The sequence below is a fragment of the Salinicola acroporae genome (assembly GCF_003206615.1).
Taxonomy (GTDB): Bacteria; Pseudomonadota; Gammaproteobacteria; order Pseudomonadales; family Halomonadaceae; genus Salinicola; species Salinicola acroporae.
Genome location: NZ_PZJW01000008.1, coordinates 1 through 57,671, shown reverse-complemented (window position 1 = coordinate 57,671; position 57,671 = coordinate 1). Strand labels below are relative to the sequence as shown.

Below are 57,671 nucleotides of genomic sequence, written 5' to 3'. Positions count from 1 at the left end.
AGAGCGAAGAGTTGAACGCCCGTCGCGACGAGTGTCGCGAGCAGCTGCGTCAGCTTTTCGCGGATGGGGAGCGTGAACGTCTGCGCCGCCTGGCGGCATTCGTCGCCGAGGAGGGGCCGGGCTTCATGCGCGATGCCGAGGCGCGGGAAACGGCGCTGGCGGCCGCCCTGGCCCAGGCCAGTCGACGAGCCGACTTCGATTTCGCGCGGATCCGGGCATTTCTGGAAGTCCGCGACGATCAGGGGGGGAATCGCACCCTGGAACGCGACATCGGCCGCCTCAAGCAGTCGCTCAAGGAGGCGCGGGAGCGACGCAAGGCCAATGGCCGCGAGCAGGGCGTGGTGGAAACCCGCGTGGCCCGTCACCAGCAGGCGCTGATGGTGGTGGATCAGCTGGCGGTGGCGTGGCTGGAGGTATTGCGTCAACTGCCCGAGGGCTGGCTGGAACGTGCCGCCGCGGATGCCACGGCCCGCTGGCCGGCGGTGGGTATCGACGCGCCACGGCTCGACGCGGCCATGGACGAGTGGTGCCAGTGGCTGGCGTCGGCACTGGATGATCCCGGCGAAGAGACGGATGCCGCCGCGCTCGACCTCGAGGCCCTGGAGACCTGTCAGCAGACTCTGCTGGAAGGGTTGGGCGGGCTCAACCTCGGCGAGCGTGCCCGCAATCGGGAGCGTCAGGCCCGGGATGTGACGGCCCGGGAGAAGGCGCTGGCCTTGTCGCTGGAGTCGGCCAGTGCCAGCCGATTGTTCAACGAAACCGAACGCGCGCGGCTGGATACGCTGGAGGGCGTCAGCCACGCGGCGCTGGAGTCGCTGCGCGGCCTGCACCGCCAGCTGGGAGGGCAACTGGACGAACATCGCCAGCGCGTGGCCCGATTGCACGCGTCTCGCGAGCAGATCGAGGACACCCTGGTCGAGCGCCTGAGTTCGATCATCATCGACGCGGCCGGCAATCTGGAGATTCTCAAGCGTGTCGCGAAACGCTCCAGCGGGGGCGGCGCCTACTTTGAGGTCAAGGCCGACCTGATCGCCGACGAGTCGGTGCGGGAGCTGATCCAGCAGTTGCTGGCGGACATCGACGCCCATCTCGCGGTCCAGCGGCGGCGCCTCGAGCAGGCCAGCGACGGTGCGCAGGCCAAGGGCGGCCGCGACGACGAACTGACTCGCCAGATTCGCCGACGCATCTACCGCGGGCTGTTCTGCGACGTCACCATCCGCCTGAAGCACGATGCTATCCGTCCCCACGGCCGGCTGTTCTCGCTCAACGAGGATATGTCGGAAGGCCAGCGCGAAGCGGTCTCGCTGATGTGGCTGGTGAAGCTTTCCGAATTCGCCATCGAGCGCGAGCTGCGCGAACTACCCGGCAGTCACAAGCGTCGGGCCCGTGCCAGCCGCGAGAGTGTCATCCTGCTCGATGGCCTGTTCTCCAAGCTCTCCCACCGCCGCCTGATCCAGGATTCGCTGGAGTCGTTGCGCAACACCCGCGGGCGTTTCCAGATGATCGGCCTGATCCACAACCCCAACTACGAGAACGACCCGAGCATCTTTCCCACCTACCTGGTCGGCAGCGTGATCGGCGGCCAGCAGGGGCAGGGCGGTCACGTCATCGTGCGTGAGGGGCAGGCAGTGGCTCCCGAGGAGACCGGTCGGGGCAGCGGCGAAGCCAGCCTGTTCGGGATTCATGTGACCCCGGCTCCGGTGGAGTGATCGGCCAGGCTCGCTTTGGCGGGCCTGGAGATAACGGGCTCAGGGTTGGATTCGCCAGGATCGGCATACTGCTGGCCGAGCCTTGATGACCCTTCCGCTCATGATGGCGAGGGGCAAGCCCCTTGGGAGACTCGCGGCGATGAAGTGGGGCAAAGAAAAAGGGCCTGCTGCTATGGCAGGCCCTTTTTTCTCACGTGGGTCGCGCCCTTCGATAATCTTCGTCGCTCGTCGCTCGTCGCTCGTCGCTCGTCGCTCGTATCAGCGCGGCGAGTCGTAACGACCCCCGCGACCGTTGGAGTAGACCACCTGCCATAGCTGAAGATCCCGCGCCCGGAAGGCGCCGGCGCAGGAGCCGAGATAGTAGAGGAACATCCGCTTGACCCGCTCCCCGTAGTTGTCGGCGATCTCGTGCCAGTGGGCGAGCAGGTTCTCCTGCCATGCCATCAGCGTGGTGTCGTAGTCGGCACCGAAGTTCTGCCAGTCCTCCATCACCAGCTTGCCTTCGCTGGCATCGGCGACCTGTTGGATCGAGGGCAGGATGCCGTTGGGGAAGATGTACTTGTTGATCCAGGGGTCGACGCTGACATCGTTGGTGTTGGAGCCGATCGTATGCAGCACGAACAGGCCACCGGGCTTCAACAGCCGTTTGACGGTATCGAAGTAGGTGGCGTAGTTGCGCTGACCGACGTGTTCGAACATGCCGATCGACACGATACGGTCGAATTCGCCGCTGAGCTCGCGATAATCCTCAAGCAATATCTCCACCGGCAGCCCGGCGCAGCGTTCACGGCCCAGCTTTGCCTGCTCCTCGGAGATGGTGATGCCGGTGACTTCGACGCCGTACTGGCGGGCGGCGTGCTCGGCGAAGCTGGCCCAGCCGCAGCCGATGTCGAGCACTCGCATGCCGGGCTCGAGATCGAGCTTGCGGCAAGCGAGATCGAGCTTGGCGACTTGGGCCTCGTGCAACGTGCGGGCTTCCTTCCAGTAGCCGCAGGAGTAGCAGAGCGTCTCGTCCAGCATGCGGGTGAAGAGATCGTTGCCGAAGTCGTAGTGCTCCTTGCCGACGATATAGGCCCTTGCCTTGCTCTGCAGGTTCATCAGGCTCGACTGCAGTTTGTAGACGACGCGCTCGGCCGTGGTATGCGCGATGCTGCCGAGCCCGTGGCGCAGTAGGCGGTGAATCATCTCGTCGATACGATCGCACTCCCACCAGCCATCCATGTAGGCTTCGCCGAAGCCGATGGAACCTTGGCGGATGACTCTCGAGAAAAGATCGGGGTGGTGGACGCGGATGTCCCAGGGCTGATTGCCATTGAGGGTGACGCCGGAGCCCTCGAGCATTCTCTCGAGGGTCTGGCGGGCGCGGGTATCGGGCAACGCGACGGGGGCGATAGGCGTATTACTGGTCATGTTGTTTCCTAGCAAGGGGCGCAATGCGTCCCCCGGCCGCCTGAAAACATCGTTTCGTTCGAACGACGAAAAATAACCATCTGACTTGCGGATTCGACCGCGCTGACGCGTTTTTTCGGTCATTTTCCACTCGCTTGAAACGGCCCGAAGGATCAAGCTATGGCGGCGGGGGCGTGGTGCGCCACGGTCCCTGTTCCCTACTGGCCATGCGATATCCGAAGCAGTCGTGTTTGCCGACGGTCAGACATGGCCCGGCCATGATGGTATTAGCCATATTTACATTGCGTGCTAACATCTTTGCCGTCAATAAGCCTAGCGCTATTGTCACGATAGTCCAGACCGGATTGCGCTTTTTACAGAGGATCCGTGGCATCGATACACTGGATCGGCCCGTTCGAATCCACTGTTCGGCGGGGCCCGGATACAAACGGCACAGCACCGCGCAACGAAAAAACCGATCAGAGGAGCGAAATCATGCACGTCATCGTCGATCTATGCGTCGTGCCGCTGGGGGTCGGGGTCTCGGTGTCGACCCACGTGGCTGAATGCCAGCGAATCATCGAGGCGTCCGGTCTCCATCACCGAATGCATGCCTATGGCACCAACATCGAGGGGCCGTGGGATGAGGTGATGGCCGTGGTCAAGGCATGCCACGAAGGGGTTCATGCGATGGGAGCGCCGCGTATCACCACGACGCTGAAGATGGGAACGCGGACGGACCGAGAGCAACGCATGGACGACAAGGTCGAGAGCGTCGAGGCGCTGCGCCGCTAACGCTGTCTGACACCAATGCCGCCTGAAGAGCGCCGACACTCACCCATATCGGATCAAACACCGGCTCACTGAACGATACCCTGGACGTTCCAAGGGGCGAGCGAGGCGTGTCATGGCCCCATTGATACCGCGTGGCCGGTTCGCCAGCCGGTCCGTTTTCGCCGCTTTCTGGCTTGGCCACGCGGCCCGGTCTTCCCTCCGCGGGTCCGTTGTCCGGATGGAGCCGGAGCCGCGTCGACCGGTAATCAAGGCTTGGGAGGTAGCCGCCGGCCTCGACGGCCGGCGAGAGGGGATCAGCCGCAGCGGATGGTCCAGGTCACCTTGTAGCCATCGCCTTCCTGGGTGGCGGCCTGGAGTTCGGTATCCTCGTCTACCGTTGCACCCTCGAGTTGCTCATTGGTGCTGGCGGCCTTGCTCGAGTCCTCGCCGGGTCCCATCGTCTGCTGTTTCACGATCACGAACTTGTCGTAGTCCTGCGCCTCGCACTGTTCCAGGGCGCGCTCCTTGGCGTTGCTCATCGCCTCGTCCTGGTCGTCGCCCAGTCCGGTCACGACATAGCGAGTCGCCTCCTTCTCGACCGAGCTGCTGTCGCTGGCGCAACCCGCGAGAGTGCCCAGCGTCAGGAGGCCGGCCAATGCCATCCAGATCGGTGTCGTTGCCATCGTCTTGCTCATGTCACTGCTCCTTGTGTCACGGTGTTCCATCGACCCGCCCCGATGTTCGGCGGTGCCCGATGATCGCTTCAGTTTAGGATCTGGGCTGCCATTCGCAAGTCCGTGAATGACGTAAGTCTTTCTACCACAGGGAAAATGTCGCCTTTGTGCGACGTGCTGCCGATCAGGCTGGGGCGGTCGTCGTCGCTTCCGGCGCTCTCAGCCACGTGTCGCCGGCAGACAACAGGTGCGCGGTCAGGGCATCGAGCAGCTCGCCGCCGTGACGCCAGAAATGCCAGTAGAGCGGTACATCCAACGGGCGCTGCGGGTCGAGATCGACCAGGTCGCCGCTCGACAGCCCGTCACTACCCTGGCACTCGGGGATCATGGCATAGCCGATACCGGCGAGCGTCATGTGCAGCACGCCTTCCGATGACGGGCAGAGGTGGTGCGGAAACGGATCCTTGAAACCGTGCAGATCGAGATAGCGCTGATGCAGACGATCCTCCGGTCCGTAGAGAATCGCCGGGGCCCGCTCCAGCGCCTGCTGGGAGACACCCTCCGCGAAATGACGCTCGGAGAATCCGGGGCTGGCCATGACGCGGTAGCGCATGGCACCGAGGGCGCGCGACCGTGCCCCCTGGACCGGTCGCGCGGTGGCGCAGATGCAGCCGGCCACCTCGCCATCGCGCATGCGGCGCAGTGCCACCTCCTGATCGTCCACCACCAGGTCCAGCAGCACCCCGCGACGGTGGCAGAAGTCGCCAAGGGTTGGCGCCCACCAGGTTGCGAGACTGTCGGCGTTGATCGCCAACCTGAGCCGTTGCGTTCCCTCGCCCAGCGCCGGGATCCGGTCGAGCAGGTCGTGCTCCAGCAGCCGTACCTGCTGGGCGTGATTGAGAAGTCGTTGGCCTAGCGGGGTCGGCAGCAAGCGCGGCGTGCGGACGACCACCGGCTGGCCCAGACGCGCTTCAAGCAGCTTGATGCGTTGGGAGACTGCTGATTGGGTCAGGTTGAGCTGTTGGGCGCCACGTTCGAAGCCGCCTTGATCGACGATGGCGGAGAGCGCTTCGAGTAGTTTGTAGTCCAGCATCAAGTTTTCTAATACCTCATTAGCTGATTCATTTTTATTAATAGTCGATGTCGCCGCATGATGCGAATCCGCGCATCCACGCCGTCATACGAGACACCGTCATGATCACGTCCGTTATTCAGGGTTTGCTGGTCGGCTTCACGCTGATCGTGGCCATCGGGGCGCAGAACGCGTTCGTCCTGAGGCAGGGTTTGCGCCGCGAACACGGCTGGTTGGTGGCCGGGATCTGCGCCGGTTGCGACCTGGCGCTGGTAGCCGTCGGCGTGGCGGGCCTCGCCCCGCTGATCACTTCGAGCGCTACCGCGCTGCAACTGGCGCGGTGGGGTGGCGTCGGCTGGCTCGTGTGGCAGGCGGCGATAGCGTTCCGGCGTGCAAGGCGCCCTCGGCGCCTGGAGATGGCAACGACCGCGAACGACCTCTCCGCGGCGGCGGCTAGGCCGGTGATCCTGGCCACCCTGGCGGTCACGCTGCTCAATCCCCATGTCTACCTGGACACGGTGGTGATGCTGGGCATCATCGGTGGCCAGCAGCCGAGTCCGGCCGGGTTCGTGGCCGGGGCCTCGCTGGCGTCGCTGGTCTGGTTCTTCGGCCTGGTCGGAATGGCTCACTGGCTGTCGCCAAAACTTCAGGACCCGCGATGGTGGCAGGGCATCGATATCGCCGTCGGCGCGATCATGCTGCTAGTCGCCTGGCAGCTCGCGACTCGCACGCTGTGAACAGGGGCTAGCCAATCTGAATTTCGCCCCTGGCATAGCGCACGCCTCTTGCCTGCCGTGTTGCCAGGAAATAGCCGACGGAGAGCGGGCCCACTCGGCCCAGCAGCATGGTCAGCCCCAACAGGAATTGTCCCGGCAGCGAGAGATCGCTGGTGATGCCCCGGGAGAGTCCCACGGTGCCGAAGGCAGATACGGTCTCGAACGCCAGATCGAGAAACGACTGGTCGCCATCGGTGATGGTGAGCCCGAACAGCGTCAGCACTACCAGCAGCACCCCGGCCAGCGCCACCGTGATCGCCTTGATCACCGTCTCCTGGGGGATCGAACGACCGAAGGCCGTCGGGTGCTCGGTATTGCGGTAGAACGCGCGGGCCGTCAGCAGCAGCACCACGAAGGTGGTGATCTTGATGCCGCTGGCGGTGGAACTGGAGCCGGCGCCGATGAACATCAGCACCATCACCAGCAGTGTCGAGGCGTCGGTCAACGCACCGGTCTCCAAGGTGTTGAAGCCGGCCGTACGCGGGGTGACGGCCTGGAACCAGGCTGCCTGCAGCTTGGCGAAGCCATCTTCCAGACCGCCCAGGGTGCCCGGGTTGGACCACTCCAGGCCGAGCAGGATCGCGGTGGCGATCACGTTGAGCCAGAACGTGGCCAGCAGCACGACCTTGGTCTGCATCGCCAGGCGCGACCAGCGACGATGACGATAGAGATCGCTGACGACCACGAACCCCAAGCCGCCGACGATGAACATCAACGTCACCGTGGCATTGACGAGCGGGTTGCCGACCTCCTGGATCAGGCTGTCGGAAAAGGTCGAGAAGCCGGCGTTGTTGAACGCCGAGACGGCGTGGAAGAGGCTGTGCCACAGGCCCATCGCCAGCCCCTGTTCCGGCACCCAGTGGCAGGCCAGCAGCAGCGTGCCGATGGTCTCGGTGATGAAGGCGAAGGCGATCACCAGCTTGACCAGGTCGCGGATGTCGCTGAAGGCGATCTCTCCCAGCGCTTCGCGGACCAGGTTCTGCTGGCTCAGCGGCAGTCGCGTACCCAGCAGCAGCACCGTCAGTGCGGCAAAGGTCATGAAACCCAGGCCGCCGACCTGGATCAGGACCAGGACCACCAGTTGGCCGATGAATGTCAGGTCCTTGCCCACGTCGATCACGCTGAGACCGGTGACGGTGACCGCGGAAGTCGCCGTGAACAGGGCCTCGTGCCAGGCCAGGGGGCGCGTCGCACTGCCCGGGAGCCACAGCAGCAAGGCGCCGGCGGCGCAGAGCAGGGCGAAGCCGAGCAGCAGTATTTCCGGCGGCGAGAGCCTGATCACACCGCCGTGCGGGGCGCGGCGAAAGGGCTGCTTGAGTCGTTGCCACCGTCTCACGTGCGCGCTCCTGCGTCCCCATCGGGACGGCCTGCGAGCACCTCGAGACCGTCGCGGTCAGCAGATGAAGACAACCAGCTCATATCTGTTTGCCAATTTCGCGCAGCGCCTGCAGGTCGCCCATCAGGATCAGGCTGTCGCCGGAGCGTAGTGGCGTGTCGTCATCCGGATTGCGAATCACCTCTTCACCCCGCTTGATGGCGACCAGGAACAGTGCCTCGGGGTCGATCGACAGGTTGGCGACGCTGGCGCAGTTCTCCACCAGACGGTCGGTGGTCTCGATCTCGACGATGAACTGGCGCTCGCCCAGCCGAATGAAATCGACCATGGCATGATAGTTGAGGCTCTCCGCGACCCGCACGCCGACGTCGTATTCCGGGTAGACGACCCGATCGGCGCCCAGCCGCTTGAGCAACTTGTAGTGGGCATCGGAGTGCGCCTTGGCCCAGATCTCCTTGGCGCCCAGCTCCTTGACGTGGAGCGTGCAGGTGACGCTGGCCTCGACATTGTCGTCGACATCGATCACCACGACGTCGTAGGCGTCCAGCGAGAGTTCGCCGAGCGCTTTCTCGTCGGTGAGGTCGGCGATCACCGCATGGTCGAGCGTGTCCGACAGCGCGTCGACCCGCGTCTCGTCGGCGTCGACGCCGAGCACCTGGTTCTGATGACGTTTCAGTTCGCGTGCAACGGTGCTGCCGAAGTAGCCCAACCCCAGAATGGCGAAGTGCCGGGACATCGGAATCTCCTTGTCGATCGATGCCGGTAATGCCGACCGGCGAGTGGGCGGGATCATCGCTGTGGGCCAAGCTTTGCACAAGCCCCGGCATCCTAACAATCACGACCCGGTCGCGCATGTCCTGCGCCGACGCTACAATCCTCCGCCGCATCGTCCGCCATCGGGCGACTCCTTGCGCCGCACCCGGCTTCGATACGGGCTGGCACATTCAGGCCGTCCACTGGAACGAAAGAGGAAGCATGACCGCAATCGCACGACCCAAGAACCTGTGGTTGGGACGCTGGGGCTTCGTCCTGGCGGCGACTGGCTCGTCCGTGGGCCTGGGCAATATCTGGAAATTCCCGTACATGACCGGCGAATACGGTGGCGGCGCCTTCGTCATGGTTTACCTGGTCTGCATCGCGGCCATCGGCGTGCCGGTGATGATGACCGAGATCGCATTGGGGCGGAGAGGCCGAGGCAGCCCGGTGGATGCAATCCGGCGGGTGGTGCGGGAGTCCGGGCGCAGCGGGCTGTGGTCGGGCCTTGGCTGGATGGCGATGCTGTGCGGTTTCATGATCCTGTCGTTCTACGTCGTGGTTGCCGGCTGGGCCGTCTCCTACCTGTGGAAGTCGCTCAGTGGCGGACTGGCAGCCGACAGCGTCGAGGGCATGGCGGCCATCTTCGGTGCCAACAACGCCAACCCGTGGAATCTCGGCTTCTGGAGCACGCTCGTTACCGTGGCGACGATGGCGATCGTCGGGCTGGGTGTCCAGGCGGGCATCGAGCGCAGCGTGCGCTGGATGATGCCGGGCCTGGTGGTCATGCTGGTGGTGATGATCGTGTACGCGGTGTTCTCCGGCAGCTTCGGTGCCGGCGTGCAGTTCCTGTTCGCCTTCGACCCCGGCAAGCTCACCGGGCAGGCCATTCTGGCGGCGATGGGGCACGCCTTCTTCACCTTGTCGCTGGCCTCCGGCGCGATTCTCACCTACGGCGCCTATCTGCCGGCGGATCGATCCATCGGCCGCACCACGCTGGTGGTCGCCCTCTGCGACACGCTGGTGGCGCTGATGGCAGGGCTGGCTATCTTCCCGGTGATCTTCGCCAACGGCATGGACCCGGCTTCCGGCCCCGGCCTCATCTTCATGAGCCTGCCGCTGGCATTCCAACAGATGCCGCTGGGCGGGGTGATCGAGACGATCTTCTTCTTGATGCTGACCGTGGCCGCGCTGACCTCCGCCATCTCGATGATCGAAGCCACGGTCGCGTGGCTGAACGAAAGTCATGGCCTGTCGCGGGCCAGGGCGGCCTGGGGCGTCGGCGTCCTGCTGTGGATCGTGAGCACGCTGGCGATGCTGTCGTTCAATGTCGGAGCGGACTGGAAGCTGGCGGGACGTCACTTCTTCGACTGGCTGGATTTCCTGACCTCGCGCTTTTTGATGCCGCTGGGCGGCCTGGGAACGGCGCTGCTGGCCGGCTTCGTGCTACGCCGAGAGAGCCTCGAGGAGGAGTTGGGGCTGCCATCGGCCCTCTACGCCCTATGGCGGTTCACCGTCCGCTACGTCTGTCCGGTGGCGATCGTGATGGTGTTCCTGGATGCCCTGGGGGTGCTGAACGCGGGATTCGACTGGCGTTGGCTGGCACTGGTGCTGGTGCTTGCAGTGTCGGTGGAGGCGCTCCTCGCCCGACTGGCACGTCGGGCGTGAGCCTGGTGTGACGCCATGGGCGGGCCGCGCGGCCCGCCCGGCATCGTCAGTCGTCGATTTCCCAGGTCACGCTGACACCGGCGTCGATACTGATCTCGCCGCTGCGATATTCGGCCGAGCTGGCGCTGTCGGCCTCGGCGGCGCGCATCATCATCTGCGGTTGATAGCGGGGCGCCGTGGTCTCTTCGATATTGACGACATCGCCCAGGTCGACATTCAGGGTGTCGGCCATCATCTCGGCCTTCTGGCGCGCGCGCTCCAGGGCCTGCTTGAGGGCACGGTCGTCGGCCGCGTCGCTGTCCTGTAGGCCATAGCTGACACCGTCGAGGGAGTCGACGCCAGCGGTGGTCAGGGCATCGAGCACCCGCGGCAGCCGGTCGAGGTCGTTCAGCGTCAACGACACCGACCGTTCGATCCGGGTGCGCACCTTCGACGGCGAGTCGTCGTCGCCCCGGGTGCCGGCCTGGACGATGTCCGGGCGCACGCTGAGCGAGCCGGCTCGGATCTGCTGGCTGTCGATGCCGGCGTTTTCCAGGGTGCGGATCAACTCGCCGGTGCGGCTTTCGAGCCGGTCACGCGCTGTCTTGATGGCGTCACTGTCGCCCGAGGACTCTTCTCCCTGAACCTGGGCCGGCGTCAGCTCCCACAACCGCGCATTCAGCGTTGCCTGATCCGGCGCGACATCGATCGTGGCGTTGGCCTGGACATGGAGCTGGTGTGGCGTCTTGTCGGCGAGCGCTGGCGCGGCCAATGCCACGGTCGCCATCATCCCGGCGAGCCCCAGGCCCAGGTGACGGGCCAGGCGACTGCGGCGGGATGAGGCGTGAGAGTGGGCCGAACGATTGAACAGAGCGTCTCGAGACATGGAACTTCCTCTATCGAAAAACGGATGTCGTGCAAGATGTGGGCGCTGCATAGACGCCTCCGGCGTCATTCGGTTCCCATGCTATGCTCGCCGACACCTTCAGCCCAACTTGCAGAACCGGTGATGCGCTCTCTTTCCCCATTGTGGCATGCCGCGATGTCGTGCTTCCGGTGGCGGCCGGCGCTCGCCGCCATCGGCGCGCTGTTGTTGCCGCTGCACGCGTTGGCGGCGAGCGACGCCATCAGCGTCGTGGATGACAGCGGGCGTACCGTCGCGCTGTCCCGGCCCGCCCAGCGGCTCGTGGCGCTGGCGCCGCATCTGGTGGAGATGAGTTACGCCGTCGGCGCCGGCGGCCAACTGGTCGGCGTCATCGAGGGCAGCGACTATCCATCGGCGGCGAAAGAGATCGACCGGGTCGGCAGCTACCGTGGCATTCCCCTCGAAGCGATCGTCGCCAAGCAGCCGGATCTGGTGCTGGCCTGGGGCAGTGGCACCCCGGCATCGCTGATCGAGCAACTGGACCGGCTGGGCATCCCCGTTTACCGCAGCGAACCGCGGCGCCTCGCGCAGATCGCCGACGATCTGCGCGATATCGGCCGCCTGACGGGTCATGATACTGCCGGAGAACAGGCCGCCTCGCGGTTCGAGGGAGGGCTGAGAAGCAGTTCACAGACGCTGTCGCCGGCACCGCGGGTCTTCTACCAGTTGGGGCAGTCGCCATTGACCACGCTGGCCGGCGGGCAGATCGTGACTCAGGTCATTCGTCACTGCGGCGGCGTGCCGCTGTTCGAAGAGGCCTCGGTGCTGGTGCCGCAGATTGGCTGGGAATCGCTGCTCGAAGCGCAGCCGGAGATCATCCTGGCAGCCGGTGCCGACGACCGCTGGAAAGCGTTCTGGGCCGGCCGTGACGAGCTGCCGGCGGTGCGTAACGGCGCGTTGTACACGCTGGACCCGGATACGATCAGCCGCCCCGGGCCGCGCATGATCCAGGCGGTGCGAGAGGTGTGCAGGGCATTGGGCGGAGATCGCTTTTCTCAGTAGTCGATGCCGCGGCGCGCCTGCACTCCCGCATCGAAGGCGTGCTTGGTGTCGTGCATGTCGGTGACCGTGTCCGCCATCTCGACCAGCCCGCGATGGGCGTTGCGCCCGGTGACGATGACGCTCTGCTCCGGTGGGCGATTGTCGATGGCGCGCTTGATCGTGTCGATGTCGAGATAGCCGAACTTGAGCATATAGGTGATCTCGTCGAGTACCACCAGGTAGACCTCGGGATCGGCGAGCAGCCGCTCGGCTTCGCGCCAGACCTCGAGGCAGGCGGCGGTATCGCTGTCGCGGTTCTGGGTATCCCAGGTGAAACCCGTCGCCATGACGTGGACCTCGAGATGGGGATCCTCGATCAGCCGCTCGCGTTCGCCGCACTCCCAGAGTCCCTTGATGAACTGGATCACGCCGACACGGTAACCGTAGCCCAGCGCCCGGGTCACCGTGCCCCACGCCGCCGTGGTCTTGCCCTTGCCGTTGCCGGTGAAGACCAGCAGCAGGCCTCGCTGCTCGGTAGCGGCGGCGACCTTCTCGTCGACATGGGATTTGAGCTTCTGCATGGCTTGCTGATGACGCTGCTGGCGATCGCTCATGGGCGACTCCGATTGTTGATGGTCGGGAGGGAGGGCCTTGGCGAACTCACGGCCTGGGCAGCGGGTAGTCCAGGGCGCCGGCGATCTGCTCGGCATGGTCATTCACCCAGCTCGAAGAGATGGGGCCCCAATCACGGATCACGTAGCGGCCGATCTGGTGGCGTTCGCCGCGGGACTGCTCGAACTCGCAGCGGATATCGAGTTCCGCGAGCGCCGCCAGGGTGTCCTGGGCCGTGCGGCGCGGCATGCCACTGAGCTCGACGATGGCCGGAACGCTGGCGGCGAGGCCGGCATCGATCAGGTGGGCGACGTAGAGGCGGCGATAGAAACTGGTTCGGGTCTTGCTCAACGGCATGCTTGGACTCGTCGTTCGGGGAGTTGTGCCAGATGCTACGCCAACGCTTCCCGTTCGACGACCGTTGAACTGTCGATGGAGGCGGCGATCAAGCGGCCATGGCGTCCAGCATCAGCTCGCGGTAGTCGAGCAGCCAGGTGACGAACTGATCGATGCCTTCCTCGAGGGAGACGCGAGGGGTGTAGTCGATGACCGATCGCAGCTTGTGAGTATCCGCCCAGGTTCGCTCGACATCACCCGGCTGCATCTGCTTGAAATGTCTCGTGGCATCGACTCCCAGACGCTTTTCCAGCGTGTCGACGAAGTCGAGCAGGGCGACCGGCTTGCCGCGGCCCAGGTTGTAGATTTCGTGGGGCGCGGGCCGGTCAGCATCGGGGTGTGGTGCATGAGGCAGCAGCCGCACGATGCATTCGACCACGTCGTCGATGTAGGTAAAGTCCCTCGCCATGCGACCGTGATTGAAGATCTCGATAGGCTCTCCCCGCAGCAGGCTCGACGCGAACAGGCAAGGTGCCATGTCCGGGCGTCCCCACGGGCCATAGACCGTGAAGAATCGCATCCCGGTGGCGGGCAGCCGGTGCAGGTCGGCGTAGCTGTAGGCCATCATCTCGTTGGCGCGCTTGGTGGCGGCGTAGATCGACGCAGGCTGGTCCACCGGGTCGGTTTCCCGGAAGGGCAGCGTCTTCTGGCGCCCGTAGACCGAGCTGGAGGAGGCGTAGAGAAGATGTTCGATGTCGTGTCGCTTGCACACGTCGAGCAGGTTGAGAAACCCCGTCAGATTGCTGCGACCGTACTCGTGGGGATGCTCCACGGAGTGGCGTACCCCGGCCTGCGCCGCGAGATTGACGACATGGGTGAAGCGTTCGCGCGCGAAAAGCGTCTCCAGCGATTCGAGGTCCGCGATATCGATGCGATGAAAGGGGATGCCCGTCAATCGTTCCCTGCGTGCCTGCTTGAGCGACACGGCGTAGTAGTCGTTGAGATTGTCCAGCGCGACGACGCTGTGGCCCTCGCGAGCGAGGCGGTCGGCAAGGTGAAAGCCGATGAATCCGGCCGCGCCGGTGACGAGAATTTTCATGCTGGTTCCTGTATTGAAAGAATCTTCACCGCTCGGGCCGGTGAGCCGCGACCGAATTCTACCAGTCGCAAGCAGGTCGTCGGGGACTAAATGACAGCGCGGTGACAGGCACGATGTCCAGCTTTCCGCCACGATAGTCGAATACGTGGGCGGCGCCATCCTGGACGATCAGCGGGCCCAGGTCGCGCTCTCGACCCACGATCCAGCCGGTTGGAGACCGTTGCCCGAACCGGCAGAGGTCCGCGGGATTGCCGGAGAGCGTGACCAGTGGCCTTTCCAGGCGTCCGGCAAACTGGAAGGTGGCCTGATAGTTGTCGCCATTGAAGGCTACGGGGACGCCACTGGCTTCGAGTCTGGCCAACAGTCTGCTCGGCGCGCCAATGTCGTAATGGCTCCAGAGCGGGGCCAGCACCAACTGAGCCGTTATCAGCGTGGCGACAGCCGTGCCGAGCGCGAGGCCGCGGGTAGCCTGGGCGCTGCTTCGCCAGCGTTGCCGCCATACGATGGCGGCGAACGCGAGCAGCACCAGTGCGCCGAAAGGCGAAATCATCGAGCCGACGACCTCGGCGCGGCCGAACCCCGCCAGGCCGAGCGCCGCCACGCCCAGCAGCATCATCGCCGTTGCCGCCGACCGTAGGCGAAATGGCTTGTCCGGGGCGACCTGACCCAGGCGGTCCATGACCAGCAGCGCCAGTGCAGGTAGCAGCGGCATCAGATAGTGGATCTGCTTGCCGCTGATCGACGAGAAGACCAGTAACGGTGCGATCAGCCAGATCCAGGCCAGTCGCTGATGGCGCTGCCGTGGGAGGCGTGGCCACCCGGCGGGCCACAGCGACCACGGGAAGGTCAGCAGTGGCAGCCACGGCAGGTACCACCACGCCGGGCGCGCGTGGGCCATGGCGTGCTGCAGGCGGTCGACACTCTGACCCCAGAGCAGGTCCCTGGCGTAGGCGGCACCGCCCAGCCAGGCGGCGGACAGCGCCCAGGTCAATAGCATCGAGATCCCGAGCACCAAGGCGAAGGCCAGGCGCCGCCGGCCGGGCCCGCCCAACGGCGAGGCGCGCCAGAGCGGAATCGACAGCACAATCGGCGTCAACGTCACGAAGGCCGCCGGCCCCTTGGCCAGCAGCGCCAAGCCCAGCCACAGTCCACTGATGATGGCCTTGCGTGAGGTGAACTGACCCGCTATCAATGGCGAGATGGCGCCCAGCAGGCAGGCACTCAGCAGTATGTCGAACATCAATGCGCCAGCGTAGAGATTCCACATCAGCATGGCGCCAAGCACCATCGGTGCCAGACGCGCCTGACTACCGGCGTAACCCAGTCGCCGTGCGATTCGATAGAGATGGATCATCGCGATCAGCGAGGCCAGCGGCGAGATCGACTTGGGCCACCAGTCATTGACGCCGAACAGCGTCCAGCCCGACTGGATCAGCCAGAACAGCAGCGGAGGCTTGTCGGCGTAGGCTTCGCCATTCATGAGCGGCAGCAAAAGCGAGTGGTTGTGCCACATCTCCCAGGCCACCGAGACGTAGCGCGTCTCGTCGATCGGCATCAACGGCCTGAACAGCGCGCAGGCCAGCGACATCGCCCACAGCACGAGGATGACGAGGGCGTCTCGATGCCTGGCCTGTAACCGTAGCGTGTACGATAAGGGCGAAAATTTCTGGATGCTGATCACGCGATGACGTCCCGAGGTGGCTTCGAGAGGCCACTGTGGCGCTGCTGGCTTAACGAAACATTATCCGGCCGGCAAAGACGGTCGGCGCCCGGTGGCTCACCCACAGGTATCTCGAGGGCAGGAGGCGATAAGAAATCGTTAAGACATGTATGCCTCAATGTACGAGAAAAGTGAGATCACCGGATCTCCACGGGTAAACCAAGACGGAAACCGCAATGCGCGTATTGTTGGTGGAAGATGATCCCTTGCTGGGTGACGGCATCCGCACTGCCCTGATCCGAGAGGGTTACGTCGTCGATTGGCTGCTGAAAGGTCGCGACGCACTGGAAGCGGTGCGCGTCGAGCCGTTCTCGCTGGTCATTCTCGACCTGGGGCTGCCGGATATCGATGGGTTGATGGTATTGAAGGAGATCCGTCGGCAGCATTCGATCCCGGTCCTGATCCTGACCGCCCGCGACGCCGTCGAGCAGCGCATCCAGGGGTTGGATGCGGGCGCCGACGACTACGTCCTCAAGCCGTTCGATCTGCAGGAGCTGCTGGCGCGGATGCGGGTGGTGACCCGGCGCGCCGAGGGGCGTTCGACCCAACTGCTTTCGATTGGACAGTTGACGATCGATGAGTCGCAGCATGTGGTCAGTTGGCGAGGCGACACGATCACCCTCGGGCGCCGCGAGTTCGCGCTGCTGCTGGAACTGGCCAGAAACAGCGACAAGGTGATGTCCCGGCCCAAGCTGGAAAGCCTGCTCTATGGCTGGGGCGAGGAGGTCGGCTCCAACGCGCTCGAGGTCCATGTCCATCACTTGCGGCGCAAGCTCGACAAGCACCTGATCACCACCGTCAGAGGGATCGGTTATCGCCTGGATAGCCGCGTGGCATGACATCGATTCGCCGCTATCTCAATTTTACCCTCGCCGGTGTTCTGCTTCTGGTCATGGCCCTGGCCGTGACCGCCGCCTACCTGATCACCCGTCATGAGATGGAAGAGATCTTCGACGCCCAGTTGAGCCTGCAGGCGCGCGTGGTGTCGGGGCTCGTCGATACCGACACCACGCCGCAAGCCTATGCCGCCATCGCGGAGCAGCTCTCTCAGCCGGGCCATTTCGCCCACTGGTATGGCCAGGCCGAGCCGCAGCTTTCTCCGGATACCGATCCGAAGCTCTATGATCACGAGGAGCGGATGCTGTCAGTGGGCTTCTGGGACGACGCGCTTCGCCCCATCCTGCTGGGTTCCCGCTGGGGCGAAAATGACGAGGGATTTCCTCCCCCACGTAAGACCGGACATCGCTGGGTCACCTACGAGGGGCACCGGTGGCGGGTCTTCAGTATGCCGGTAGACGGTGGTCGCTGGATCAGCGTCGGTTTGAGGGAGTCTTTCCAGGACGAGCTCTCCAACAAGGTCGCGCTGGGCAATTTCGTGCCGTTACTGCTGGCATTGCCTGTTCTGATCTGGCTGATCGCGCGGCTGATCCGACGTGGTCTGGGGCCCATCGATCATCTGTCGCGCCAGGTCAGATCACGGGACGAAAAAGACCTCAGCCCGATCCGGGTGGCGGTACCTAGGGAGTTGCAGACCCTGCGTGGCGCGCTCAATGACTTCATCGATCGACTCGGGCAGACGCTGGAGCGCGAACGCCGCTTCACCGCCGATGCCGCCCACGAGCTGCGCACGCCACTGGCCGCGATGAAGATTCATCTGGACAACGCCCGCTTCGGTGAGCCCAGTGCGCTGGACAAGGCCTACAACGGCATCGAGCGGTTGCAGCGAGTGGTCGAACAGCTGCTGCTGCTGGCCCGGCTCGATATCGATCAGCCGCGACCGGCTCCCGAACCGGTCGCGTTACCGGCGCTGGTCATGGATCTGGCTGCCGATCTATGGCCGCTGGCCGAGTCGCAGCAACAGGCGCTGGAAATCATCGAGGGCAAGCCCGTCACCGTGATGGGCAACGCCACCGAGCTGGGGATCCTGATCCGCAACCTGATGGACAACGCGCTGCGTTACACCCCGCCGGGAGGGCGGGTCGTCGTTACCGTGGGGATCGACGGCCAGCGACCGTGGTTGAGCATCGAAGACTCCGGGCCGGGAATCCCCGAATCGATGCTGGAAGCCGTGACCCAACGCTTCCAGCGGGCTTCCGACCAGCGCATCAGCGGCAGCGGTCTGGGGCTGTCGATCGCCGTTGAGATCGCCGAGCGCCAGCGCCTGAGCCTGTCTCTCGCCAACCGCGACGACGGCGGACTGAGGGTGCGGCTCGACTGGCTGGACGCCGTGGCCTGATCCCGGCCTCGAGCCATGAGTCTGGCCCCGGTTTCGGGGCGCCAGATTCAACGCCTCGCAAGGTGCCCGGATCCCAGAGGAGCCCTCCCTGGGGCGAGAAACTCGCTGTCGTCAGACCCTGGGCGCGTTGCCGGTGTGATCCGGCAGCGTGGTGGGTGCCACGAACAGCGGTGCTGCGTTGGCGTCGCCCTGGCACCGATCGACGGCGGTTGCCGGGATGAGCCACCAGTCGTCGCCATTCTGAATGCCCAGGTCATGAATCTGGTCCCGGTCGATGCAGTCGTAATCCTCGGCCTGGCGCTGCATCGCGAACATCCAGCGGCTTCGATCCTGCTGCAGCCAGGCGAACGCCCGCCGGAACTGGGCACTGGCGGGGGTGCGGTCGCCGAACTGGATGCTGGGCTGGCGGGACTGGAGCAGGAACTCCTCGTCGAAGTCCGGCATGGCCAACCAGGTGTCGGCGCCAGTGATCGACCGCACCTGCGCCATCATGTCACGCGGCGAGCGCGCATGATCCTGCAGCGCGTAGCCCCAGGTCGACCAGCTCACCCAGAACACCACCAGCCAGCTGGCCAGTGCCCAGAGTCCGCGGCGAGGCCGCAGGATGACTAGCAGCCCCACGGCGATGGCGCCGATCACGATCCACCAGGCCCACGGGGAGACGGCGTGACGCTCGGCGACCTTGGTCAGCGCGGGCAGACCGGCAGCGCCGAGAATGCCCGCGGCCAGCAGCAGCCCGCCCAGCAATGCCAGCAGGCCGAAACCCAGCCACTGCAGGCCCTTTCGGGTGACAAGTCCCGGCAGCAGCGGTGCCATCGCCAATACCAGCAACGGCAAGGTCGGCAGCATGTAGACGCCGCGCTTGCCGGGCGAGAGGGAAAAGAAGGTCACGATCAGTATCACCGAACTGAGCGGCAGCAGGATTCGCGGATCGGAGCGTCTCAGCCGACGCCACCAGGCGGGGAGTGCCCACGGAAAGGCCAGGACCAATGGCATCCATGCCCAGGGCAGCACGCTGACCAGGTAGTAATACCAGGGTTCGAGGTGGGTCCAGGAGTCGGCATACCGCTGGCCGGTCTGCTTGAACAGAATGTTGTCTCGGTAGGCTGCCAGCGAGGGATCGTCTCCCCAGGTCGCCATCACGATCATCGGCACGGCCCAGGCCGCGATGCAGGCCACCATGACGGCTACCCCCTGGAGGGCAGCCTTGAGCGTGATGGGGGCGATTCGTCCGCGAGAACGCCCGGAGTAGGCCATCCATAGCCAGGCCGGAAGCAGCGTCAGTGGCAGGATGCCGACACCTTTGGTGATGATGCCCAGCCCCATCGCTGCCCAGCCCACCAGCCACCAGCGCCGGGCCGGGCCCAGCAGGGCGTGGCGGAGCAGGCCATAGGTGGCGAGCGTGGTACAGAAGGTCAGCATCATGTCGATCTGCGCGGTCTTGGCCTGCAGCACGAACTGGAACGCGCTCAGCAGCGCCAGCCCCGACATCAGCGCGATGCGGCGGCCGTAAAGGCGGCGACACAGATCCACCGTCAGCAGCAGGGTGCCGATACCCGCAAGCGTGGTGGGAATCAAGAATCCCCAGCGCACGGAGCCGGTCAGCCAGATGCTCAGCGCCGAGGCCCACATGAACACCGGCGGCTTGTCGGGATAGAGCTCGCCGCCGCGATGCGGAAACCAGAACTGGCCGGTGCGCAACATCTCCAGCGCGTTGAGGGCGAAACGCGGTTCGTCGGCCGGCCATGGGTCCCGCAGGCCGATACCGATGCCCAGCAGCACGGTAGTGAACAGCAGCAATAGCAGCCAGGCACGCCGATAATGGGCCTGTGAGGGATCGGACAGGAAGCGCCGCATGAGCGAGGTCTCGTTCACGAATTCGAGGGGGTTTCCGGGACGCTAGCCTGGTGCTTCTCCCGCCGGATCAGCATCAGATTGCGAACGTAGATGACCAGGCCGGCACCTTGGCCGGCGATGAATACCGGGTCGCGGCGGTAGATCGCGTAGGCCAGCAGGGTGGCACCGCCGCCGATGCTGAAGAACCAGAATGCGACGGGAATGATGCTGCGCCTGGCGCGTTCGCTGGCGAGCCACTGGATGATGAAACGGGCAGAAAACAGGGTCTGGCCGATAAAGCCGATGATCACCCATATCCACTCCTGGTTCATGATGTCACCTCCTCACCGTCGGGGTGCCGGTGATCGCCCGCGTCGTCCGGCGCCGTCATCGCGTCAGTCGGCTCGAGGCACGCCGCGGGCAGCCGGCTACGGCGGCGCAACCACATGACGCCGACCATATCCACCAGCCCGACCCACAGGCGATTGTTGAGCCCATAGTGCGATGCCCCGGTCCCCCGGGGACGGTGGTTGACCGGAACGGAGACGCACTGGCCGCCCTGGGCGCGGATCAGCGCCGGCAGAAAACGGTGCATGTGGTCGAAGTAGGGGAGTGACATGAAGGCTTCGCGGTGCACCACCTTCAACCCGCAACCGGTATCCGGCGTGGCGTCGTTCAGCAGCGCCGAGCGCACGCGATTGGCCACCCTGGAGGACAACCGTTTGATCCAGTCGTCACGGCGATTGGTGCGGTGTCCCGCGACCAGTGCGACATCCCCACGCCGGGCGCGTTCGAACAGCCTGGGAAGATCGGCCGGGTCGTTCTGGCCGTCGCCATCGAGCGTCCCGAGCCAGACACCTCGCGCGGCCCTGGCCGCCTGCCAGACCGAGGTGCTTTGCCCCGCACTCCGGGCGTGACGCATCGGGCGCAGGCGAGGATCCCGCGCGGCCCGTCGTTCCAGCAGATCCCAGGTGCCGTCGGTCGAGGCGTCGTCGACCACGATGACTTCGTGATCGATATCCGCCAGTGCCCGCTCGATCTCATCGAGCAGGCCTGGCAGGTTGCCGGCCTCGTCCTTGGCCGGAATCAGGATCGAGAGCAGCGGGGAGCGAAGGGATGAATGCATTGATGGCAATTTCCTGGCGAGGTGACCGATGGCTTGGGCGATGGATGAAACCCGCCTCTCTGAATGTATGGCCCAGGCGGTTCGGTTTGGCTCGATTGATCGTGTCGCGGAGCGCGCGAGCGGCGTGCCGCCATGGTCGCGGGCTAGACTTAAAGGAAGCTTAAGCGACAAACGCGATAATGACATTCCTACCATGGAATGTCGTCGGCAGGTGTCGGCTGGTTCCCGAGAATCAGCCGAACAGGTCCTGCTGGGCGTGAGGCGCACGGAAGCGGGTGGTATCGAGATCCATGTCCGCCCGTCGACCCATTCCCAACCGCTTGGCCGCGCGGCGGAAGCGCTGATCGATCATGTCCACGAACAGGCCTTCGCCACGCATGCGATGGCCGAAGCGACTGTCGTTGGCGTGGCCGCCGCGGGACTGGCGGATCAGGCTCATCACCTTGCCCGCGCGCTCCGGGTAGTGCTGCTCCAGCCAGGCCTCGAACAGCGGCGACACCTCGCGCGGCAGGCGCAGCAGCGTCCAGTTGGCGCTCCGGGCGCCGGCGTCGGCGGCCCGGGCCAGGAGGGTCTCGATCTCGCTATCGTTGATGGCAGGAATCACCGGCGCCACCAGCACGCCGACCGGTATTCCCGCCTGGTGCAGCTCCCGGATGATCTTGAGACGCGCCGCCGGAGAGGCCGTGCGCGGCTCCAGGGTGCGTTTCAACTCGTTGTCGAGCGAGGTGAGACTGACGAAGACCCTGACCAGACGCAGTCGCGCCATCTCGGCCAGCAGTTCACGGTCACGCAGGATCAGTGCGCTCTTGGTCACCAGCGTAACCGGGTGGCGACATGCCAGCAGGAGTTCCAGCAGCGAGCGCGTCGTCCCGTGTTGGACCTCGATCGGCTGGTAGCAGTCGGTGTTGCCGGAGAGATTGATGGGGCGGCAGACGTAACCGGGCTTGCACAGCTCCTCGCGCAGCCGGTCTGCCATGCCGGTCTTGGCGATCAGCCGGGTCTCGAAATCGATGCCGGGAGAGAGATCCCAATAGGCGTGGCTGGGCCGGGCGTAGCAGTAGATGCAGCCGTGCTCGCAGCCGCGATAGGGGTTGAGCGAGCGATCGAATCCCAGATCCGGCGACTGATTCCAGGAGAGCGCCGTGCGAGGCGCCTCGAACTGGACCTGGGTAGCGATTCGCGGCGGCAGCTCCTCCTGCCACCAGCCGTCGTCTTCACGGGTGCTGTGGGTCGGCTGGAAACGGTTGTCGGGGTTGTAGGTCGCGCCGCGGCCTTTCATGGGCCTGGAGGGAGACGTCATGCCAGCGACTCCTGTGGTGACTGTTCATATATACAGTATCACCGGGCGCGGAGAGGGAGAAGCTGTTTAAAGAGGGAAGAGGGAAGAGGCAGCGGCGCCGGGGAGTCGGCGCCGCTGCATGTGAAAGGCAGTCAGAAGCTGAGCTTCACGCCACCTTCGAGATAGCGGTCCTGGGTGTTGTAGCCATCCACCAGCTGATAATCCTTGTCGAAGGCGTTTTCCAGCTTGGCAGACAGTTCGACGGTCGGCGTGACCTGCCAGGCGGTGCGCAGGTCGACCACGCCGTAGCCGGCCGTGGTGGTGTCGCCGTAGGGAAAGGAGAACTGGGTGTCGCGGCGATCGCCCGCGGCGCGCAGGGTGGTGCCAACGGACCAGGCAGCGAGGCTGTAGTCGGCATCGACGCGGCCGAACGTCCTGGCGCGGCGCTTGAGTCGGTCGCCGGTATCGCGATCCTCCGGATCCTGGTGAGTCAGGCTGGCGCGCAGGGCAAGACCGCCGCGTTGCCAGCCGCCGCTCAACTCGACGCCCCGGATGCGCGCTTCATCGACGTTGTAGGGAATATAGGTCGTCGGGTCATAGCTGATCAGATCGTCGATCCGGCTTTCGAACACGGACACTCGAGCGTCCCAAGGGCCGCGGTCCAGGGCCCAGAAGGCCTCCAGTGTCTTCGAGGTCTCGGCGTCGAGATCGGGATTGGTGCCGTAAGGTCCGTAGAGATCGATCAGGTTGGGCGCCTTGAAGGCGGTGCCGTAGCTGACGCCGATCCGCTGGAACCGGGTCAGGTGATAGGCATAGCCGAGATTACCTGTCGTCTCGTCGCCGAACCGCGAATCATCGTCGTAGCGCAGTGAGCCCGACACCTCGTGGGGACCATATTGGCGTTGGACCATGGCGTAGAGGCCGTAGTTCTCGCGGCTGTCCTTTTGATATCGCGAACCATAGGCGTAATCGTCGTAGTCGAGGCGCTCCCCGCGATAGTCGACCCCGAGCACGTCGACGCCATTTTGCCGCGTAAAGCGGTGCTGCAAGCCCAGCTCGTTGCGGTGTGACTCGGTGCGGCTGTTGCGCTCGCCGGCGTAACGCTCCTCCCGCTGCTCGTCGAAATGACCGGCGGTGAGAATCATGTCCCAGTCGGTGTCGAGCGCAACATCGAGCTGACCGCCGAAGGTCTGCAGGTAACCCTTGGTCCGGCAGCCCTGGGACGCGCCCAGGGCGCTGGCGGGGTAACAGTCGTCATAATCGGTGTCGAAATTCTGGCGCAGGGCATTGAAGCTGAAGTCGACCCGATCGCTGAAACGGTGAGAGAGTCCCAATTGACCACCGCTGCGTTCGAAGCCATCCCGCTCGCCGCTGGTGTCGGCCTCGGTGGCGTTGAAGCCGTCGCCGTGGCGGCGAAACAGGGTGGCGTTAAGGCGGGTGTCGTCGTCTCCCGTGGAGACGAACAGATTCTGCTTGTTGGTGCTGTTCTCCCCGACTCTCAGGTTCAGCGCGCCTCGAGTGCCATCGCCGCCGCGCCGGGTGAATATCTGGATCACGCCGCCGATGGCATCGGCGCCATAGGCCGCCGCTCGTGGGCCGCGGACGATTTCGATGCGGTCGATCGCTTCCGGCGGCAGGAACTCAAGGCTGGCGCCGCCGCTCGTCGCCGAGTTGATCCGAACGCCATCGACCAGCACGACGCTATGGTCGGATTCGCTGCCGCGCATGAACAGGCTGGTGAGACTGCCCGGCGCGCCGGTCTGGGCAATCTCGATGCCGGCGCGACCCTGAAGCAGTTCGACCACGCTGTCGGCCTGGCTGCGCTCGATCTCGGCGCGGTCGATGATGGTGGTGCTGGCCAGCACGTCGGCCTGCGATTGCGGCAGGCGATTGGCGGTGACCTGGACGTCGTCGAGCTGCTGCTGTCGGGCCGAGACCTGCTGGGCATGGGCCGGCAGCGTGGCCATGGCCACCGCGAGCGCGACGCCCGAGGTAACGGCGCTTTTCTTGTAACGCATGTGATGTGATCCCCAACTGCGTGGCACCATCGACTACCGCCGCTGGTGGGGCGAGGCCGATGGGGCTGAATCCTGACGAGAACGCAATGGGAGGACGGACGTGACGAGACCCGCCCCAGGCGTCGGAGCCCTCGGGCAGGTGGGGTCGTCACTGGATGAGCCCTCCGCATCAACCAGTGAGGAGAAACGCGCCGGTCTCCGGACTCTCGCGGGGTGACCCTCGGGTCATCCGATACACACGCCTTCCCATGACCCCGGACGTTCCCTTGACACGAACGCTTTCGAATCGATATCCGGTGGATCACAGTGGCTGGATGGCTCGATGGCGCATCCCGGTGGTATCCAGGGAAATGCAATATTCCCAACGCGATTACCGTTGCGGGGGCAGTGCGGGGTTCTCACCCGCTTCCCGTGCACACGTCTCTCGACGGGGCGGATTGTCGCAGCTTCCTTCCCACAAGTGAATTCAGGATCGGCAGGGATGGCCGATGGAATTCCCGCGCGGGGCGGCGCTCGCGGCGCCGCGATTCGGGGCGAGTCGTCACGGCGTCGGCGAGTTCGCTTCCTGAAGCACCAGCTCCACGCGGCGATTGCTGGCGCGACCGGTGGGGGTGTGGTTGCTGGCCAGGGGGTGGGTCGAGGCGTAGCCGATCGCCCGTAGCCGGTCGCCGTCGATGCCGGCCAACCGCAGCACGCGCACCACCGCCGAGGCCCGCGCCGCCGAGAGCTCCCAGTTGGAGGGGAAGCGCGGGGTCGAGATCGGGACGCTATCGGTATGGCCTTCGACCGAGATGGTGCCGTTGAAAGCCTGCAGTGTCGGGATCAGCCGTTCGACCAGTTGTCGACCGCTGTCGCTGAGCCCCACGGCGCTGCTGTCGAAGAGCAGGTGATCCTGGATCCGCAGGTTGAATCCGTGGGGAATCGCGGTGACCTCGACGCCGTCGATCTGCGGCAGTGCGGCTGCGGGCGTGGCGTCGGGCAGGTCGAACAGCGGCACGCTGAACACCATCGGTGCCTCGGCCACCCTTTCTTCTGGGACCGCGACCGGGCCGGGCGAATAGAAGCCGACATCACTTGCCAGCGGCGCCGGGGCGAGCTGTCGCGGTGGGCGATAGAAGTCGCCGACGGTCGCGGCGGGGAGAGGCGCCGGGGGGCGAACCGCCGGCACGTGCAGCGGCAGGGCCGTGACCGCGGGCGTCTCGAGGTCGCGATCGACGAGCTGGCCGCCGTAGAGCGCCAGCATCAGCACGAAGAAGGTGATCAGCAGCATGAGCATGTCGAGATAGCTCATCAGCCAGGAGTCGCTCTCGCTGCTGCGGCCGGCGTCGTCGAAGGGGCCGTCGTCGAACAGCAGGTCGGAGAAGGGGCCGCCGGGGGAGATCGCGGCCAGGCTCATGCGGATTCGGCCGCGGCGTCGGCGGGCTGTGGGCGTCGCGCGTCGCGCATTTCGTCGCGATGTTCGGCACGGTAGGTGTTCAGCGCCTCCTCGATGAACGCCGGCAGACGACGCTTGCTGACCATCATGATCCCCTCGAGAAGCAGCGCCATGGCCATCAGCCGGGCCTCGGTGCGGCGTTCGAGCTTGACCGCGATCGGCTTGAACAACAGGTTGGCCAGCAGAATGCCGTAGAAGGTCGACATCAGTGCCACCGCCAGACGCGGGCCGATCACCGCCAGGTCGCCGGCCTGGATCACCTCGAGCATGTTGATCAGTCCGACCAGCGTGCCCAGCATCCCGAATGCCGGCGCATAGACCGCCATGGTTCGCAGGATCTGCGCCTCGGTGCGCTCCTTGGCCTTCACCCGCACCATGCGCCAGCGCAGCATTTCACGGATCTCCTCCTCCCGGGTGTTGGCGATCACCATCTGTATGCCGGTCCGCAGGAAAGGGTTGGTGGTGCTCTCCAGTGCGCCTTCGATGGCGCGGATATTGCCACGGCTCCAGTGGCGCGACATTTCGATCAACTGCTCGAGGTCGCTCTCCAGCTCGCTGGCCTGGGGCTCGCGTCGAAACACGACGGCGATCTGGCGGCACAGCCGCTGCATCTCCCGAAGCGGGTAGCTGATGAAGCTGGCCGCCAGCGTGCCGGTGAGCACGATCGCGAGCCCCGGCAGGTTGAAGAAACTGCTCGGGGCCTGAGCGGTGAATAGCACGACGGTCGCCAGCAGCAGTGCGCTGGCGATGATGCCGATGAGCGTGGATGGGTTCATGAACGGCTCGCGACCTGGAAAACGGGCATGGTGCCCATCTTATGCCCGGGAAGGCGCCGTCAAAGGTTCTAAATGACGGGTGTATCAGGCGCTTTTTGTCTCCGACGCGCGGGCGGCGGCCTCTCCCGCGTGGACGACGAAACGCGTGGGATCATCGCTGATCACGCCATCGACGCCCCAGTCCCAGAGCTTTTCGAAGGTGACCGGGTCGTTGGCGGTGTAGCAGAACAGCTTGATCTCCTCGTCGGCGATCTCCTGGGCCCGCTTGATCTTCAGCTTGCGCCAGTCCAGGTGCAGGCTGTAGGCGGAAAGCCGCTCGGTCTCCAGCCACCAGCGCTTGGGGGCCTTGTCGTCGAGCACGCCGAGACGCAGGCGGTCGGGATCGGATTCCAGTGCCCGTGCCGCCGTGAGGGCGTGACGATCGAATGAGGAGACGATCAGCTTCTCCGCCGGCAGGGCTTCCAGCGTCGGAGGCAGGGCGGCTTGCACCAGTTCGATGGCGTTGCGGCCGCGACAGACCTTGAGTTCCAGATTGAGACCCATGCCGAGTCGCTGGATCAATGCCAGCATCGCTTCCAGGGTCGCCATGGCCTCGCCCCGATACTGTGCGCCGAACCAACTGCCGGCATCCAGCTTGGCGGCGCTCTCGGCATCCAGCTTGACCAGCTTGCCACGGCCATCGGAACAGCGCTTGATCCCTGCGTCGTGCCAGATCACGGGGGTACCGTCGCCAAGCAGCTGAACGTCCAGCTCGACCCACTCGCAACCGGCGTCGTATGCCGCTTGCACGGCCGCCAGGGTATTTTCGGGGGCGCGTGCGGATAGGCCGCGATGCGCGATGTAACGGGGGGCTTTGCTGGCTGGCGCGGTCACACTCTGAGTCATTGCGTCGAGGTCTCCGGCGATTACCGTCTGCGGTACCCGCCACAATCCATGTTCCAGTGATAGAGAACTCCCCTGCCGCGGCGCTGGCGCATCGAAGCGCTGCAGATCACGTCGGGGAGATACCGACGCGGCCATGGGCTGCCGCGCCAGGGGTTGACCTTCGGCTACGCGGAGGCTGGCGTCAAGGTGAACCGTCGGGACGAGAACCGCAAACGTTCAAGCGTCCCGATGCCGAGGCGTCAGGCGTGAAAACTAGCCCATGAAGATGACGATTGCGTGATCCCGTCCTCGCTTCTCATATGAGAATGGTTATTGTTGGTTGGTGCTTTTGCATATTGTTTGCAATAATGCGCCGCCATTCCCCTCGCGGCGAAGTGGCCTGGGGCGAGGGTTGAAAAAATAACGACGAGAAAATCGGCGAGAGGCGGATCATGCGGATGAACGGCGAGAGGGTAGTACTGGGAACGTTGCTGATATCGGCGGGGTGGGGCACGGCTGCGCAGGTTCTGGCGGCGGATGCCGCCTCCACCACGGCGGACGTCTCGAACGAAACGATGGTCATCACGGCGACGCGCTCCGGTGCCGAGCGACAGAACTCGCCGCAGGTGATTCGCGTGATCACGCGCGAGGAGCTCGAGCAGCAGCAGCGGATCACCTCTGACTCGTCGGAGATGCTCAGCAACCTGCTGCCGGACTATTCGCCCCCGCGCCAGAAGATGAGCGGCAGTGGCGAGACGCTGCGCGGGCGGGCGCCGCTGGTCATGATCGATGGCATCCCACAGTCCAACCCGTTGCGCCCCACCGGGCGCGAGCTGCACACCATCGACTTCTCGATGATCGACCATATCGAGGTCATCAAGGGAGCGAACGCCACCAATGGCCTGGGTGCGGCCGGTGGCGTCATCAACCTGATCACCAAGCGTCCCGAGCCGGGCGCGTTCAATCAGCACTTCGAAGCCGAGGTGACCACGCCGACGTCGGAGCTGAACGGGGACACCACCAGCTATCGCACCAACTATGGTTTCAGTGGTAACAAGGACGCCCTCGACTACCTCTTCTCGCTGAGCTACGAGGACCAGGGGCGCTACGTGGATGGGGACGGCGATCCCATCGGCGTCGACAATACCCAGGGCGATCTGATGGACTCCGACGCCTACGACGTGTTCGGCAAGGTCGCCTACTGGTTCGACGATGACCGGCGGCTGCAGTTGAGCGTCAATCACTATCGCCTCGAGGGGCAGAACCACTACGTCAGCGTCGCGGGCGATCGTGCAAGCGGGGTGCCCACTACCTCGAAGCGTGACGAGCCGGAAGGGGCCGCTCCCTACAACAGGGTCTGGACCACCGGTATCACTTGGGACGACTACGATCTGGCCGGCATGCACCTGAACGTGCTGGCGTTCTACCAGGACTACGAATCGCTGTTCGGGGCCACCAATTCCGGGTCGTTCCAGGACCCTGCCATCGCGCCGGTGGGCACGCTCTACGACCAGACGATGGCGGAGACGCAGAAATACGGGCTCAAGACGTCGCTGACCAAGGATGGCCTCTGGGACGATCGCATCAAGCTCACGCTCGGTTTGGATCTCATGCGTGACGATACCGAGCAGTATCTGTGGGGCACGGGTCGCACCTATGTACCCAAGGTGAAATACACCGATCTGTCGCCATTCGTGCAAGTGGATTTCAGTCCCATCGATTCGCTGACGCTCTCAGCCGGTGCGCGCTACGAGTATGCCAAGCTCGATATCGACAGCTACCGAACCGTTGCCGCGAACAACGGTGTCGAGGTCGAGGGCGGTTCGCCCGACTTCGAGGAGACGCTCTACAACGCCGGTGTGGTATGGCGCCCGATTCAGCACTGGAGCCTGTTCGCCAACTATTCCGAAGGCTTCGTGATCCCCGACGTGGGGCGCGTGCTGCGTGGCATCAGCACGCCCGGGCAGTCGGTCGACAACTTCTCGAACCTGCGGCCCATCGTGACCGACAACGTGGAGACCGGCGTGCGCTACGACGACGGGCGACTAAACGCCGAGTTGAGCTACTACGTCTCCTCTTCCGACTTCGGTTCGCGAATCGCGACGCAGGGCGACGCCTTCGTCATGCAGCGTGAAGAGACACGGATCGATGGCATCGAGGCTTCGGTGGGCTACCAGTTCAACGAGGCGCATTCCGGCAAGCTGGCGTACTCCCACATGCGGGGCCGCTATGACAGCGACAACAATGGCACGCTGGATGCCAAGCTGGATGGCCTGAACGTCTCTCCCGATCGTCTCGTCGCCAGCTGGTCGGCCCAGTGGTCGCCACTGTGGACGACTTTCGTGCAGCTCAACCACGCCTTCGACAAGGACTTCGACGACAGCGACAACGGCTGGGATCGTGATTTCGATGGCTACACCCTGGTCGACGCTGCCGTTGGTTACCAGTTGCCGGTGGGCGAACTGAACGTCGGCATCGCCAACCTGTTCGACAAGCAGTACATCACCTACTACTCCCAGAGCGCGCTCGACAGCCCCAATGCCGACTACATGAACGATCGCTATTTCGCGGGGCGCGGACGGACGCTGTCCGTGGGCTACAGTGTCGACTTTTAATCAATGGCGCGGCAAGCGACCGGGTCCTGGGGATCGATGGCAGGCAAGGGCCCGATGACGCGGCGCGAGTTATTGGTCATGGCACTGGCCCTGGGGGTGGCGCCCGGTGTGGCATTCGCCGCAGGCGACAAGCGCGACGCGTCCGCGCCACGCATCGTGACGCTATTTCAGGGCGCTACGGATACGGCGGTCGCGCTGGGGGTGTTACCGGTCGGGGTCGTCGAGTCTTGGCTCGACAAGCCGATCTATCCTTACCTGCGCTCGGCGCTGTCGGGGGCCACCCTGGTTGGCCTCGAGACCCAGCCGAGTCTCGAGGACATCGCGCTGCTCGGGCCCGACCTGATCGTGGCGTCGCGCTTTCGTCACCAGCGCATCGAACCGCTGCTCTCCCAATTGGCGCCGGTGGTGATGTTCGATGAAATCTACCGCTATCGGGAGACGCTGACGGTGATGGGGGAGGCACTGTCCAGGCAGGCGAACGCGGCGGCGTTGTCGACCCGACTCACGCGGCGGCTGTCGCGGTTGCGTCGGCGCCTGCGCGAGCATTTCGGGGCGCGCTGGCCGGTGACGGTGTCCCTGCTCGACATCCGGGCCAATGAGGTGCGCAGCTATCTCGCCGAGAGCTTCGGCGGATCGGTTCTGGCCGCATTGGGTTTTCGCTGGAACGATGTGCAGCGTGATCTTTCCGGCGTCTCGCTCAAGTTGAGCGGCGTCGAGGGCCTGCCGGCGCTGGACGCCGACGTGTTCTTCGTCATGCGTCACGGTCGCGGTGCCGCCGTGGCGGAACACTACCGTCGATTGAGGGCCCACCTGCTATGGCAGCGGATGGCCGCGCCGAGACAGGGCGAAGTCTGGGAAATCGATGCCATCGACTGGAGCCTTTCCGGAGGCATCCTGGGCGTTTTCGCCATGCTCGACGACATCGACGCCTGGTTGACGGGCGCTGAGCGGCGGGGGCGGACATGAGTGGCGATGTCAGTCTGGAATCGACGCGCGCGCGGTCCTGGGTCGCGCCGGGTCTAATCGTATTGTCGCTCGTGCTGGTGATGTCGGTCAGCCTGACGGCCGGGCCGCAGTGGTTTGGCTTCGGCGAGCTATGGCACGCGCTCTGGTCGCCGTCGCCGACCAATGTCGATGATCTGCTGATTCGTACCACACGGCTGCCGCGGACGCTGCTGGCCGCGGTGGTCGGGGCCAGCCTCGGGGTGGCGGGTGGCATCATGCAGACGTTGACACGCAACCCCCTGGCCGCACCCGGCCTGCTGGGGGTCAACGCCGGCGCGCTGTTCGCCGTCGTCGCCCTTGCCACGATGGGAGGTGGCTTGCCGGCAGCGGTGGCCAACCTGGGAGCGTTTGTCGGTGCGGCGCTGGCGGTCGCGCTGGTATGGAGCCTTGCCATGCGTCGAGGTCCAACCGCCGGGCCGCTGCGGCTGCTGCTGGCCGGCGCGGCATTGACAGCGCTGTTCCATGCCTTCAGTCAGGCGCTTCTGGTGGTCGATCAGCAGGGCCTGGATTCGGTACTCTTCTGGCTTGCCGGCTCGGTCGCCGGCCGGCCGCTCACGGACACCTGGCCGATGCTGATACTGGCGCTGGTGGCACTACTGGCTTGCGTGCCCTGGCTACGCCAATGGAACGTGCTGGCGGCCGGGGAGGCCGTCGCCGTGGGCGCCGGGGTATCCGTGAGGCGTCTGCAGTTGGCATCGATCACGCTGATCGTGCTGCTGGCGGGGGCCTCGGTCAGCATGGCGGGCAATATTGCCTTCGTCGGTCTGATCGTGCCTCACATCGCGCGGCGTCTGGCGACGCCGGATCATCGCCATTGGCTCCCGTTGGCCGCATTGATCGGCGCCGTCCTGCTGCTGTGTGCCGATATCGCCGCGCGGACGTTGATCCCGCCCGGTGAGGTACCGCTGGGTGTGATGACCGCGTTGGTCGGTGCCCCGTTTTTCATGCTGCTGGTAAGACGGCAGGGCGTCCGCCATGGCTGAGATCCAGGCGCTGAGGTTGGGCCGATTCTCGCGAGCTATCGTATGGCGTCCATGGTGGCGCGTGGTGATGGCCTGGGGAGTGGTGGGTGTGGCGCTGGCGGGCTGCCTGTCGCTGGGCAAGATAGCGTTGACGCCGCCTGAGTTGCTGGCCGCGCTGTCGGCGCCGCTCAGCGACACGGGACTGATCGTCTGGCAACTGCGTTTGCCGCGGACCCTGCTGGCGGCGCTGGTGGGCGGGGCGCTGGCGCTTTCCGGCTGGCTGTTGCAGCAGGTCATGCGCAACCCTTTGGCATCGCCGGATACCCTGGGCGTGACCAGCGGTGCCAGCGCCGCCGCCGTGGCTTATTTCTCGCTGTTGGCCGCCGACCTGGGCCATGCCTGGCTTCCGTTGGCGGCGGCCGGGGGCGCCTTGATGGCGGTCGGCATCGTGTACTGGCTGGCCTGGCAGCAGGGTGTGACGCCGTTACGGCTGGTGCTGATGGGAATCGGGCTCTCTGCACTGCTGACCGCGGCCACCACGTTTCTGCTGGTTTCCAGTCCGTTTTCGACCACGCTGTCGGCCTACGTGTGGCTGACCGGGAGCGTATACGGCGGCAACTGGTCCGAGGTCGCGCGTCTCTCTATCGGTCTCGCCCTGGCGCTCGTCGCGATGGCACCGCTGGTGCGGTACGCGTTGCTGGCGGCGGTCGACGACGCCCTGGCGGTCGGCATCGGGGTACGCGTGCAGCGGATGCGGGGTGCGCTCACGCTGCTGGCGGCGGTAATTGCCGGACTGGCCGTGGCCTGGGGCGGGGCAATCGCGTTCGTGGGTCTCATTGCCCCGCACCTTGCCAGACGTCTGGTGCCCGTGCCGGGCGCGGCGCAGATCGTGATGGCGATCGCTGCTGGCGCGATCGTGGTCATGCTGGCGGACCTGGTGGGGCGGACGCTATTTCTGCCGCTGGATCTACCGGCGGGGATTTTCGTGGCGGCCATTGGCGCGCCGTTCTTTCTGATGTTGCTGATCCGACAGGTGCGTTGATCCATGGCGATGCTCTCCGCGAACGATCTCACGCTGGGCTACCAGCGTCAGGCCATTCTGCGTCATCTCTCGCTGGAACTGCCTGAGAGCAAGATATCGGTGCTGGTGGGCAGCAATGGCTGCGGCAAGAGCACGTTGCTGAAAGCTCTGGCCCGACTGTTGACGCCTTGGCAGGGCGGTGTCGCGCTGGATGGCAAGAATATTCATCGCCAGCCAACCCGGATCGTGGCACGGACGCTATCGCTGTTGCCGCAGCACCCGGTGGCCCCGGAAGGGATCACGGTCCGCCAACTGGTGAGTCTGGGACGCCATCCGCATCAGAGCTGGCGCGCCCAATGGTCCGAAGAGGATGAGCGGCAGGTGGAGCGAGCGCTGTCACGCACCGACCTGCTGGGGGATGCCCACCGCAGCGTGGACACGCTCTCCGGGGGGCAGCGCCAGCGTGCCTGGATCGCCATGGCGGTGGCCCAGGATACGCCCTTGATGCTGCTCGACGAGCCGACATCCTTTCTCGACCTCGCTCATCAGATGGAGGTGCTGGAGTTGCTTGCGAGTCTCAACCAAGTGTCGGGCAAGACCATCGTCATGGTGCTTCACGATCTCAACCTGGCCTGTCGCTACGCCGATCATATCGTGGCGCTGCGCGATGGCCGGATCCACGCGCAGGGCACGCCCCACGAAGTGATCACCCGCCAGCGGGTCAAGGAGATCTTCCAGCTCGATTGCCAGGTGATCGATGACCCCTATTTCCATACGCCGCTGTGCATTCCGTTCGCCAGGCGGGAGGGGACATGAGCGAGGCGTCCCGCACCCACGGTTTCGATCCTGCGGATTGGCGCTACCTGGCAGGCCCGCTGCGCTTGAAGTCGGCCGAACGGGCGGACTCGCGCTCGCTGGACGTAGCCGATTTTCTCGATCCCGGGCGCTGTCGCGAACTGCTCGATCATCTGGGACCGGTGATGGGATCCCCCGAGCGGCGCACGACGGCATCGTTGCTGTCGAAACGCTTGGCCTTCCTGCTTACCGGCGCACCGCTATACGCCCTGTCGGTCTGCGATCGCAGGCTCGATCTTTCCGCCGCCAATTGCATCATCGAATATTCGCACGACGATGGCCTGTGGACGTCGTCGTTGCCACTGTGGACGCTCGAGAGCGAGGCGTTGGCGGCCTCGCGACGCCACCGCGCTCGCCGGGAGATCCTGCATGTGCTGTTCGCGCAGACGGTCGCACCGCTATGGCGCACGCTTCAGGATGTGGGGGGCGTACCGGAACGCATCCTGTGGGAAAACCTGGCGGTCAGGGTCTATTCGCTCTACGAACGCCGGCTGAGCGGCGTAGGGGATGCTCTCACGAGACAGCGCCGAGAGGCGGATTATGGTTTTTTGCTCACCGCCCAGCCGTCGCTTTTCGGACTCGATTTCAATCCCCTGGCGCGATTTTTCCACCCGCGCACCCGATCGGACGACGACGGTTCGGTCCGCTTTCGCCGGACTTGTTGTCTCTATTTCAAGGCCACCCGCCCATCGGAATACTGTCAGGCGTGTCCGCTGATCAAGCCGCGAGAGCCTGCATGAGCTGCTGACTCGAACCTCGCCCCGGGGCCAAGGCGGGCCCGCCTGGGGAGATTATGCTAGGCTGCGCGGCTTGCTACACCGGCCCGAACCCGCCGGCAGCACGTCACACCGGCCGAAGCCACCGGCAGTGCGCCAAGAGGCAACCAGTCAGGAGAAGCATCATGAAGGTCGTCCACGTCAAGAATCCCGAGATCCGCGAAGCCTGCCTCGCCAAACTCTGTGCCAGCGTCTACGGCCAGGAGGCGGGGCTGGCGCCGTTGGTGACCTTCGCCGGCACCCAGGGCGTGCTGTTCGAGCAGGAGGCGGCGCGCTTGTTCGCGTTGACCGAGGATGACGGCACCGTGCTGTGTCTGGCCCTGATCTCGTCCGATGTCGACGGCGGGACCATGGAGGTGGGCATGCTGTCGACGCCGGAGGGCAAGGGCGACACCCGGCACAGTCGGCATCTGGTCAAGACACTGGCGGAGAAGGCCCCGTTACGCGTGACGGCCGCCGACGAGGCGGGCGAGGCGTTCTTCCGACGCTGCGGCATCGAGCGCTGGGTCGACGGCGAGGGGGGCCTGCGTATCGGTCTGGGCCCGCTCCACCCGACCCCGGTGAACGGTGTGCTGCCTAGCGTGGTGCGCTTCAATGGCGATGGTATCGTGCGCACCTTCAAGCAGGAGCCGGAGACGTTCGAGGCCTACAAGTCACGCTTCGTCGCCGCCCTGGAGCGCTATTCGAACATCGCCTGACAGCGTTCGATCCTGACGTGGGCTCGCCCGGCGACTTGACCCGCTCCGGGAATGGCGCTTGGATGACAGACCGAGAGTCACCAGCCCAACAAGGAAACGTCATGGCCAAGCGCATTCAGTTCGCCCGCACCGGCGGCCCCGAAGTCCTCGAGACCGTCGAGGTCGAGCCGGCCGAACCCAAGGCGGGAGAAGTCAGGGTCAAGAACCACGCCATCGGTCTCAACTTCATCGATATCTATTTCCGCACCGGCCTCTATCCGGCGCCGGCCATGCCGTCCGGGCTGGGGACAGAGGGTGCCGGGGTGATCGACGCCGTCGGCGAGGGCGTGACCCATCTCGAAGAGGGAGATCGTGTCGCCTATGCCCAGGGTCCCCTTGGCGCCTATTCGCAATACCACGTGCTGCCAGCGGACAAGGTCGTCCAACTGCCGGAGGACATTCCCTTCGAGACCGCCGCGGCCGCCATGCTCAAGGGGCTGACCACCCAGTATCTGTTGCGTCAGACGTTCCCGCTGGAAGGGGGCGAGACCATCCTCTTCCACGCTGCCGCGGGCGGTGTCGGTTCGATCGCCTGTCAATGGGCGAAGGCGCTGGGCGTCAAGGTGATCGGCACGGTCGGTTCCGCCGAGAAGGCCGAGCTGGCGAAGAAGAACGGCGCCTGGGCGACGATCAATTATCGCGAGGAGAACGTGGTCGAACGCGTTCGCGAGCTGACTGGCGGTGCGATGGTGCCGGTGGTGTACGACTCCGTCGGCAAGGACACCTGGACCACTTCGCTCGACTGCCTGGCGCCGCGGGGGCTGATGGTCAGCTTCGGCAATGCGTCCGGCGCCGTCGACGGCGTCAACGTGGGCATCCTCAACCAGAAGGGGTCGCTCTACCTGACCCGGCCCAGCCTCAACGGCTACGCCGACACGCGCGAGCGCTTCGAGGAAATGTGTCTCGACCTGTTCGACATGCTCGAAAGCGGCAAGGTCAAGGTCGATATCGCCCAGCGCTTCACGCTGGACGAAGCCGGCAAGGCGCAGGAGGCGCTGGCGTCCCGCCGGACCACGGGATCGACGATTCTGATTCCGTAAAGCCCGCGCACTTTGTCGTATGATATCGAAGCCGACGCCGCGATCACGCGGCGTCGGCTTTTTCGGTCCGGGTGGCCTTCGTTCGCACAAGGAGTGTGTCGATGCAGGATGCATATTGGGTCTTCCTCATACTGGCGTTGACGCTGGCGGCCTTTGTCTGGGGGCGGTTCCGCTACGATCTGGTGGCCATGGCCGCACTGCTGGCCTGCGTGCTGCTGGGGGTCGTCCCGGCGGACGAGGCGTTCTCCGGCTTCGGCCATCCGGCGATCATCACGGTGGCGGCGGTACTCGTGCTCAGCCGCGGTTTCGAACACTCCGGCGTCGTCGACTGGATCGCGGAGAAGACCCTCAAGGCGGGGAGCCAGCCGATCTGGCAACTGGCGGTGCTGACCACCACGGTCATCCTGCTGTCCGCCGTCATGAACAACGTCGGCGCGCTGGCGCTGTTGCTGCCGGTGGCGGTTCGCGTCGCCCGCGAGCACGGCACCTCGCCATCGCTGCTGCTGATGCCGCTGGCTTTCGGCTCATTGCTGGGTGGACTGATCACGCTGATCGGTACGCCGCCCAACATTATCATCAGCGCCTTCCGTGCCAGCCAGGGGGAGAGCGCCTTCCGGATGTTCGATTTCGCTCCCGTGGGCGGTGGCGTCGCGCTGGCCGGTCTGGCGTTCATGGTGCTGCTGGGGTGGCGCCTGACGCCGCGGCGGCAAGGGCAGGCCTCAGCCGACGAGCTGTTCGAGACCTCGGCCTACCTGAGCGAGCTGACGGTCGGGGAGGAGTCCAAGGCGGCAGGCTGGACGCTACGCCAGCTGCGCGAGGTTTGCGACGAGCCGGTACCGGTCCTTGGCGTCGTCCGGGACGGTGAGCAGCTCGCCGGCAGCCGCTTCTTCGGCACCCTGCAGGCCGGCGACATCGTGCTGCTCGAGGCGGATCCCGACGATCTCAAGCAACTGGAGGACAAGGCCGGGTTGACCATCGGCGCCCATGATCGGGACGCCGACGGAACCGACTCCACCGAGGCGCCCAAGCTGGACACGGAAGACCTGCAACTGGTCGAGGCGGTGGTGCGCACCGATTCGATGATGACGCGGCGAACGGTGGCGCAACTGCGACTGCTTGATCAGCATGGGCTTCACCTGGTCGCGGTCTCGAGGGATGGGACACGACTGAAGCAACGGCTACGGGAGGTGCGTTTCCAGCCAGGAGACGTATTGCTGCTGCAGGGGGATGAGAATGGGCTCAGCGAGAGCCTGGCGGCGCTGGGGTGCCTGCCGCTGGCCAGCCGCAAGCTGTCGTTGGGGCGTCCGCGTCAGCTGCTGTTGTCGGTCGCGATCTTTGCGGTCGCCATCGGGGCGATGATGTTCGACCTGCTGCCGGCGGCGATCGCGCTGGCGCTGGCGGCGCTGGTCACGCTGGCGCTGGGCGTGCTGCCGCTGCGTGAGGGCTACGACGCCATCGAGGGGCCGGTGATCGTGCTGCTGGCGGCGATGTTGCCGGTGGGAACGGCGCTGGAGACCAGCGGGGGCGCCCAGATGGTGGCGGATGGCATGATGGCGCTGGGCAGCGGCTGGCCGCCGGTTGTCACGCTGGTGGCGCTGTTCGCGATCACGCTGCTGCTCTCCAACGTGATCAACAACGCCGCCGCGGCACTGCTGATGGCGCCGATCGCCGCCAGTCTCGCCAGTGGCCTCGGAGTCTCCCTCGACCCGTTCCTGATGGCGGTGGCCGTCAGCGCGTCGTGCGCCTTCCTGACGCCGATCGGCCACCAGTCGAATACCTTGGTCATGGGCCCTGGGGGTTATCACTTCCGGGACTACTGGAAGCTCGGGCTGCCGCTGTCGCTGGTCGTCATGGTAACGGCAATTCCCTTGATTTTGCTCATTTGGCCGCTATCGTGAGCCGATCTTCGATTATGATTGTCGAATCCAGCACTACGCCATGGTCAGATGACATCAGGTATCCGAACGATGACGACCGATTCCGCCGACGCCATGCCGGGGTCGCCCAGCCGGCTCCAGTCCCGAAAGAGGCTTCTCGCTGCCGCGCTGATGTCGATCCTGCTGGCGGGCTGTGCAACGAACCCGCATCCGCCTGGGTGGGACTCCCCCTCATCCAGGCAACCCGCGTCGACAGCGACCAGCGCCAAGGCGGGGGCGAAATCCATTGCCAAGTCGAAGAAGGCGATGGGTAACGACCCCGGCGCAGTCTCTGGTGATGAGCAGGCGCACTCGGTGCAATCGATCGGGAAAAAGCGGCTGGGCGAAGCGACGTTCTATGCGTCCTACTTCGAAGGGCGGCTGACGGCCAGTGGCGAGCCCTACGACAGCCAGGCGATGACGGCGGCCCACAAGACGTTGCCCTTCGGCACCCGGGTGAAGGTGACCGCGCTGGATTCCGGCGAAAGCACGGTGGTGCGTATCAACGATCGCGGCCCCTTCGTCGATGGCCGCATCATCGACCTCTCGCGAAAGGCTGCTGAGCAACTCGGCATGATTCAGGACGGTGCCGCCGACGTGCAGCTGCAGGTCCTGGGGCAGTAGCCGCCAGGGTGGTGACCAGACGAAGAAGCCCCCGTNNACGGGGGCTTCTTCGTCTTGCCGATCACGCCGGCCGCGCCGCTAGGCGGTGGCCTCGTTCTCGATTCCTGAAGTCTCTCTCTTTTCCCGACGTGTGACGAAGGCATCGAAGGCGAAATCGTCTACCGTCAGCATCTCCAGGACTTCCTTCTCGTGGGCACGCATGAAGGCGGCATCCTCATCGTTGAGCAGCCCGGCTTCGTGGGCGGCATCGATCCACTGCTCGGGATGCAACGCGACCTCGGGCAGTGCTTTCTTGACCCGCGCCTTGTTGAGCGTGCGATAGATCGTCTCGGCCCGTTCGGCGTTGGCCAGCAGGGCATTGTAGCGCGCCAGCGCGTTCTCCTTCTGACCCTCCTCCCAGCTATCCCAGGTATTGCTCGTCAGCTTGTGGCGCAGCGCGCTGTCCGTGGAGATCGCCTTGGCGATCTCGCGCGTCAGCGTATCCTGCGGCTTGTGCCAGCGGCGCCCCAGCGGCTGGGTGACGAACGACAGCGTATTGCCCAGGGCGCGATTGGGCAGATTGTCGAACAGGTCGACCAGCGCCTGCTCGGCACGGTTCAGCAACAACCGGCAGCTGTAGTGGAACAGCGCCGCCTCGTTGTCGACACGATCGGTCTCGTGCCACTGCTTGAGCACCATCGACAGCAGGTAGAGATTGGAGAGCACGTCGCCTAGACGCGCCGAGATCATCTCGCGCTGCTTGAGCTTGGAGCCGAGGCTGGCCATGGCGGCGTCGGCACACAGGCTGAAGGCGGAAGAGAGCCGCGCGGCATCCTGGGCATAAGGTGCCGCGATGGCATCGAACGGGACGTTCGGCTTGCCGAGGCCCAGGGCCTGGGTGAAGGCGCGGGCGCCGTTGCCGAAGATCAGCCCGATGTGGCGGAAGAACAACCGATCGAAGGCCTCGAAATCGTTGGCATCCTTGGCCGCCAGCTCCTCGAGGACATAGGGATGGCAGCGGATCGCGCCCTGACCGAAGATCATCAGGTTGCGGGTCATGATATTGGCGCCCTCGACGGTGATCGAGACCGGGTTGGCACTGTAGCCGATACCGAGATAGTTGCGAGGGCCCAGCGTCACCGTGCGGCCGCCGTGGACATCCATGGCGTCGGCCAGCACGTCGCGCTGGAACTCGGTCAACTGGCTCTTGAGAATCGCCGATGGCACCGCCGGCTTGACGCCGTGATCGATGGTATTGGCGGTCTGCATCACCGCGGCCTGGGAGATGTAGGCCTTGGCCGCGATACGCGCCAGTGGCTCCTGTACACCCTCCATGTCCGCCACGGCGATGTTGAACTGGCGGCGGATACGAGTGAATCCGCCGCTCCAGCCCACCGCATAGCGCCCGATGCCCGCGGCACCCGAGGGCAGGGTGATGCAGCGGCCCACCGAGAGACACTCGACCAGCATGCGCCAGCCCTGGCCGGCCATGTCGAGCCCGCCGATCAGGTAATCGAGCGGGATGAACACGTCCTTGCCACGAATCGGACCGTTCATGAACGGACTGCCGATCGGATGGTGACGGCGACCGATCTCCATGCCCTCGGTGTCACGCGGGATCAGCGCACAACTGATGCCGATGTCGCTCTCGCCGCGCTCCAGCAGGTTGTCCGGGTCGAACATGCGGAAGGCCAGACCGACCACGGTGGCGATCGGCGCCAGGGTGATCCAGCGTTTCTCGAAGGTCAGCTTCAACCCCAGGACTTCCTTGCTGTCGTGCATGCCGCGGCAGACGATGCCGACATCCGGGATCGAGGTGGCGTCACTGCCGGCGCGGGGACCGGTCAGGGCGAAGCAGGGGATGTCGCGACCATCGGCGAGGCGCGGCAGGTAGTGATCCTTCTGCGCCTCGGTACCGTACTTCAGCAGCAGCTCGCCGGGGCCCAGCGAGTTGGGCACGCCGACGGTGCTCATCAGGGTTTCGTTGAAGGCGAGCTTCTGCAGCACGGCGGACTGCGCCTTGGCAGAGAACCCCAGGCCGCCGTAGGCCTTGGGGATGATCATGCCGAAGAAGCGCTCGTTCTTCAGGTACGCCCACAGCGCCTCCGGCATGTCGGCGCGCTCGCGGGCGATCTCCCAGGCGTTGCACATGCCGGCGGCGACGGAGCACTGGTGGTCGACGAAGGCCTGCTCCTCCTCGCTCAGCCCGGCATTGTCGAAGTCGAGCAGGCGCTGCCAGTCGGGCCGGCCGCTGAACAGCTCGCCATCCCAGGCGACGGTGCCGGCATCGAGAGCGACCCGCTCGGTCTCGGAGACCCGCGGAGCGATTTTCTTGAACAGCGCGAACAGGCGCGGCGACAGCCACAGCCGACGAATCGGCTTGACGCCGCAGACGGCAACGCCGATCGCCGCGATCAGCAACAGCGTACCGATGATGCCGGCGCCCAGTGCCAGCCCGACGACACCCAACACGGCGAGTACGGCCAGTGCCGCGAGTGCGCCGGCCTCGCGACGCATGACGACCAGACAGCCAATGACGGCCAGGACGATGAGCAGCAGTGTGATCATGACGAACTCCGAGAGGGGGAAACGAAGAATTCAGACGAGCGTTTGAATTTGGTTTTCAGACTAGCGGATCGCACGCCGGCTGACTAGGCCGGCGTGCTTATCCTTTGGGCTAGCGTCGCGCTAGCCACAAACCACGCATGGACTAAGGGCGACGAGCCACGGGCGACAAGAAGGGCGTGCGGGCCGGAGCCACCTCAATGCCGCCCCGCAGCCGGCGCTTGCCGGCTACCGAAACTCACGCCTCGCTGGCACGTTCCGAGCCGATCTGGCTTGGTCGCAGTCGGCGATGAAGCCTGTCGAGATAAAGATAGACCACCGGGGTGGTATAGAGCGTCAGGATCTGGCTGACGATCAGTCCGCCGATGATAGTGATCCCTAGCGGCGCGCGCAGGCCGGCATTCTCGTCGGTGCCGAGCAGCAGCGGCAGGGCGCCGAGCAGCGCGGCGAGGGTGGTCATCATGATCGGCCGGAAGCGGACCAGTGCGGCGTGGCGAATCGCCTCCTGCGGGGGCATGCCCTGGTCGCGTTCGCAGACGACGGCGAAGTCCACCAGCATGATCGCATTCTTCTTGACCACACCGATCAGCAGAATGATGCCGATCAGCGCAATCAGGGTGAAGGGTGTGTCCAGCGCCATCAGCGCCAGCAGGGCACCGACCCCGGCGGAGGGCAGCGTCGACAGGATGGTCATCGGGTGAATGTAGCTCTCGTAGAGAATGCCCAGCACCAGATAGACCGTCACCAGCGCGGCGAGGATCAACCACGGCATCGCTTCGATACCGCTCTGGAAGGTGCCGGCGCTGCCCTCGAAGTCGACCTGGAGGGCCGTGGGAGGGTGCAGCGCATCGACGGCCTGGCGAATGCGCGCGGTCGCTTCGCCCAGCGACACGCCCTCCTCCAGATTGAACGAGACCGTCGAGGCGGCGAACTGCCCCTGGTGATTGACCGTTACCGGGGTGGTGCTGCGCTCGACATGGCTGAACGCCGAGATCGGGATCATCTCGCCGTCGCTGGCGCTGACATGGAGGTCGCCGATGGCATCTGGGGCCTGCCGGTAGGGGGCACCCACCTCCATCACCACGTAGCGCTGTTCGTCGGCATCGTAGAGGCTCACCACCTTGCTTTGGGCGAAGGCGTTACCCAGGGCCGTGTCGATGGTGCTCATGTCCACGCCGAGGCGCGAGGCTGTGTCCCGGTCCACGATTAGCCTGGCGGCCAGGCCATCGCCGCGGTTGTCGCTGTCGACCCCGGTGATGCCGTCGACCTGCTGCATCGCCTGCTGGACCTTCCTGGACCAGTCGCCCAGCAGCTCGAGGTCGTCGCTCTTGAGCGTGATCTCGTACTTGGAAGCGCTGCTGGAGCGTCCGCCGATGCGGATATCCTGCAGCGGGAACATGAAGGTGCTGACCCCGGTCAGCCCCTGCAGGCTGGCCATCAGGCGGTTGCCGATCGCCTGGGTCGAAGCCTGGCGGTCGGCCTTGAGGGTGATGAACAGCGTCGCCGAGGAGCCGCCGCGGCCTGGACCACCGCTACCCATGAACCCCAGTACGCTGGCGACGGCGGGATCGGCTTGCAGCCGCTCGCGCACCTGGCCGAGCTTGTCCGAGACGGCGTCGAACGACAGCGCCTGGTCGCCGCGCATGGTACCGAGCAGGCGTCCGGTGTCCTGATCCGGGATGAATCCCTTGTCGACAGCGGTATAGAGATAACCGTTGAGCACGATTACGGCGACCAGCGACAGCAGCGTCAAACGGCGGTGCTTGAGTGCGATGTCCAGGGTTCTGGCGTAGCCGCGCACGAAGGCGTGGCCAATGGCGATCAGGAAGCGCTCCCAGCGGGGCTGACGCTGGCGTTCCGGATGCGGCTTCAGCCAGCGGGCGCACAGCATCGGCGTCAGCGTCAGCGACACCAGCAACGACACCCCGATGGCCAGCGACAGTGTCACCGCGAATTCGTGGAACATCCGGCCGATGAAGCCGCCAAGCAGCAGCAGCGGGATGAACACCGCCACCAGCGACACGCTCATCGCGGTGACCGTGAAGCCGACTTCCCTGGCGCCGAGCAGCGCGGCCTCGAACGGCTTGACGCCCCGCTCGATATGTCGGGCGATGTTCTCCACCACCACGATGGCGTCGTCGACCAGGAAACCGATCGAGACGATCAGCGCCATCAGCGAGAGGGTGTCCAACGAGAAGTCGAACGCCCACATCATCGCGAAGGTGCCGATCAGCGACACCGGAATCGCGACACTGGGAATGATCGTGGCGCGGGCATTGCGCAGGAACAGGAATACCACCAGTACCACCAGCACGACGGCCAGCAGCAACGTCAGTTGGGTTTCGTGCAGCGATGCCTGGATGCCGGGGGCCCGGTCGAGCTGCACGCTGAGGTTGACGTTCTGCGGCAGCAGGCTGCGCACCTCGTCGAGGCGCTCCCTGACGCCGGCGATGGTATCGATGATGTTGGCGCCGCTGGCGCTGCTGATCACCAGCAGCACGGCAGGTAGATCGTTCTGGAAGCCGACGTTGTAGCGATCTTCCACGCCGTCGACGATCCTGGCCACGTCACCGAGGCGCATCAGCGAGCCGTCGTCGCCCTTGGCGATCACGATCTGGCTGTAGTCGCTCGCCTTCAGCAACTGGGAGTCGGTCTGGACCTCCCAGCGGTGCTCGACGGTCTGCACGAATCCGGTGGGCGACTGTGTCGTCGCCGCGCGCAGGGCACCGGCTACGGCGTCCAGCGCGATACCGGCGTGGTTGAGCTTGCGCGGATCGATCGACACCCTGACCGCCGGGGATGAGCTGCCGCCGACGTTGACGTCGCCGACGCCGGGTACCTGGGCGATGGGCGGTGCGATCTTGCTGTCGGCGAGGCGATAGAGCTCGCTGGTGGGAAGGGTGTCGGAGGTCAGTGACAGGATCATCACCGGTGCCGAGGCCGGGTTGAGCTTGCGAAAGTGCGGCCGGCTGGTCATGGCACTGGGGAGTAGCGGCTGGGCATCGTTGATCGCGGCCTGGACCTCCTGCGCGGCCACGTTGATGTCCTTGTCGAGATCGAACTGGATGACCACGCTGGTGGAGCCGTCGGAACTCGACGAGGTCATCTGGGTGATCCCGGGGATACGCCCCAGCGAGCGCTCCAGCGGTGTCGCCACCGTCGATGCCATGGTTTCCGGATTGGCCCCGCTCAGGCTCGCCGATACCAGAATGGTCGGGAACGATACGTTGGGCAGCGGTGCCACCGGCAGCCGCTCGTAGGCGAGAGAGCCCAGCAGCACGATGGCCAGCGCCAGCAGGATGGTGGCGACGGGCCGGCGGACGAAGGGCGCCGACAGGCTCACGGCGATGCTCCGTCACGAGTCTCTCCGTCACGACTCGGCGCATCACGTTCGTCGTGCTCATCGTCGTGGCGCCGGGTCCGGCCGAAGCGTCCCGCGAGGCGGTCGAAGAACAAATAGATCACCGGCGTGGTGAACAGTGTCAGCAACTGGCTGAACAGCAGCCCGCCGACCATGGTGACACCCAGCGGCTGGCGGAGCTCGGCACCGTAGCCACTGGCGAACATCAGCGGCATGGCACCGAGCAGTGCGGCGAAGGTGGTCATCATGATCGGCCGGAAACGCAGCAGCGCCGCGGTATGAATCGCCTGCGCCGCCGACATGCCGCGCTCGCGCTGCGCCTCCAGCGCGAAGTCGATCATCATGATGGCGTTCTTCTTGACGATGCCGATCAGCAGGATGATGCCGATGACCGCCACCAGGCCGAGCGAGTAACCGCCGATCTGAAGCGCCAGCAGGGCACCGATGGCGGCGGAAGGCAGCGTCGACAGGATCGTCAGCGGGTGGATGTAGCTCTCGTAGAGCACCCCCAGCACGATATACATGGTGACAATGGCGGCCAGGATCAGCCAGAGGGTGTCGCCGGTGGAGTCGGTGTAGGCCAACGCCGAGCCGCGGTAGGAGAGCGCAGTCTGGTCGCTCAGCGTGTCCGCCGCCGCCCGATCGACGGCCTCGAAGGCCTCCGACAGCGAGTGGCCGTCGGCGACGGCGAACGACATCAGCGCCGAAGGAAACTGGTTCTGGCGCTGCAGCGATAGCGGGGTGGTGCGTTCGGCCAGGGTCACCAGGGTCGACAGTGGCACCAGCTCATCGTCGTCGTTGGCAACGTAGAGACGCGACAGGGCCCGCGGTCCGTCGTTGTCGGTGGCGCTGGCGGCTAGCACCACCCGGTACTGGCTGGCCTGGGTGAAGATGGTCGAGATCAGGCGCTGGCCGAAGGCGTCGTAGAGCGCATCGTCGATATCGGCGACGCTGATCCCGAGCCGGCCGGCGCGGTCGCGGTCGATGGTCACCTCGAGCTTGCGCCCTTCGTTCTGAACGTCGTTGCTGACGCTGGCGATGGCGGGGGAGCGTTCGAGGGCCGCGAGCAGCCGTGCGGCGTCGTCGTTCAGCGCCGCGCGGTCGCCCTGGGTCAGGGCGAACTGATAGGGGTAGCGACTGATGGTGTCTTCCAGCGTCAGATCCTGCACCGGCTGCAGCGACAGGGTCAGCCCGGGGATGTCGTGGCTCTCGTCGCGCAACCGCGCCAGTATGCTGTCCAGGTCGCCGCGTTCGCCCAGCGGCTTGAGGTTGATCGAGAGGCGGCCGCTGTTGAGCGTGGTGTTGGTGCCGTCGATGCCGACACTGGACGAGATGCTCTCGACGGCAGGGTCCTTCAGCAGGTGATCGACCAGTCGCTGCTGGCGAGCCGACATCGCCTCGAACGAGGTCGATTGCGTCGCCGTGGTGATACCGCGAATGACGCCGGTATCCTGCACCGGGAACAGCCCCTTGGGCGTGGCGATGAACAGCAGGGCGGTGACGCCCAGGGTGGCGACCGCCAACAGCAGCGTCAGCGTCTGATGACCGAGCACCCAGTTCAGCGCGTGTTCGTAGCCACGGGTGAGGCGACCAAACAAGCCTTGTCGGCTGCGCACCATGGCCTCGTCGTCCATCTCCTCGCCGCTGCGGCCGGCGGTTTCCGGTCGCTGCTTCAGCCAGCGCGCGCAGAGCATCGGCGTCAGCGTCAGCGAGACGAAGGCGGAGATCAGGATCGAGATCGCCAGGGTCAGCGCGAACTCGCGGAACAGCACGCCGACCACGCCACTCATGAATACCAGCGGTATCAGCACGGCGAGTAGCGAGATCGTCAGCGAGAGGATGGTGAAGGCGATCTGGCGCGAGCCCTTGAGCGCAGCGGCGAGCGGTTTTTCGCCCTTCTCCACGTAGCGGGTGATGTTCTCCAGCACCACGATGGCGTCGTCGATGACGAAGCCGGTGGCGATGGTCAGCGCCATCAGGGTCAGGTTGTTGAGACTGAATCCCGCCAGGTACATTGCACCGAAGGTGCCCACCAGCGACAGCGGCACCGCCAGGCTCGGAATCAGCGTGGCCGGAATGTTGCGCAGGAACAGGAAGGTCACCATCACCACCAGACCGATGGCGAGCATCAGTTCGAACTGTACGTCCTCCACCGCGGCGCGGATGGTAGTGGTGCGATCGGTGAGTATCCTGACGTCGACGTTGGCCGGCAGCGTGTTCTCCAGCGCCGGCAGGCCCCGCTTGATGCTGTCCGCCACGCCGACCACGTTGGCGCCGGGCTGGCGCAGCACGTCGATCAGGATCGCACCCTCGCGATCGGCCCAGGCCGAGAGGTAGGCGTTCTCGGAACCGTCCTCGACCCTGGCCACGTCCGACAGCCGCAGCACCGAACCATCGTCGTTCTTGAGGATAAGGTCGCGGTAACCGTCCGCCGATAGCAGTTGATCGTTGGCATCGATGCTGTAGGCACGGTAGGGCCCATAGAGCGTTCCCTTGGCCCGGTTGACGTTGGCGGCATCGACGGCGCTGCGCACGGCGGCGAGATCGAGGCCGTAGGCGGCGAGCTGGCGCGAGTCGACGGTGATGCGCACGGCGGGCTGGTGGCCGCCGGCCAGCTTGACCTGTCCCACGCCGGTGATCTGGGCGATCTTCTGCGCCATGCGCGTGTCGACCAGATCGTAGACCTTCGTCAGCGGCAAGGTGTCCGAGCTGACCGCCAGGGTCATGATCGGCGTATCCGCCGGATTCACCTTGCTGTAGCTGGGGGGGCGGGGCAAATCGTCGGGCAGCAGTGTCTCGGCCTGGCTCAGTGCTGCCTGGACCTCCTGCTCGGCGACGCCCAGGTCGGAGTCGAGCGAGAAACGCAACGTGATCAGCGAGGCGCCGCCGGTGCTGGTCGAACTCATGTCTTCCAGCCCCGAAATCTCGCCCAGCTCGTCCTCCAGCGGGGAGGTGACGTGGGAGAGCATCACGTCGGGCCCGGCGCCGGGGTAGAGCGTGGTGACCTGGATGGTGGGAAAGTCCACCTCCGGCAGCGACGAGATCGTCAGCAACCGGTAGGCCATGGCACCGGCGATCAGGATCGCGAGCATCACCAGCGAGGTGGCGACCGGGCGCAGGATGAACAGGCGAGACGGGTTCATGATGTGTGGCCGTCGCCACCGTCGTCGGCTTTGCCGTCTGCGCCGGCGGCGTCCATCACCTCGTCGCTCGATTCGCCCGGCAGGGCATCGCTGACCACGCGAACCTTGGCGCCCTCGCGCAGGTTATCGACGCCGTCCACCACCACCCGCTCTCCGGCTTCGACACCGGACGACAGCGCGCTCTGCGAATTCTGGGTCGCGGCCAGTGTCACGTCGCGTCGGGTCACGGTGTCGTCATCCTTGACCACATAGACGTAGTTGCCCTCCTGGCCGGTCTGCACCGCCGGCTCGGGGACGATCACCTGATCGCGGAGGATCTGCGACACCAGGCTGACATCGACATAGGCATTGGGATAGAGCCCGCCGGTCGGGTTGTCGAGGATAGCGCGCAGGCGGATCGTGCCGGTGGCGCTGTTGACGTTGCTGTCGATGCTGCTCAACTGGCCCGAGTGGGCCTCGCCGTCGGTATCGGTCACGTTCACCGCCGGGTGGTCGCCGGCGACCAGGCGGCCACGGACGATATCGACATAGCGACTGGGCAGCGAAAAGATCACCGAGATCGGATCCAATTGGGTGATGGTGACGATCGGATCGTCGTCGCCGAGCTGGACGATATTGCCGGGATCCACGTTGCGGATCCCGGCCACCCCGGTGATCGGTGCGGTGATGTCGGTATAGTCGAGCTGGACCTGGGCGCTCTTGACGCTGGCCTGGTCGCTGGCGACCGTACCCTGATACTGGCGCACGAGCTGGCGTTGCTGCTCCAGCTCCTGGCGCGAGACGTAGTTGGTCTCGATCAACTTCTCGTAACGGGCGAGATCTTCCCTCGCCGAGGCCAGTTGGGCCTGATCCTGGGCCAGTTGTCCCTTGGCCTGGTCCAGTTGCGCCTGATAGTCCCGCGGGTCTATCCGGGCGATCCGCTGACCTTTCTGGACCGTCTGGCCCTCCTCGAAGTCGACCGACATCAGCTCGCCCTCCACCCGTGGCCGCACGGCGACGCTCGAGAGCGGTCGCACCGTCCCTAGCGCCGTCAGCTCGATCGGCAGGTCGCCGCGACTGGCAGCCACGGCGGAGATGGCCGTGGCGGGCATACCGCCGGCGCCGGGCTGCCCCGGGGATCCGTCGTCGCCCTCGGGCGCGTCCTTCCTGCCGACAAGATAGTAGGCGACGCTGGCCGCGATGAGGATCAGCAGCAACCACCATAGCCAGCGTAGCGGCCGGCGGGGGCGAGACGACGTGGAGGAGGATGACATGATGAAAGACGTTCCTTGTACGAACTTTGTGACGTGCGCGCTACACGGCTCGAACGAGCTTGGAGTCGGACTAGCCTAAAACCGAACCCAGTGTAACGGAACACTGTTCGCACAATGCGCAATTAGCGCGCAAATAAAGTAGCTACGACAGGCCGATGACAGTACCGATGACCATGGTCGACGAGAAAGCGCCCGGCGTCCGAGCCGGGCTTGAGGGGGGGGAGGCGGGGCAGGTAGCCAGCGTCGCTCGACCCTGGCCTCGGATCGTCGAACACCCATCGTTGGCCAGGAGGTGCTGGCTCGGCGTCACGCGCTTCTGGCGGGCGCCTGACGAGCTGGCGCGCCATTGGCGACGTAATAGGGCGCCTCCGAGGCCGGCAGCGGTTCGTGCCCGCGTACGCGGTCGGCAAGCTTCTCGGCGATCATGATGGTGGTGGCGTTGAGATTGCCGGTCACGATCTGCGGCATGATCGAGGCATCGATCACGCGTAGCCCCTCGATGCCATGAACGCGACCTTCGCCATCGACCACGGCATCGTCGTCGCTGCCCATGCGGCAGGTGCCGCAGGGGTGGTAGGCCGTTTCGGCGTGCTGACGAACGAAGGCGTCGAGCTCCTCGTCCGACTGTACATCCGGTCCCGGCGAAATCTCCCGGCCACGGTAGGCATCCATCGCTGGCTGCGCGATGATCTCGCGGGTCAGGCGAATCGCGGCGCGAAACTCCTCCCAGTCGCGCTCGGTGGCCATGTAGTTGAACAGGATACTGGGCGCGCTGCGCGGATTCCGGTCGCGCAGCTGTACCCGCCCACGGCTCTCGGAGCGCATCGAGCCGACATGTGCCTGGAAGCCGTGGGCCTGGACCGCACTCTTGCCGTTATAGCTGATCGCGATCGGCAGGAAGTGATACTGCAGGTTGGGCCACGCCTCGCCGTCGTCGCTGCGGATGAACCCGCCGGCCTCGAACTGGTTGCTGGCGCCGATGCCCCTGCCCAGGAACATCCACTCCGCGCCGATCTTGGGCTGGTTGTACCACTTGAGTGCCGGATAGAGCGAGACCGGTTGCTTGCACTCGTACTGGATGTACATCTCCAGGTGGTCCTGCAGGTTCTCGCCGACGCCCTTGAGCGGATGCACGACGGGAATGCCGAGCTTTTCCAGCAGTTCCGGATTGCCGACGCCGGAGCGCTGCAGGATCTGCGGCGAGGCGATCGCGCCACCGCACAGCAGTACCTCGCGACGGGCCAGCGCCTGGCGCGGCTGACCCTTGTGCAGGTAGTTGACGCCGGCTGCCCGCTGATCCTCGAACAGGATCCGGTCCGTGGTCGCGTGAGTGACGATGGTCAGGTTCTCGCGCTGTTTGGCGATGTCCAGATAACCGCGCGCGGTGGAGGAGCGGCGGCCGTTGGGCGTCGTCGAACGGTCCATGGGGCCGAAGCCCTCCTGCTGGTAGCCGTTGAGATCCTCGGTGCGCGGGTAGCCCGCCTCGACACCCGCTTCGATGAACGCCTGGTAGAGCGGGTTGTTGCCGGGCTTCGGCGTCGCCACGCTCAGCGGCCCGTCGCCGCCGTGATAGTCGTTGGGGCCGATATCGCGGCTTTCCGCCTTGCGGTAATAGGGCAGGCAGTCGCGATAGCGCCAATCTTCCAGGCCCGGCTGCTTGGCCCAGTTGTCCAGATCCAGGGCGTTGCCGCGGATGTAGCACATACCGTTGATCAGTGACGAGCCGCCCAGACCCTTGCCGCGGCCGCACTCCATGCGGCGGTTGTCCATGTGCGGCTCCGGGTCGGTCTCGAACGCCCAGTTGTAGCGCTTTCCCTGGAGCGGGTAGGCCAGTGCCGCCGGCATCTGGGTGCGGAAGTCGGCACGGTAGTCCGGACCGCCGGCTTCCAGCAGCAGTACGCGGGTGGCCGGATCCTCGGTCAGGCGAGTGGCGAGCACGTTGCCTGCCGAACCCGCGCCGATGATGATGTAGTCGAATTCCTGAGCCTGTTGCATACACACGCTCCTCTTGAATGAAAATTGGCTACGAGCTACGAGCTACGAGCTACGAGCTACGAGCTACGAGCTACGAGCTACGAGCTACGAGCTACGAGCTACGACTGCGCCGGCTTCGGGGCGTTAAACATCAGCTACGAGCTACGAGCGAAGGGGGTGCAAACCGTAGGCGTTAGCCGATGATTTCCCTTGCCCGCGCTGGTTCTCCGCTTGTGACCTTCGGCCCGCAGCTCACGGCCCGGCGCCCGTCGCTGATGTCAGAACACCGAGGCGAACGGTCCCATCTCGATCTGCACCGATTTGGTCTGGGTATAGTGCGCCAGCGTCTCGACACCGTTCTCGCGGCCGATGCCCGACTGCTTGTAGCCACCGACCGGCATCTCCGCGGGGGAGTCGCCCCAGGTGTTGATCCAGCAGATACCGGCCTCGATCCGGTGGATGACACGGTGGGCGCGGTTGAGGCTCTCGGTGAACAGGCCCGCGGCCAGGCCGTACTCGGTATCGTTGGCGCGGCGGATCACCTCCTCCTCGTCATCGAAGGCGAGAATCGACATGATCGGACCGAAGATCTCCTCCTTGACGATACGCATGTCGTCTTCGCAATCGGTGTAGGCGGTGGGCGCGACCCAGGCACCCTTGGCGAAATCGCCCTCGGTCAGGCGTTCGCCACCGACCAGCAGACGCGCGCCATCCTGCTTGGCGATCTCCAGGTAGCTCGCCACCTTTTCGAGATGCTCGAAGCTGACCAACGGGCCGAAATTGGTTTCCGGATTCAGCGGATCACCGGCCTTGATGCGGTTGACCCGCTCGACGATCTTGGCCTCGAATGCCGCCTTCACCGAGCGGTGGACGAACACGCGAGTGCCGTTGGTGCAGACCTGGCCGCTGGAGTAGAAGTTGGCCATCATCGCGCCGTCGGCGGCACGGTCGAGATCGGCATCGTCGAACACGATCAGCGGCGACTTGCCGCCCAGTTCCATGGTGACGTCCTTGAGCGTGGAACCGGCTGCGGCGGACATTACCTTCTTGCCGGTACCCACCTCGCCGGTGAAGGTGATCTTGGCAAGGCCGGGGTGCTCGGTAAGCATCGCGCCGACGCTACCATCGCCCTGGACGACGTTGAACACGCCGTCCGGCAGGCCGGCTTCGGTAAAGATCTCGGCCAGTTTCAGCGCGGTCAGCGGCGTGACCTCGCTCGGCTTGAACACCACCGCATTACCTGCGGCCAGGGCCGGGGCGGCTTTCCAGCAGGCGATCTGGATCGGGTAGTTCCACGCGCCGATGGCGCCGATCACGCCGAGTGGTTCGCGGCGGGTGTAGACGAAGGAGTCTTCGCGCAGCGGAATCTGGGTGCCCTCGATGCTCGGCGCTAGGCCGGCGAAATACTCCAGCGCGTCGGCGCCGGTCACCACGTCGACGCTGGCCGTCTCGCTGATTGGCTTGCCGGTATTGAGGGTTTCCAGCTCGGCCAACTCGTCGTTGCGTTCGCGCAGCAGGGCGACTGCCTTGTGCAAGATGCGCGCGCGTTCCATACCGGTCATCGCTGCCCACTGGCGCTGGGCGCGCTGGGCGCTCTCGATCGCGGTGTCGACGTCGGCCGAGGTGGCCTGCTGGACGCTGGCGATGACCTCGCCATTGGCCGGATTGACGGCGTCGAAGGTCTGGTTGCCGCTGGCCGGCGTGTGACGGCCGTTGATATAGAGTGTCTGCGTCTCGAGTCGTGCCATGATGACTCTCCTTCGAATGGCGAATGAAATAGCGTGGCCGCTGTCTCGGCGGCCTGGAACCGATTCCCGGATCGATTGCCCTGGCTCGGCACGGGTGCCTTCAAGCGTAGTCGTTGGCGCGGGTTCGGCTGTAGTGAGCGGTCTCGAGCTGCACCCGGACATAGTCGTAGGCCAGTTGACGGGCGCGGTCCACGTTCAGTCCCTCCTGGGCCAGGGCACCACGCAGCCATAGGCCGTCGATCAGGGCGGCCAGCCCACGTGCGGCGTCTCGGGCTTCCTGTTTCGGCAGCACGCGTCGGAACTGGCAGCTCAGGTTGGAGTAGAGCCGGCGGTCGTTGACCCGCTGCAACCGCTGCAATGGCCGGTGGTGCATGCTGCTGGCCCAGAACGCCAACCAGGTCTTCATCACCGAACGGCTGGTCTGGCTGCGATCGAAGTTGCCGTCGATGATGGCATGTAGATGCGCCTCCGGCGGGGCCTCGCCCAATGCCGCGCGCCGTTCCAGCACGGCGTTGCCCAGATCGCTCAGGACGTGGCGCATGGTGGCTTCGAGCAACCCGTCCTTGCCGGCGAAGTAGTGACTGATGATGCCGGTGGAGACGCCCGCGCGCTTGGCGATCCTGGCGATCGTGGCATCTGCCAGCCCCGCCTCGTCGATCGCCTCCAGCGTCGCCTGGATCAGTTGGCGGCGGCGAATGGGTTGCATACCGACTTTCGGCACGGGCTTTACTCCTGCTGCGGGGCTGACGTGGTCGAACCTTAACGGATAACCCGTTTTAGACCGGGTTTCCAGTTATCGATGGGGAACCCGACTATTATCGAACCAACGACGTCTTCTGCCGACCATTATGGAAATTTTTTATTGAACGGTCAATCAACAAAAACTAGTGTATTGTGTCATCGAATGGAAAATATGACATTCGATAATCAGTGGTTATTGACCAAAACCTACAATACGTTCAGGGAGTTCAAGCACCATGAGATATCAGCCGATTCTGTGGACCCTGGCCGGTGCCGGCCTGGCTGCGGCACCGCTGGCCCAGGCGCAGGAGCCTGAGAGCTGCCAGACCGTCCGCTTCGCCGAGGTGGGCTGGACCGACATCCAGGCGACGACCGCCTTGACCAGCGTCGTGCTCGAGGGACTTGGCTATGAAGCCACCTCGGATACCGTCTCCGTACCGGTGGCCTATGCGGGCATGAAAGGGGGCGACTTCGATGTATTCCTGGGCAACTGGATGCCGTCGATGAAGTCGATCAGCGACCCCTACATCGAGAAGGGGCAGGTCGATCGTCCGCGTGCCAATCTGGAGGGTGCCAAGTACACCCTGGCGGTGCCGGAGTACGTCATCGACGCCGGTGTCACCTCGGTTGCCGATCTGGATGCACACGCCGACCAGTTCGGTCACAAGTTGTTCGGCATCGAAGCGGGCAACGACGGCAACATGATCATCCAGCAGATGATCGATGACGACGCCTTCGGCCTGGGCGACTGGCAGTTGGTCGACTCCAGCGAGGCCGGCATGCTTGCCGAGGTTCGGGCGCGCACCCAGAGCAAGGAGTGGATGGTGTTCCTGGGTTGGGCACCGCATCCGATGAATACCAACTTCGATATCGGCTATCTCTCCGGGGCGGATGACTACTTCGGTCCGGATTACGGTGGCGCTACCGTCTATACCAACACCCGCGCCGGCTACGTCGACGAGTGTGGCAATGTCGGTCAGTTGCTCCAGAACCTGAGCTTCACGCTCGACATGGAAAACGAGGTCATGGGCAGCATCATGGACGACGGCGAGGACGAGAAGGACGCAGCCCGCGCCTGGATCAAGGCGCATCCCGAGACGCTGGACGGCTGGCTCGAAGGCGTCAAGACGGTCGATGGCGAACCGGGGCTGCCGGCGGTCAAGGAAGCGCTGGGCGTCTGATCCACCGCCGGGGGCGGACAGGGAAAGACGGGCCGAAAATGGCGCCGATTCTCATTGCAGGCTTGTCCTCCGACGAGCCTGCAGGTATAGTCCGCCCCCGTTGTCACTCGGCAACGTTTGCCGTTTCCCGGCAGCAGCGTCGGCTACGTAGCTCAGCTGGTTAGAGCACATCACTCATAATGATGGGGTCCCCTGTTCGAATCAGGGCGTAGCCACCAACGCTTCTCCTCTCTATCCCCGCGAAACCGTCTCCGCGAAATCCCTTCGTTTGCCCGCATGCGCTCCGCACGGTCACCAGGCCTGTCGAGGAGGGGAGAGGGGGATGCGCAGCGTATTGATTGTGTTCGATTATTCCTTTCCGGCAATTCGAGAAATCCTGTCCCCCGGCCTTGACGCAAAAGACTCAGCGCGTATACTACGCCGCGTGCTGAAGATGGTCCCCGATAGCTCAGTTGGTAGAGCAAATGACTGTTAATCATTGGGTCACAGGTTCGAGTCCTGTTCGGGGAGCCAACATCATCAGCCAGCGGTGAACGACGATCCCCGATAGCTCAGTTGGTAGAGCAAATGACTGTTAATCATTGGGTCACAGGTTCGAGTCCTGTTCGGGGAGCCATCGCTATCATCGCGTCGGAAAGTGCTCACATCGATCCCTGATAGCTCAGTTGGTAGAGCAAGCGACTGTTAATCGCTGGGTCGCAGGTTCGAGTCCTGCTCAGGGAGCCAGCTGAACGCTTAGAAAGACATCTTTCTATGTAATACCGCCTCTGCACTCATTCCAATTACTGACGGATGAGGTGCAGTTATGCGTGTTTCAGCAACGGTTTGCTCCAAGGGCGGCGTCGGGAAAACCACCACGACAGCCAATCTGGGCGGCCTCCTGGCAGACGCCGGTCTACGGGTCCTGCTCATAGATCTCGACTCCCAGCCAACCCTCTCTTCCTACTATGAGCTGTCCCAGCCTGCCCCTGGTGGGTTGTACGAGCTGCTCGCGACAGAACTGGTCGACCTTGACCAGATCATCTCGCAGACCGCTATCCCCAATCTCGACATCATTGTCTCGAACGACTATCGGAATCAGTTGCAGCAGTTATTGCTCAATGCCCCGAATGGTCGCTTCCGGCTGATCGACCTGCTCGATCGCTTCGCCGATCGCTATGACGCCATCCTGATCGATACCCAGGGCGCGCGCTCAGTGATTCTCGAGATGGCCGTCATGGCCGCCGATTGCCTAATCTCTCCCATCGTTCCCGAATTGCTCACTGCCCGCGAATTCGTGCGCGGCACTCAGGGCATGCTCAACGAGCACACCGGGCTGCACTTCAACCTCATCGACATGGCGTGGAAGAACTGGTTCACCGTGCGCAAGTATGCCCGGGCGGCAACGAACGAGGAGCGCGCGGATATCTGGACCACCGTCGATAGTGAACTGGAACGCCTGCGTCATCCCCAGGAGCGCCACCTCTATCCGCCAAAACCGGACACCTCTCCGGGTAGCTCGTCATCCGGCAAGTCGTCGGGTGCTTCCTCACTGCCATCGACCGCCAAAACCTCTCGAGGCGGTAGCGAGCCCACCGACGGCGACGGTGAACTCGACCCCAATTATCTGACCTTCGGCGATGGCCAGAGTGACCTCGATCCCACGCCGGAACCGTCGCCGGCGCGCGGTGTGCCGGATGCGGGCGGGGTGGGCGAGTCGGTCGCCATGAAACAGATGCGCGCCCAGCTCGAGCAGCTCGAGCAGCGTAACGCCGAACTCGAGGCCCAGACCCAGCGAACACCGGTGGCCCCACAGGGCGGCAGCTTCGATGACGACTGGAATGGCAGCGCCGGCGGGCTGCTGGACACCGATGGTTTGCTGCAGGAGCACACACCTCAGCCGAGTCGCTCTGCCGAAGAGCAGGCGACCATCGCCACCGATCTGACCCTCTCTCCCCACCACGAGACGGAGGGCCATCGCCAGTTGCGTCACTGGCAGGCGAAGGAGCGCGGCGAGGAGGCTATCGACTTCGAGGCAGCGGCACTCAAGAGCGTACCGCTGCAGGATGGTGGCCGGGTCGCCCCGATCACGGATCTTTGGCATGTGCCGGCCTGGCGGCGCAACGCCCAGGATCTGCGCATGCAGATCGGTGAAGTGGTCCAGGTGCTGGCCAGCTGGGCGGGAATCGAGGCCAGCGGATCCAGCGACGTCATTCGCCTCAATGCGCGCAACGGTATCGGTTATGAACTCGGTCCGCTCGAGGGCGCTCCCAGCCGCCGCGCTCAGCTCGTCTGGCAACTGCTGGCCGGCCTTGAGGGTAACATCGATCCGGTGATGCCGAGCGACATCTCGCTATTGGGAGAACTGGTGGGCAGTCATGGTGACGACACCGAGGTGCGTCTGCCCGACGGTCTCTTCGTTCGTGTGTTCTGGCTGACCCGGCTGATCCGGGTGCTGCGTGACGTGCTCAATGCAGAGGGGGATTCGTGATGGCAACACCGCAACTCAACCATGCGCTGTTCAACCAGGCGCTGATCCTGATCCGTGAGGGCGACATGCGCCGCGCTCGCGCGCTGGGCTTCCGCGATGACGAGCTGCAGAGTCTCAGTCGGCTGCGGGCCAGCGAGATCGAGTCCCTGATCCACGAGTTTCCGGGCGTGGCCCGGTTCGAGCTGGACCACGACACCTTCAAGGCGGCGCTGCGCCGCGTCGATCGCGACCAGGATCGCGATGGGCTCGTCGATCACTGCATTCGACACGGGGCCAGCGTGCACATGCTGTCTACCTTCTTCGGTCTGACCCCGAATGATCTTGCCCAGCAG

Annotated in this window: 44 protein-coding genes, 4 tRNA genes, 1 pseudogene and 1 riboswitch (1 of these 50 running past the window's edge); of the genes and pseudogenes, 24 read left to right on the top strand and 25 right to left on the bottom strand. The window is 65.0% G+C overall.

Translation table 11 applies throughout. The annotated features are described in order from the left end of the window. Positions 1–1,709, top strand: partial view of a coiled-coil domain-containing protein gene (locus tag DOM54_RS14220; protein ID WP_110716976.1) — the 3' portion only. Its footprint begins 3,208 nt before the window's first position; only the last 1,709 of its 4,917 coding nucleotides appear in the window; its start codon lies off the left edge, out of view; it ends in the stop codon at positions 1,707–1,709. Positions 1,710–1,967: 258 nt separating this feature from the next. Here the strand turns inward: DOM54_RS14220 and cfa are convergent, their stop codons facing one another. Continuing rightward, on the bottom strand, positions 1,968–3,119 hold the full coding sequence (gene cfa / locus DOM54_RS14215) for a cyclopropane fatty acyl phospholipid synthase (protein ID WP_110716975.1): 1,152 nt from the start codon (positions 3,117–3,119) through the stop codon (positions 1,968–1,970). Between the two features lie 474 nt (positions 3,120–3,593). Here cfa and DOM54_RS14210 point away from each other — a divergent pair, with 474 nt between their 5' ends. Beyond that, on the top strand, positions 3,594–3,893 hold the full coding sequence (locus DOM54_RS14210) for an MTH1187 family thiamine-binding protein (RefSeq protein WP_110716974.1): 300 nt from the start codon (positions 3,594–3,596) through the stop codon (positions 3,891–3,893). Positions 3,894–4,186: 293 nt separating this feature from the next. On the opposite strand, the gene DOM54_RS14205 is transcribed toward DOM54_RS14210, so the two are convergent. Together DOM54_RS14205 and DOM54_RS14200 are read right to left on the bottom strand one after the other, a co-directional pair. Beyond that, positions 4,187–4,567 (bottom strand): hypothetical protein, encoded by a 381-nt coding sequence (locus DOM54_RS14205; RefSeq protein ID WP_110716973.1) that lies wholly within the window; start codon positions 4,565–4,567, stop codon positions 4,187–4,189. Positions 4,568–4,730: 163 nt separating this feature from the next. Beyond that, a complete protein-coding gene (locus tag DOM54_RS14200; RefSeq protein ID WP_110716972.1) occupies positions 4,731–5,639 on the bottom strand; it encodes a LysR family transcriptional regulator ArgP in 909 nt (302 codons plus the stop codon). A 101-nt stretch (positions 5,640–5,740) separates the two neighbouring features. Here DOM54_RS14200 and DOM54_RS14195 point away from each other — a divergent pair, with 101 nt between their 5' ends. Beyond that, complete coding sequence (locus DOM54_RS14195; protein WP_110716971.1) at positions 5,741–6,355, top strand: LysE/ArgO family amino acid transporter; 615 nt, start codon at positions 5,741–5,743, stop codon at positions 6,353–6,355. 7 nt (positions 6,356–6,362) lie between these two features. Here DOM54_RS14195 and DOM54_RS14190 read toward each other — a convergent pair whose 3' ends face one another. Continuing rightward, a complete protein-coding gene (locus DOM54_RS14190) occupies positions 6,363–7,730 on the bottom strand; it encodes a TrkH family potassium uptake protein (RefSeq protein ID WP_110716970.1) in 1,368 nt (455 codons plus the stop codon). 79 nt (positions 7,731–7,809) lie between these two features. Next, entirely contained in the window at positions 7,810–8,466 is a 657-nt protein-coding gene (locus DOM54_RS14185) for a potassium channel family protein (protein ID WP_162302622.1), read from the bottom strand. Between the two features lie 239 nt (positions 8,467–8,705). Here DOM54_RS14185 and DOM54_RS14180 point away from each other — a divergent pair, with 239 nt between their 5' ends. Beyond that, positions 8,706–10,151: a sodium-dependent transporter gene (locus tag DOM54_RS14180; protein ID WP_110716969.1), complete on the top strand. Its 1,446-nt coding sequence runs from the start codon at positions 8,706–8,708 to the stop codon at positions 10,149–10,151. 46 nt (positions 10,152–10,197) lie between these two features. On the opposite strand, the gene DOM54_RS14175 is transcribed toward DOM54_RS14180, so the two are convergent. Continuing rightward, complete coding sequence (locus tag DOM54_RS14175) at positions 10,198–11,016, bottom strand: SIMPL domain-containing protein (RefSeq protein ID WP_110716968.1); 819 nt, start codon at positions 11,014–11,016, stop codon at positions 10,198–10,200. 123 nt (positions 11,017–11,139) lie between these two features. Here DOM54_RS14175 and DOM54_RS14170 point away from each other — a divergent pair, with 123 nt between their 5' ends. Beyond that, entirely contained in the window at positions 11,140–12,057 is a 918-nt protein-coding gene (locus DOM54_RS14170; protein WP_162619884.1) for a cobalamin-binding protein, read from the top strand. Here the strand turns inward: DOM54_RS14170 and cobO are convergent. The 4 genes and pseudogenes from cobO to DOM54_RS14150 all read right to left on the bottom strand — a co-directional run. Continuing rightward, a pseudogene (cobO, locus tag DOM54_RS14165) lies at positions 12,051–12,662 on the bottom strand (cob(I)yrinic acid a,c-diamide adenosyltransferase); the annotation flags it as partial. The gene DOM54_RS14170 and the pseudogene cobO overlap by 7 nt on opposite strands. Before the next feature lie 34 nt (positions 12,663–12,696). Further along, positions 12,697–13,005 carry a winged helix-turn-helix domain-containing protein gene (locus tag DOM54_RS14160; protein WP_110716965.1) on the bottom strand — a complete coding sequence of 103 codons (309 nt, stop codon included), beginning with the start codon at positions 13,003–13,005 and terminating at the stop codon, positions 12,697–12,699. 88 nt (positions 13,006–13,093) lie between these two features. Continuing rightward, a complete protein-coding gene (locus DOM54_RS14155; RefSeq protein ID WP_110716964.1) occupies positions 13,094–14,083 on the bottom strand; it encodes an SDR family NAD(P)-dependent oxidoreductase in 990 nt (329 codons plus the stop codon). 58 nt (positions 14,084–14,141) lie between these two features. Beyond that, entirely contained in the window at positions 14,142–15,764 is a 1,623-nt protein-coding gene (locus DOM54_RS14150) for an ArnT family glycosyltransferase (RefSeq protein ID WP_162619883.1), read from the bottom strand. A gap of 215 nt (positions 15,765–15,979) precedes the next feature. On the opposite strand from DOM54_RS14150, the gene DOM54_RS14145 reads away from it, so the two are divergent. Beyond that, on the top strand, positions 15,980–16,642 hold the full coding sequence (locus DOM54_RS14145; RefSeq protein ID WP_110716962.1) for a response regulator: 663 nt from the start codon (positions 15,980–15,982) through the stop codon (positions 16,640–16,642). Next, positions 16,639–18,039: an ATP-binding protein gene (locus tag DOM54_RS14140; protein WP_110716961.1), complete on the top strand. Its 1,401-nt coding sequence runs from the start codon at positions 16,639–16,641 to the stop codon at positions 18,037–18,039. The genes DOM54_RS14145 and DOM54_RS14140 overlap by 4 nt, the downstream gene beginning before the upstream one ends. Before the next feature lie 111 nt (positions 18,040–18,150). Here the strand turns inward: DOM54_RS14140 and DOM54_RS14135 are convergent, their stop codons facing one another. The 8 genes from DOM54_RS14135 to DOM54_RS14100 all read right to left on the bottom strand — a co-directional run bounded on the left by DOM54_RS14135 (position 18,151) and on the right by DOM54_RS14100 (position 27,394). Beyond that, the gene (locus DOM54_RS14135; protein ID WP_110716960.1) at positions 18,151–19,896 is read right to left on the bottom strand and encodes an ArnT family glycosyltransferase; all 1,746 of its coding nucleotides are present in this window, start codon (positions 19,894–19,896) and stop codon (positions 18,151–18,153) included. A gap of 14 nt (positions 19,897–19,910) precedes the next feature. After that, positions 19,911–20,207 carry a lipid-A-disaccharide synthase N-terminal domain-containing protein gene (locus tag DOM54_RS14130; RefSeq protein ID WP_110716959.1) on the bottom strand — a complete coding sequence of 99 codons (297 nt, stop codon included), beginning with the start codon at positions 20,205–20,207 and terminating at the stop codon, positions 19,911–19,913. Beyond that, a complete protein-coding gene (locus DOM54_RS14125) occupies positions 20,204–21,001 on the bottom strand; it encodes a glycosyltransferase family 2 protein (RefSeq protein ID WP_110716958.1) in 798 nt (265 codons plus the stop codon). Before DOM54_RS14125 ends, DOM54_RS14130 begins: the two co-directional genes overlap by 4 nt. Before the next feature lie 232 nt (positions 21,002–21,233). Continuing rightward, complete coding sequence (locus DOM54_RS14120) at positions 21,234–22,301, bottom strand: PA0069 family radical SAM protein (RefSeq protein WP_110716957.1); 1,068 nt, start codon at positions 22,299–22,301, stop codon at positions 21,234–21,236. A 131-nt stretch (positions 22,302–22,432) separates the two neighbouring features. Beyond that, complete coding sequence (locus DOM54_RS14115; protein ID WP_162619882.1) at positions 22,433–24,298, bottom strand: TonB-dependent receptor domain-containing protein; 1,866 nt, start codon at positions 24,296–24,298, stop codon at positions 22,433–22,435. A gap of 172 nt (positions 24,299–24,470) precedes the next feature. Then, positions 24,471–24,751, bottom strand: a riboswitch (cobalamin riboswitch). Positions 24,752–24,839: 88 nt separating this feature from the next. Beyond that, complete coding sequence (locus DOM54_RS20450) at positions 24,840–25,694, bottom strand: OmpA/MotB family protein (RefSeq protein WP_162619881.1); 855 nt, start codon at positions 25,692–25,694, stop codon at positions 24,840–24,842. Then, the gene (locus DOM54_RS14105; protein WP_110716955.1) at positions 25,691–26,509 is read right to left on the bottom strand and encodes a motility protein A; all 819 of its coding nucleotides are present in this window, start codon (positions 26,507–26,509) and stop codon (positions 25,691–25,693) included. Before DOM54_RS14105 ends, DOM54_RS20450 begins: the two co-directional genes overlap by 4 nt. Before the next feature lie 84 nt (positions 26,510–26,593). Beyond that, positions 26,594–27,394 carry a glycerophosphodiester phosphodiesterase family protein gene (locus DOM54_RS14100; protein WP_206019117.1) on the bottom strand — a complete coding sequence of 267 codons (801 nt, stop codon included), beginning with the start codon at positions 27,392–27,394 and terminating at the stop codon, positions 26,594–26,596. Positions 27,395–27,825: 431 nt separating this feature from the next. On the opposite strand from DOM54_RS14100, the gene DOM54_RS14095 reads away from it, so the two are divergent. The 10 genes from DOM54_RS14095 (at position 27,826) to DOM54_RS20445 (ending at position 38,924) form a co-directional block, all read left to right on the top strand. Further along, positions 27,826–29,988 carry a TonB-dependent receptor gene (locus DOM54_RS14095; protein WP_240613912.1) on the top strand — a complete coding sequence of 721 codons (2,163 nt, stop codon included), beginning with the start codon at positions 27,826–27,828 and terminating at the stop codon, positions 29,986–29,988. 78 nt (positions 29,989–30,066) lie between these two features. After that, the gene (locus DOM54_RS14090) at positions 30,067–30,954 is read left to right on the top strand and encodes an ABC transporter substrate-binding protein (RefSeq protein ID WP_206019116.1); all 888 of its coding nucleotides are present in this window, start codon (positions 30,067–30,069) and stop codon (positions 30,952–30,954) included. Beyond that, positions 30,951–31,976, top strand: coding sequence for a FecCD family ABC transporter permease (locus DOM54_RS14085; RefSeq protein ID WP_110716952.1), 1,026 nt, complete (start codon positions 30,951–30,953; stop codon positions 31,974–31,976). The genes DOM54_RS14090 and DOM54_RS14085 overlap by 4 nt, the downstream gene beginning before the upstream one ends. Next, positions 31,969–32,997 (top strand): FecCD family ABC transporter permease, encoded by a 1,029-nt coding sequence (locus tag DOM54_RS14080; protein WP_110716951.1) that lies wholly within the window; start codon positions 31,969–31,971, stop codon positions 32,995–32,997. Before DOM54_RS14085 ends, DOM54_RS14080 begins: the two co-directional genes overlap by 8 nt. 3 nt (positions 32,998–33,000) lie before the next feature. Beyond that, entirely contained in the window at positions 33,001–33,792 is a 792-nt protein-coding gene (locus tag DOM54_RS14075; protein ID WP_110716950.1) for an ABC transporter ATP-binding protein, read from the top strand. After that, positions 33,789–34,571, top strand: coding sequence for an IucA/IucC family C-terminal-domain containing protein (locus DOM54_RS14070; protein WP_110716949.1), 783 nt, complete (start codon positions 33,789–33,791; stop codon positions 34,569–34,571). Before DOM54_RS14075 ends, DOM54_RS14070 begins: the two co-directional genes overlap by 4 nt. A 161-nt stretch (positions 34,572–34,732) precedes the next feature. Next, a complete protein-coding gene (locus DOM54_RS14065) occupies positions 34,733–35,305 on the top strand; it encodes a hypothetical protein (RefSeq protein WP_110716948.1) in 573 nt (190 codons plus the stop codon). A 101-nt stretch (positions 35,306–35,406) separates the two neighbouring features. Further along, positions 35,407–36,384: an NADPH:quinone reductase gene (locus tag DOM54_RS14060; RefSeq protein ID WP_110716947.1), complete on the top strand. Its 978-nt coding sequence runs from the start codon at positions 35,407–35,409 to the stop codon at positions 36,382–36,384. A 101-nt stretch (positions 36,385–36,485) separates the two neighbouring features. Next, positions 36,486–38,282: an SLC13 family permease gene (locus DOM54_RS14055; RefSeq protein WP_110716946.1), complete on the top strand. Its 1,797-nt coding sequence runs from the start codon at positions 36,486–36,488 to the stop codon at positions 38,280–38,282. 69 nt (positions 38,283–38,351) lie between these two features. Then, entirely contained in the window at positions 38,352–38,924 is a 573-nt protein-coding gene (locus DOM54_RS20445; protein WP_240613911.1) for a septal ring lytic transglycosylase RlpA family protein, read from the top strand. A gap of 78 nt (positions 38,925–39,002) precedes the next feature. Here the strand turns inward: DOM54_RS20445 and DOM54_RS14040 are convergent, their stop codons facing one another. The 7 genes from DOM54_RS14040 to betI all read right to left on the bottom strand — a co-directional run bounded on the left by DOM54_RS14040 (position 39,003) and on the right by betI (position 53,668). After that, entirely contained in the window at positions 39,003–41,471 is a 2,469-nt protein-coding gene (locus tag DOM54_RS14040; RefSeq protein ID WP_110716943.1) for an acyl-CoA dehydrogenase, read from the bottom strand. A gap of 235 nt (positions 41,472–41,706) precedes the next feature. Further along, complete coding sequence (locus tag DOM54_RS14035; protein WP_110716942.1) at positions 41,707–44,811, bottom strand: efflux RND transporter permease subunit; 3,105 nt, start codon at positions 44,809–44,811, stop codon at positions 41,707–41,709. Then, positions 44,808–47,972 (bottom strand): multidrug efflux RND transporter permease subunit, encoded by a 3,165-nt coding sequence (locus tag DOM54_RS14030; RefSeq protein ID WP_110716941.1) that lies wholly within the window; start codon positions 47,970–47,972, stop codon positions 44,808–44,810. Before DOM54_RS14030 ends, DOM54_RS14035 begins: the two co-directional genes overlap by 4 nt. Continuing rightward, a complete protein-coding gene (locus DOM54_RS14025) occupies positions 47,969–49,225 on the bottom strand; it encodes an efflux RND transporter periplasmic adaptor subunit (protein WP_110716940.1) in 1,257 nt (418 codons plus the stop codon). The genes DOM54_RS14030 and DOM54_RS14025 overlap by 4 nt, the downstream gene beginning before the upstream one ends. A 306-nt stretch (positions 49,226–49,531) precedes the next feature. Continuing rightward, positions 49,532–51,220, bottom strand: a complete 1,689-nt coding sequence (gene betA / locus DOM54_RS14020) for a choline dehydrogenase (RefSeq protein WP_110716939.1) — start codon at positions 51,218–51,220, stop codon at positions 49,532–49,534. 257 nt (positions 51,221–51,477) lie between these two features. After that, a complete protein-coding gene (gene betB, locus DOM54_RS14015) occupies positions 51,478–52,947 on the bottom strand; it encodes a betaine-aldehyde dehydrogenase (protein WP_110716938.1) in 1,470 nt (489 codons plus the stop codon). A 100-nt stretch (positions 52,948–53,047) separates the two neighbouring features. Beyond that, positions 53,048–53,668, bottom strand: coding sequence for a transcriptional regulator BetI (gene betI, locus DOM54_RS14010; protein WP_110716937.1), 621 nt, complete (start codon positions 53,666–53,668; stop codon positions 53,048–53,050). Positions 53,669–53,924: 256 nt separating this feature from the next. On the opposite strand from betI, the gene DOM54_RS14005 reads away from it, so the two are divergent. The 7 genes from DOM54_RS14005 to DOM54_RS13975 all read left to right on the top strand — a co-directional run. Next, entirely contained in the window at positions 53,925–54,869 is a 945-nt protein-coding gene (locus DOM54_RS14005; RefSeq protein ID WP_110716936.1) for a choline ABC transporter substrate-binding protein, read from the top strand. Between the two features lie 141 nt (positions 54,870–55,010). Continuing rightward, positions 55,011–55,087: transfer RNA gene (locus DOM54_RS14000), tRNA-Met, on the top strand. A 219-nt stretch (positions 55,088–55,306) separates the two neighbouring features. Next, positions 55,307–55,382, top strand: a tRNA-Asn gene (locus DOM54_RS13995). A gap of 27 nt (positions 55,383–55,409) precedes the next feature. After that, positions 55,410–55,485, top strand: a tRNA-Asn gene (locus DOM54_RS13990). 34 nt (positions 55,486–55,519) lie between these two features. Next, positions 55,520–55,595, top strand: a tRNA-Asn gene (locus DOM54_RS13985). A gap of 79 nt (positions 55,596–55,674) precedes the next feature. Then, positions 55,675–57,339 carry a ParA family protein gene (locus tag DOM54_RS20650; RefSeq protein ID WP_110716935.1) on the top strand — a complete coding sequence of 555 codons (1,665 nt, stop codon included), beginning with the start codon at positions 55,675–55,677 and terminating at the stop codon, positions 57,337–57,339. Next, the coding region (locus DOM54_RS13975; protein ID WP_162619880.1) for an STY4526/YPO1902 family pathogenicity island replication protein at positions 57,339–57,671 on the top strand (333 nt) is incomplete at its 3' end. The genes DOM54_RS20650 and DOM54_RS13975, both read left to right, overlap by 1 nt.

Bases quoted from the DNA above. Each gene is read 5' to 3' on its own strand.
- DOM54_RS14030 (WP_110716941.1), bottom strand. From the start codon at position 47,972: ATGAACCCGTCTCGCCTGTTCATCCTGCGCCCGGTCGCCACCTCGCTG.
- DOM54_RS14205 (WP_110716973.1), bottom strand. From the start codon at position 4,567: ATGAGCAAGACGATGGCAACGACACCGATCTGGATGGCATTGGCCGGC.
- DOM54_RS14135 (WP_110716960.1), bottom strand. From the start codon at position 19,896: ATGCGGCGCTTCCTGTCCGATCCCTCACAGGCCCATTATCGGCGTGCC.
- DOM54_RS14125 (WP_110716958.1), bottom strand. From the start codon at position 21,001: ATGCATTCATCCCTTCGCTCCCCGCTGCTCTCGATCCTGATTCCGGCC.
- DOM54_RS14025 (WP_110716940.1), bottom strand. From the start codon at position 49,225: ATGTCATCCTCCTCCACGTCGTCTCGCCCCCGCCGGCCGCTACGCTGG.
- DOM54_RS14195 (WP_110716971.1), top strand. From the start codon at position 5,741: ATGATCACGTCCGTTATTCAGGGTTTGCTGGTCGGCTTCACGCTGATC.
- DOM54_RS14200 (WP_110716972.1), bottom strand. From the start codon at position 5,639: ATGCTGGACTACAAACTACTCGAAGCGCTCTCCGCCATCGTCGATCAA.
- DOM54_RS14155 (WP_110716964.1), bottom strand. From the start codon at position 14,083: ATGAAAATTCTCGTCACCGGCGCGGCCGGATTCATCGGCTTTCACCTT.
- DOM54_RS20445 (WP_240613911.1), top strand. From the start codon at position 38,352: ATGACGACCGATTCCGCCGACGCCATGCCGGGGTCGCCCAGCCGGCTC.
- DOM54_RS14090 (WP_206019116.1), top strand. From the start codon at position 30,067: ATGGCACTGGCCCTGGGGGTGGCGCCCGGTGTGGCATTCGCCGCAGGC.
- DOM54_RS14115 (WP_162619882.1), bottom strand. From the start codon at position 24,298: ATGCGTTACAAGAAAAGCGCCGTTACCTCGGGCGTCGCGCTCGCGGTG.
- DOM54_RS14185 (WP_162302622.1), bottom strand. From the start codon at position 8,466: ATGTCCCGGCACTTCGCCATTCTGGGGTTGGGCTACTTCGGCAGCACC.
- DOM54_RS14175 (WP_110716968.1), bottom strand. From the start codon at position 11,016: ATGTCTCGAGACGCTCTGTTCAATCGTTCGGCCCACTCTCACGCCTCA.
- betB (WP_110716938.1), bottom strand. From the start codon at position 52,947: ATGGCACGACTCGAGACGCAGACACTCTATATCAACGGCCGTCACACG.
- betA (WP_110716939.1), bottom strand. From the start codon at position 51,220: ATGCAACAGGCTCAGGAATTCGACTACATCATCATCGGCGCGGGTTCG.
- DOM54_RS14055 (WP_110716946.1), top strand. From the start codon at position 36,486: ATGCAGGATGCATATTGGGTCTTCCTCATACTGGCGTTGACGCTGGCG.
- DOM54_RS14145 (WP_110716962.1), top strand. From the start codon at position 15,980: ATGCGCGTATTGTTGGTGGAAGATGATCCCTTGCTGGGTGACGGCATC.
- DOM54_RS14120 (WP_110716957.1), bottom strand. From the start codon at position 22,301: ATGACGTCTCCCTCCAGGCCCATGAAAGGCCGCGGCGCGACCTACAAC.
- cfa (WP_110716975.1), bottom strand. From the start codon at position 3,119: ATGACCAGTAATACGCCTATCGCCCCCGTCGCGTTGCCCGATACCCGC.
- DOM54_RS14065 (WP_110716948.1), top strand. From the start codon at position 34,733: ATGAAGGTCGTCCACGTCAAGAATCCCGAGATCCGCGAAGCCTGCCTC.
- DOM54_RS14160 (WP_110716965.1), bottom strand. From the start codon at position 13,005: ATGCCGTTGAGCAAGACCCGAACCAGTTTCTATCGCCGCCTCTACGTC.
- DOM54_RS14085 (WP_110716952.1), top strand. From the start codon at position 30,951: ATGAGTGGCGATGTCAGTCTGGAATCGACGCGCGCGCGGTCCTGGGTC.
- DOM54_RS14005 (WP_110716936.1), top strand. From the start codon at position 53,925: ATGAGATATCAGCCGATTCTGTGGACCCTGGCCGGTGCCGGCCTGGCT.
- DOM54_RS14075 (WP_110716950.1), top strand. From the start codon at position 33,001: ATGGCGATGCTCTCCGCGAACGATCTCACGCTGGGCTACCAGCGTCAG.
- DOM54_RS14105 (WP_110716955.1), bottom strand. From the start codon at position 26,509: ATGAACCCATCCACGCTCATCGGCATCATCGCCAGCGCACTGCTGCTG.
- DOM54_RS14095 (WP_240613912.1), top strand. From the start codon at position 27,826: ATGCGGATGAACGGCGAGAGGGTAGTACTGGGAACGTTGCTGATATCG.
- DOM54_RS14080 (WP_110716951.1), top strand. From the start codon at position 31,969: ATGGCTGAGATCCAGGCGCTGAGGTTGGGCCGATTCTCGCGAGCTATC.
- DOM54_RS14170 (WP_162619884.1), top strand. From the start codon at position 11,140: ATGCGCTCTCTTTCCCCATTGTGGCATGCCGCGATGTCGTGCTTCCGG.
- DOM54_RS14140 (WP_110716961.1), top strand. From the start codon at position 16,639: ATGACATCGATTCGCCGCTATCTCAATTTTACCCTCGCCGGTGTTCTG.
- DOM54_RS20650 (WP_110716935.1), top strand. From the start codon at position 55,675: ATGCGTGTTTCAGCAACGGTTTGCTCCAAGGGCGGCGTCGGGAAAACC.
- DOM54_RS14210 (WP_110716974.1), top strand. From the start codon at position 3,594: ATGCACGTCATCGTCGATCTATGCGTCGTGCCGCTGGGGGTCGGGGTC.
- DOM54_RS14180 (WP_110716969.1), top strand. From the start codon at position 8,706: ATGACCGCAATCGCACGACCCAAGAACCTGTGGTTGGGACGCTGGGGC.
- DOM54_RS14060 (WP_110716947.1), top strand. From the start codon at position 35,407: ATGGCCAAGCGCATTCAGTTCGCCCGCACCGGCGGCCCCGAAGTCCTC.
- DOM54_RS14100 (WP_206019117.1), bottom strand. From the start codon at position 27,394: ATGACTCAGAGTGTGACCGCGCCAGCCAGCAAAGCCCCCCGTTACATC.
- DOM54_RS20450 (WP_162619881.1), bottom strand. From the start codon at position 25,694: ATGAGCCTGGCCGCGATCTCCCCCGGCGGCCCCTTCTCCGACCTGCTG.
- DOM54_RS14070 (WP_110716949.1), top strand. From the start codon at position 33,789: ATGAGCGAGGCGTCCCGCACCCACGGTTTCGATCCTGCGGATTGGCGC.
- DOM54_RS14040 (WP_110716943.1), bottom strand. From the start codon at position 41,471: ATGATCACACTGCTGCTCATCGTCCTGGCCGTCATTGGCTGTCTGGTC.
- DOM54_RS14130 (WP_110716959.1), bottom strand. From the start codon at position 20,207: ATGAACCAGGAGTGGATATGGGTGATCATCGGCTTTATCGGCCAGACC.